Raw genomic sequence first — 55,549 nt, 5'->3', positions numbered from 1 at the left:
AAAAGCATTTGATTCCATTAAAAAGGCGACGAGTTCCTCTTTGCTCAGCAAGGAAGGCTTCTTGACCTCCCCAATGTTTTTATCGAAATACCAATCGGCAAATATATACTCCACTTCTCCGGTATGGAATAGTAATCTTCCAATGGATTGATCGCCTAATTGAAGGGTTAAATCTTCATCTGTTAATGCATTTGCCTTTTCAAAAAAACGGTCACGAACAGCATTCCACATCGGTAGAACTGTTTCATATGTCATTCAATTGCCCCCTGTCTTATTTATGACATTGCTTCTTTTGCTTTGTCGACAACAACATGCGCGAAAGTCGAGCCGTCGATTGTTACATCAAATGCTAAGCCGAAACCGACGACATAACGCCCTGCCAAAGGTGTTAATTCGAAAAGTGAAAAGTCCAATCCGCGCAATACATCCATCAAGCTTTTATTGAATGTAGTATTGAACATTTCAAAAATAGCGTCCTGGTCATCATTCCCCAGATTCCTAGATGAACATTCCCAGCGGACCCGTTCCGTTGCAAAAGGATTTTTCGTTTCAGACTCGTCAGCTAGCAACAAAACATCAATGACATCGCTCTTTTCAGTCAACTCGTAATGCTCAGCGATTTTGCTTATATAAATGTAAAGTTTATTATCTTTCTTCACAAAGGGAGCTATGCTGCTAAACGGTTTTCCTTCCTTATCGACAAAGCTTAAAACAGTAGTATTCCGGTTGTCAACAAACTCCAAATACATGCTTTTATACTTTTCCACATCAATCTTCTTGCTCATTGCAATCCCCCTAGTCACTTTACTTTTTTCAATAAATGAATACGCGGTTTTCTTTCCGTTTGCACGTACTGTATCTCGCAGTCCATACAATACACGCTTCGAATCATTTCTTGTGTCATCACTTCTTTTGGCGTGCCCTGCATTGCTTTTTCACCTGATTGCACGACGACGATCCGATCACTATATTGAGAAGCCTGGTTGAGGTCATGGAGTACCATAAGAACCGTCATATCCATTTCACTATTCAGCTCCCTGACAAGCTCTAGCACTTCATGTTGATGGGAAATATCTAAATAAGTAGTCGGCTCGTCAAGCAATAAAATTTTTGGGCTTTGAGCCAATGCCATAGCAATCCATGCCCGTTGCGATTCGCCCCCGGATAAGGATGAGACTGGGCGATCCTGATACTCTGTTAAATATGTTTTGCTAAGGGCCCAATCGATGATTTCCATATCTTCATCATTCAATTTTTCAAACCAACGTTTATGCGGAAACCTTCCATACGATACAAGATCCTTTACACTCATATCATTTGGCGCCTGATTTTTTTGGCTTAGCATGCACATTTTCTGTGCAATTTGTTTGGATTTCATCGACTTAATATTCGTTCCTTCAAGCATGACTGTTCCTTTGTAATAAGGCGTAAAACCTGAAATTGCCTTTAACAGCGTTGATTTCCCCGAGCCATTGGGACCGATGATAGACAATACCTCTCCTTTTTCTACAGAGAACGAGAAGTCTTGAATTGTCGTCTTTTGATCATACCGAACCGATATGGAGTCAACCGTAAACATTTAAAAGCCTCTCCTTCTCATTAAATATAGAAAATAAGGGCCGCCGATGACAGCCATCAAAATACCTGCCGGGATATCCATCGGGGCAAATAATGTTCGTCCGCCCGTATCTGCCACGAGTAATACGAGTGCCCCTAGCGCCATGCTCATCGGCAATAAATACTTATAGTTTGACCCCACTAAAAATCGAGCCATATGTGGCACGATCAACCCTACAAATCCGATCATGCCGATTGTTGCAACGGAAATTGCAGCTAAGAACACCGCTATCAATGACAGCAAAATCCGAATGCGGTTCACCTTTTCTCCAAGATTCGAAGCAACTTGATCGCCCATTCGAATGATATTCGCTTTTCGAATTGCAAAGATGGACGCAATCCAACCGACAATGGCATACGGTAAGATCATATATAATGAGTTATTTCCTTTTGCAGCTAAACTCCCATTCATCCATTGAACGGCAGCCGGCAGCCGGTCACTATACATAATCGATAAATAGCCCATTGCACCGCCCGCCAATGCATTTACAGCAACCCCAGACAAAATTATTGTAATTGGAGATATTCCATTTCTTTTCCATGCCAGCGAATATACAATCAATGCGGCGAGGAGTCCACCAATAAACGCTGCAATCGGAATGAAATTCGTATATTCCGGCATTGCTAGCATAATGACGAGTACAAACACAGCTGCCCCACTCGTCACGCCTGTCAATCCTGGATCTGCAAGGGGGTTTCCCATGACCGCCTGCAACAAAGCCCCTGAGATTGCTATATTTGCACCGATAATCATCGCAAGCAGCACACGCGGCATCCGAATATCAAAAATGATCGTATTGTGTACATCCTCTGATGTCGTCCCAAAAATAGTTTGCAGTATTTCAGGAATAGGAATCCTGACACTGCCTAATCCAATGGCAACAATCGCCATGACAATTGTAAGTGCAAATGTAATGATAATGATTGTCCCGCTCGTCATCTTTCTAGTCATTTCGCAAACCTCGTTTATTCAAAGAAATAACTAGCAATCTCTGTTAATGCTTTCTCCACGTTGCTTATGGACGTTACACCAAAGACGTCATAATCCAAAATGTGAATCTTGTCGTTCTGATACGCAGATAGTTTTGTCCATGTGTCATTGCTTTCCACTTCTTTTTGGAACATTTCTTCCGATGCACCATGATCACCAGACGCAAGAACAAGAATAATATCCGGATCCGCGACGACAATTTCCTCCATATTCATAGGAGAATATGTATCTGTCGCTTTTAATACTGTCGTTGCAATATTATCAGCACCTAGACGCTCTACTAAGCTTCCAAGATAAGATTTTTCGTTCATCACCATAAATGAATCCGAAGTTCCGATCATAAGCATAACTGTCGGCAGTTTTTTGCCTTCCGCCAATTTCGTCAATTCATTTTCCTTATCCAAAATCATTTGCATTTTTTCGTTCATCTTATCTGTTTTATTGAAATAAGTGCCTAATACTTTGAAGCTCCGTTTTAAATCATCAAATGAATCGGTACGTAAATAGGCTGTTGACATATTCATACCTTCAAGATTTTTTTCCAATGTGCTGCGAAGCGATTCAGCTCCAAGGATCAAATCCGGTTTTAAGTTCGTGACGACTTCAAGATCCGGCGCCATTGGCGAACCTATTTTGTCGATTGACTCAAAGTCTTGCGGGAGAGGATTCGTGGACGTTGGAACCCCTACTGGCGTTATGTCAAGAAGATGTAGCATCTCTGTTAAAGGAACCGAGGTTGTAATGATCCGTTCAGGAACTGCTTCTGAAAATTGACTAAGCGCCTCATTGAATTTTTCCTCATCAGTGCCGTCATTCTCTAACGTCAACCCCACTTCCTGCTTCTCAACCGACTCATGCGCGACTGTCTTATTCTCATTCACTTCTTTATCCGTTTCGTCTTTACTTGCATCCTCCGTTGAGTTCGAGGAACATGCTGTCAACAATGCGAGCACAGCAGCAAGTAAAAATGCATAAACCTTTTTCAAACTCTTTCCCTCTAAAGCCATCTTGTACTTTCTCCCCTATCCAATTGATAATGATTTTCAATCTCATTAAAGATGATAATGGTTCTCAATACCATTGTCAATCTGTTTTTCATCTTTTTCTGAAATCAATAACATTCCATTCAAAAAACCCTTTCCACCAAAGTAGAAAGGGTTTGGAAACAATTCCAATAGACTATGGGTTATATTAACATCCCGGCAATGGCCGCACTCATCAGATTGGCAAGTGTTCCCCCGATGATTGCCCGCATTCCCATGTCAGCAATATCTTTTCTTCTCGAAGGAGCCATTCCACCTAAACCGCCAATTAGCATGGCTAGCGCTGCAAGATTGGCAAAGCCACATAATGCGAAACTAATAATGGCAACAGTTTTAGGTGATAGATTGGCTATTTCATTTGCAAAAGAAGTATAGGCGACAAATTCGTTTAATACAAATTTTTGTCCAATAAATGAACCTGCTTGTAATGCTTCATCCCACGGAACCCCAATAAGGAAGGCGAGTGGAGATAAAAGAAAACCTAATATTTTTTCTAGAGTGAGCGATTCAAATCCGAAAACTCCACCAATCGCTCCAGTAATCAGATTTACTAAATAAATAAGGGAGATAAACGCAATCAGCATCGCACCGACACCAACCGCTATTTTCAATCCATCCATCGCGCCGCGAGATGCCGCATCGATTACGTTTCTGGATTCCGTGTCTTTCACCATTTGAACATTTTCAGTTGTGTTCAATTTTTCTGTTTGAGGAACGAGGATTTTCGCAAATAACAATCCCGCCGGAGCCCCCATGAAAGCTGCAGCCAACAAATATTCGATAGGAACACCAAGCATCGCGTACCCGCCTAAAACAGCACCCGATACACAAGCCATTCCGCCTACCATGACTGCAAACAGTTCCGATCTAGTCATTTTTTCGATATAAGGTTTTACCACTAATGGAGCCTCTGTAGGACCAAGAAAGATATTAGCTGCTGCTGACATCGATTCAGTCTCGCTTGTCTTAAGGGCTTTTGCTAAGAGTCCACCGACGATTTTCGTCAAAAACTGCATAATTCCTAGATAATAAAGGACCGATATTAAGGAAGCAAAGAAAATGATAATCGGCAACACTTGAAATGCAAAGGTGAAACCTACACCCTCTGCACCTAGTACTCCGCCAAACAAAAATTGAATTCCTTCATTTGACGAATCAATCACTTTTTGGACAATTCCTGAAATCTTTTCTAAAATCTTTCTTCCGAATTCCCATTTCAAAACGGCAAAACCAAAAATAAGCTGAATCGCTAAAGCGCCAAAAACAGTTCTCAGATTGATGGATTTACGTGCTGTCGATAGGGCCCATGCAATCACTAAAATACCGATGATGCCGCAAATTCCCCAGATGTATTGCATAGTATCTCTCCCGTCATGTTGAAGTTAAATTGATAATTCGTTTTTTACTTAGAGTTTTCTCCGCTCACAAGTCTCGCCAATTCCGTAATGTAATCGAAGAATGCATCGCGATCCACATCATAAACAACATTTACAGGTCGTCCTTCAGGCGTTTCCACTGTGCGTCCTTGGCTTGGTCCATCGGGGATGACAACACTATTGACCGTTTGCACTTTCACAAGATCTGTGTTGCCAATAAATGCAGTCGTTAACACGTCCCATAAATAGTACGTGGAATTTGTTTTAAAGTGGACGAGCGGAGGCACCATCGCATAACATTGACCGAGAAAATCAACCCCGATAAACGTACGATCCTTCGCCCAACGTTCACGAACGTCCAACGTTAGAGGTACTTGATTTGTGCTTTCAAGCGCGACTAAATCAATTTCGATGCTTGTTTCCCATACGCGTGCCGCTGCTTCCGGATCCCAAAACACGTTCCATTCCGCTGTTCCATCATGTTCAGGCTCATGAACATTTCCGTCTTCACGGAAAGTGCCGCCCATCCAAACGAGCCTTTCGATCTTCTCTTCAATATCCGGTGCCTCGTCCAATGCGCGTGCTAGGTCGGTAAGTGGACCGGTGAATAATAGAGTTGTCTTTTCTGAAGTATTTCGAATCGCATCGATCATATGAAGATGGGCCGGTTTTTCTGCTACTGGCGTAACCACTTTCCCGGATTCGTTTAAAATCGGCAGTGCGTCTACAAGAAACGCATGCATTCTCCAGTCTTTCGGAAATGGATTCTTTCCTCGTGAGTTGGATTCAGCTACGTCGAGGCTGACGCCATCTCCAAAACGATCAATGATTTTTCGGCTCGCATATACAGCCGGCTCTAAATAACAATCTGCTGGAATGACGGATACACCCGTCACTTCAACATTATCCATACGAAGCAATAAGAATAATGATACGAGATCATCGACTCCGCCATCATGGTTAAAGTAAATAGGTTTCTTTGTCATGTTACATCTTCCTTTTCTGTATAGTTGTTTGAATGGATATCGGTTAGTCTCCCGATATTAGCGAGAAGATATTCATATGCTTCTACCGGCAATTCCTTTTCTGAATGAAGTACAAAAAAACCGGATAGATTCTACCCGGTTTACCGATTCACGAAAAATAACGGAAAAGTAATATTTCCAGTCAGTTTTTCATGTAGTCCGGTAGTTTACGGTTACCAGGTAGAAACGCTCGGGCCATATTCCCAAGCATATACATTTATTATTTAAATGAAATTGTTGCACAGGTTATAAAGCTGTTTTTCACTTTACATTTATAGCATAAAAACTTTAATACAGTCAACAAAAACACGAATGTTATTTTATTTTGACAAATCATCTTTCGTGTTTACGCTTTCAAAGTAAAGAAAATTTGTTAAACCAAGTTAGCACATTACTAAATTCCGGATTATATAACATAAAAAAACCCTTTCCCGATAAACTCGAGAAAGGGCTGTACATAATCGTAATTAACGTTTTGAGAACTGAGGTGCACGACGAGCGCCTTTAAGACCGTATTTTTTACGTTCTTTCATGCGTGAGTCACGTGTAAGCAAGCCTGCAGCTTTCAATGTACCGCGGAAGTCAGGATCTACAGTCAATAGAGCGCGTGCAACGCCGTGGCGGATTGCGCCTGCTTGACCTGTGTATCCGCCGCCATGGACGTTTACATGGATATCATAGCTGCCAAGTGTTTCAGTAGCTACAAGTGGTTGTTTGATCACTTCACGAAGTGTTTCGAATGGTACGTAGTCTTCTACGTCACGGTTATTGACGACGATTTTGCCTTCGCCAGGTACGAGACGTACACGAGCTACTGAACTTTTACGACGGCCAGTGCCGATATATTGTACTTGTGCCAAAAGTGTTTCCTCCTCTTAATTATCCGCGAAGCTCGTATGCTTCTGGTTTTTGTGCCGTATGTGGATGTTCCGGTCCAGCATAGACATGAAGTTTCTTGATTGTTTGACGACCTAGAGGGCCTTTTGGAAGCATCCCTTTAATCGCAAGCTCCAACATTTTAGTTGGGTAGTTTGTACGCATTTCAAGCGCTGTACGTTGCTTGATATTACCAGTATAGCCAGAGTGGCGATAGTAGATTTTATCTTTTAATTTATTCCCAGACAATTGGATTTTCTCAGCGTTGATGATGATGACGTGATCGCCAGTGTCAACGTGTGGTGTGAACGTAGGTTTGTTTTTGCCGCGCAAAATTGCTGCAACTTCAGAAGCTAGACGACCAAGCGTCTGTCCTTCAGCGTCGACAACGAGCCATTTACGCTCTACTTCGTGACCTTTAGCCATGAATGTTGTACGCATGTATTGTTTCCTCCTAAAAATATCAATCTGTTCCGTTGTTTTCTCTATCCCTAAACACAAATAAACTTTCCGGGGCTTATTGTGGGGTTATTGAAATACCATTTATCATCTTATATTGAAAGCGACAATAAGTCAAGCGTTTTATTAGAAAACGCCTGGAAAAGTTGACTCAAGTCTAGTACGTGACATTCATCAAGTACAAACCGTGTGCCGGTGCGGTTTTTCCGGCCTTTTTGCGGTCTTTCTCCTCAAGAATTTCCTTCATGTCGCGCGGCTCGTTCCAACCGATGCCGACAGCGAAAAGCATGCCCGCAATCGTCCGGACCATATTGTACAAAAATCCATCGCCTTCAATCGTCATGATCAGCTCTTCGCCCTGTTCCACAACCATTAATTCACGGACCGTCCGCACTTTATTCGAAGTTGCAGTCTTGGATGAACAGAAACTCGTGAAATCGTGCGTGCCGACAATGTACTTGGCAGCCTCGCGCATCCTTTCGATGTCAGGACGCCACTTCCCCAGATGGACGGCATAATTACGTTCGAAAGGGCTTTGCACCTCACTCGATGACCATTTGAACATATACGTTTTCCCGGTCGCGGAATAACGCGCATGGAATTCGTCATCCACAAATTCCGTTTTGACGATTCTTACGTCCTTCGGCAATAAAACATTCAGCGCCATTTGCCAACGATCAAGCGGCAGCTTAAGAGGCGTGTCAAAGTGGATGACTTGACCCCATGCATGTACGCCTGCGTCCGTCCTGCCGCTCGCGACCGAGTAGATGGAACTGTCTTTGTGGAGCTTTACAAGCGCCTTATCGATGACAGACTGCACCGTCCGCATATTCGGCTGGGACTGGTAGCCTGCATAATCCGTGCCGTCGTAAGCGACGGTAGCCTTGACCCGTCTCATATCACCGCCCCCCTCTCAGCCAAATGAGAGCGGCGACTAAAATAATGAAAATGATGATGATCAATGTATCACGCCACTGCCAATCTAATTGACGGTACCTTGTCCTGCCCTCTCCGCCGCGGTACCCTCTCACTTCCATTGCGATGGCAAGATCCTCTGCCCGTTTGAACGCGCTGACGAAAAGAGGGACAAGTAGTGGCACGACGGCCCGGATCCTTTCTTTAATCGTTCCACTTGTCAAGTCGGATCCCCGGGCGAGCTGCGCTTTCAATATCTTATCCGTTTCATCCATCAACGTCGGTATGAAACGAAGTGAAATCGACATCATCAAAGCCAGCTCGTGAACAGGCAATTTAATTCGCTTCAATGGATTCAATAGCGTCTCCATTCCGTCCGTGATGGAAATTGGTGACGTCGTCAATGTCAATATGGTCGTCATGAGGACAAGTACGAGGAACCGGATGGAAATATAAATCCCTTGCCTGACCCCTTCTTCGTAAATCTTGATGAACTTCCAGTCGATCAGCAGTGCGCCTTCCTTCGTGAAAATGAAGTGCATGAGCAAAGTGAAAATAATGAGGAAGAGGATTGGTTTCAATCCATTGAACAAGAAATAAAGACGGATTCGTGCAATGAATATGACAAGCAATGTGAACGCCAATAGTAAAGCGTACGTCGCTGTATTATTCGCTAAAAACACTGCCACAATGAACAGGAAGACGAACAGCAGCTTCGATCTTGGATCCAGCCGATGGACGAATGAATCCCCTGGCACATAGCGGCCGAAGATCATTTTCTCTAGCATTATTGCTCACCTTCCTTCAGAGCGGCAGCAATAGCACTAGCAAGCTGCTCTTCCGTCAGTGTCAACTTCCCAAGCGGCTTGCCGAACAGCTTCTCCACATCCCGTTGAAACGCCACAGAACGCGGCAAGCCGAGTCGGAATGACTTCAGTTGCTCAGCATCCCCAAACACTTCTTCAGGCGTTCCTGACATGACAGAACGCCCTTCATGCATGACGAGAATCTGATCCGCATATCTGGCCGCATCTTCCATGCTGTGCGTGACGAGAATGGTCGTCAAGCCTTCCTCTTTATGCAATTTATTGAAAAGCTCCATAATTTCTTTCCGTCCGCGTGGATCCAGGCCTGCCGTCGGTTCATCCAATATGAGGACTGACGGTTTGAATGCAAGGACTCCCGCAATTGCGACCCTGCGCATTTGTCCTCCGGATAAATCGAACGGGGACTTCTGCGCGATATCTTCCGGCAATCCCAGCAGTCGGATCAATTCATGGGCGCGCTGTCTCGCTTCCTCTTCGGGAATCCCAAAGTTCAGAGGACCGAACATGATATCCTTTTCAACAGTCTCTTCAAAGAGCTGATGCTCGGGAAATTGGAATACGATGCCGACGTTCCTGCGGATCTGTTTCAGCTCTTTCGCCTTCGTGGCGGCAGTGATGCTGACATCCCCAATTCGCACTGCCCCTTCAGTCGGTTTCAGGAGACCGTTCAGATGAAGAAGCAATGTAGATTTGCCTGAGCCTGTATGCCCGATAATTGCTGTATACGACCCGGATCGGATTGAAGCATTCGCTTCATAAAGGGCCCGTTTTTCAAAGGGCGTGCCTTTTGCGTATGAATAGCCTACTTGCTGAAGTGTGATGTCCATAATTCATTCACCAACTCTTCTTCCGTCATATGTTCCCCTTGTATCGCGATTCCTGCCTGGCGAAGGGAGCGGGACAATCTTGCCGCAAAAGGCAAATCGAGCCCGATTGACTCCAACTCATCTCCATGTGCAAAAATCTCCTCCGGCTTGCCGGTCAACATCATTTTTCCACTATTCATCACAACAACTTTATCTGCCAACAGCACTTCTTCCAGATCATGTGTAATGGAAATCACCGTCAGCCCCGTCGTCTGCTTCAATTCATCGACAACTTGGATCACTTCATCGCGTCCTTGCGGATCAAGCATCGAAGTCGCCTCATCCAAAATAAGCAGCTTCGGGCGCATTGCGAGCGCCCCTGCAATTGCCACACGCTGTTTCTGTCCGCCGGATAGGTGATGAGGCTCATGATCCAGAAACCCTTCCATATTCACTTGGGCAAGTGATTCATGGACACGTGGGACCATTTCCTCGAAAGGAATGCCGTTGTTCTCCAAGGCGAATGCCACATCGTCCTGTACAGTCGAGCCGACGAACTGATTATCCGGATTTTGAAAGACGATTCCGATGTCCGAACGAATTTCCCATAGGTTGTCTACGTTCAGCTCCTCCAAGAAGACCTTCACCTTGCCCTCCTCTGGAAATAAAAGACCGATCATTAGCTTGGCCAATGTTGATTTACCTGACCCATTATGACCGACGATAGCAATCCATTCACCGTCATTCACGGTGAAGCTGACATCGTCAACTGCTCTACGTGTTCCACCATCTTCTGCCTCGTAAGAAAAAGACACATGATCCAACGACAAAATTTCCTTCACATCTTTCACCTCCGGGTTTTTCTGATTATGTATAAAACAACTGAATTCTTCAATTTTTTCTCCGTATAAATAAAAAAAGCGCGCACCTCATCCGAAGAAATGCGCTCCATTCTATTCTGATGCCGGGTGCTCAATCCAGATCAGCGGATGAGATGCGTAGAGCTAGACCGATCGGCTGAACCGTCAATCATAACACTCAGCTTTTAATATTGTCGTATAAATCGTTTAGATAAGAAAAGGGCGTGGCTGTGCGTATGCCAGACACACCCTTGGTTTTACAATTATTTATTACACAAGTTCAATTACTACAACAGGTGCTCCGTCTCCGCGACGAGGTCCCATTTTCATAATACGAGTGTAGCCGCCTTGGCGATCTGCGTAGCGTGGTGCCACGTTATCGAACAATTTTTGAAGTGCAAAGATTTCTTTCTCGTTGCCTTCTTCATCCGCAGTTGTAACCAACTCACGACGAATAAATTGTGCTGCTTGACGACGTGCATGCAAGTCACCGCGTTTACCAAGCGTAATCATCTTTTCAACGACTGAACGTAATTCTTTCGCACGCGCTTCTGTTGTTTGGATGCGCTCATGCACGATTAGGTCTGTCGCCAAGTCGCGAAGCATTGCTTTACGTTGTGAACTTGTACGTCCAAGTTTTCTGTAACCCATAGAAGTTTCCCTCCTTCAATCTAGTTGATTAATCTTCCGAGCGTAACCCGAGGTTCAACTCGTCCAATTTCGCCTTCACTTCTTCAAGTGATTTACGGCCAAGGTTGCGCACTTTCATCATCTCATCCTCGGACTTGTTTGCAAGTTCAAGTACAGTATTGATGCCTGCGCGTTTCAGGCAGTTGTAAGAACGTACAGATAGATCGAGCTCTTCGATAGTCATCTCAAGCACTTTCTCTTTCTGATCTTCTTCTTTTTCCACCATGATTTCAGCAGTTTGTGCTTCGTCAGTCATGCCAACGAAAATATTCAGATGCTCCGTCAGGATTTTTGCTCCGAGCGAAACAGCTTCTTTCGGACCGATGCTACCATCTGTCCAAATGTCAAACGTCAACTTATCGAAGTTTGTACTTTGACCTACACGAGTATTCTCTACTTGGAAATTGACGCGTGAAACTGGAGTGTAAATAGAGTCGATCGGAATTACACCAATCGCAAGATCCTCACGTTTGTTTTGATCGGAAGGTGCATACCCACGGCCGCGAACAGCATACATGCGCATACGCAAATGACCGTTCTTGCCTAGTGTAGCGATTTGCAGATCCGGGTTCAGCACTTCGACATCACTGTCATGAGTGATATCCGCAGCAGTGACCGTCCCTTCGCCTTTTACATCTATTTCAATCACTTTCTCATCATCTGAGTAGATTTTGAGAGCAAGTTGCTTCACATTCAAAATAATTGTTGCAACGTCTTCAACGACACCTTCAATTGTAGAGAATTCATGAAGAACTCCGTCGATCTGGATAGATGTCACGGCAGCTCCTGGCAATGAGGAAAGAAGCACGCGGCGCAAGGAATTCCCTAAAGTGTTTCCGTATCCACGCTCCAATGGTTCAATAATAAATTTACCGAACTTGGAATCTTCGCTGATCATAACTGTTTCAATCTTCGGTTTTTCAATCTCGATCATTCATTTACCCTCCTTTAAAACGTCTAGTATATAGGCCGTTCCATATTGAAATCGATTATCACAAGAAATCAAAATGCAATCACACAACTCAGTTTTACCAAAAATTGTGCTTTTCAATCAATTGGAGAACAAACCATTATACACGACGACGTTTTGGTGGGCGGCATCCGTTATGTGGAACCGGAGTTACGTCTCTGATTGCAGTTACTTCTAGACCTGCAGCTTGTAGTGAACGGATTGCAGCTTCACGTCCAGCACCCGGTCCTTTAACAGTAACCTCCAAAGACTTCAAGCCGTGCTCCATAGCAGTTTTGGCAGCAGTTTCAGCAGCCATTTGTGCAGCAAACGGAGTCGATTTACGGGAACCTCTGAATCCTAATGCACCAGCACTGGACCAAGAAAGGGCATTTCCATGACTATCAGTGATCGTTACGATTGTATTGTTGAACGTCGAACGGATATGTGCAATACCAGTTTCAATATTCTTTTTCACACGACGTTTACGAGTTTGTTGTTTACGTGCCATGTCTACGAAAAACCTCCTTTACCTATTATTTCTTCTTGTTAGCGACTGTCCGTTTAGGACCTTTACGTGTACGTGCGTTGTTTTTCGTGTTTTGTCCACGAACAGGTAATCCACGACGATGACGGATTCCACGGAAGCTTCCGATTTCCATCAAACGTTTGATGTTGAGGGAAGTTTCACGACGAAGATCCCCTTCAACTTTCAAGCTGTCGATTTGCTCACGGATTTTATCAAGCTCTGCATCAGTAAGATCACGGACGCGAGTTTCCTCAGAAACACCTGCACCAGCCAAAACTTTTTGTGCAGTAGTTTTACCAATTCCGAAAATGTATGTCAATGAAATGACTACGCGCTTATCGCGCGGTACGTCTACACCAGCAATACGTGCCATATAGATTGTGCACCTCCCTTTGTATTAGCCTTGTCTTTGTTTATGTTTTGGATTTTCACAGATTACCATTACTCGGCCGCGTCTGCGAATAACTTTACATTTTTCGCAGATCGGTTTTACAGATGGCCTTACTTTCATCTTACCCAACCTCCTTCAATATTCCGGAGTTGCAAAAGTTTTATTTAAAACGGTATGTGATACGACCGCGTGTCAAATCATAAGGTGAGAGTTCCATCGTCACTTTGTCGCCAGGCAGGATACGGATAAAGTGCATGCGGATCTTGCCTGAAACATGTGCAAGAATCGTATGACCGTTTTCCAATTCCACCTTGAACATCGCGTTCGGCAACGTTTCGACTACGGTTCCTTCAACTTCAATTACGTCGTCCTTCGCCATCAATCCTGTCTCCCTTCTATATCCAATAAAGGTCTTAACCATCGAGCGGCAACAGTCCCAAATCAATTACGCCTTGGCGTAATTGTGTCTGGATTTTGAATTGCGCTTGCGCAATTGACTCCTTTCAAAATCCATGACATCCGCCGGAGGCTTAACTTGGATCAGCGTGCATTTGGAATACCTCTGATTTAGTTATAAACCGGCATTAATCTTGACACTAAATGTAATGACTGACCTAGCTGAGTCAAGTTAAAGCTTCCTTCAACATATGTCCGGATTGCATGAGTGATGTTCGAAAGACGTCTGTCACACTTCGTTTCCCGTAAGTCAGTCCCCGACTTTTGTTGTGGAAAATCGCATCGGAAAAGACACAAACGACAGGATTGCCGTTGGTGTGTTCCATACTTGCCACATAGTTCCGGACATCCTTTACATTATACCCACCTTGGTGGGCAATTGCATTTACGACGTCCCAAAACAGTGCCGCCAATGGATTATCACCAGTTCCTATACCGGGCACCATATGCTTTTGCAGCTCGTTAATCATACGCTCTTTCCGTGCAACAGTGTGATGCTGCCCGCAATATGGCGTGCATGAATTGCGTCCGGAAAGGATCACTGGCCACTCTCTTGTAAGATAGCGTCCAGATCTTTGAAAACATCATTGATGTCTTTTTGTCCATCTATGTTTGTCAGCACGCCTTTGTCGTTATAATACGCCAATAGCGGTGCTGTTTGGTTCATATTTACTTCCAGACGGTTCGTGACAGTTTCCGGATTGTCATCCGCTCGCTGATAAAGTTCTCCGCCATCCTTATCGCATTTGCCTTCAACCTTTGGCGGGTTGAATTGCAAATGGTAGGATGTGCCGCATACTTTGCAAATTCTGCGACCGGTCAATCTTGCGATAAGTTCATCTTTTTCCACTTTGATGTTAAGAACATGCTCAATCTTCCGGCCCATATCCGATAGCAGTGCATCTAGTGCTTCTGCTTGAGGAACTGTACGCGGAAAACCATCCAGTAGGAATCCGTTATCACAATCCGATTTGCTCAGTCGTTCACGAACGATACCGATTGTCACTTCATCAGGAACAAGCGCACCTTGATCCATGAACGATTTCGCTTTGACTCCAAGTTCCGTGCCTTCCTGGATAGCAGCACGGAACATATCGCCTGTAGAAATATGAGGGATTTCGTACTTTTCGACAATTTTATCTGCTTGTGTACCTTTTCCGGCACCCGGCAGACCCATTAATACGATATTCATACGTCGTGCCCTCCATCATTATTCAAAATAGGGGTTTCCCGCCTATCTGGAATATTATTTCATGAACCCTTTGTAATGCCTTTTCACGAGTTGTGATTCAAGCTGTTTCATCGTTTCAAGTGCAACCCCGACGACGATGAGCAAGCTCGTTCCTCCAATTTGAGCAGACTGTGGAAGGTTCGCCAAATTGATGAAGAAAATCGGCATGATTGCTACGACGGCAAGGAAAATCGAACCGACGAATGTCAATCTGTACAAAGTGCTCGTTAAATAGTTTTGCGTGTTTTGCCCTGGACGAATGCCCGGGATATACGCACCTTGCTTTTTCAGGTTATCTGCCATATTTTCCGGATTCACCTGAATGAACGCGTAGAAATATGTGAAAGCGAGGATCAGTGCTACATAAATGATCATACCGACCGGTTGATTGTAGTCAAACGTTCGTGTGATGAATTTCGTTACACTATTATCGCCAAAAAATGCACTTAATTGCTGAGGTGTGATGAAAAATGCCACAGCAAAGATTACCGGGATAACCCCTGCAGCATTCAATTTCAACGGTAAATGCGTTTGTTGTCCGGCCGTAGTCTGTCCGCGGCCTGTCATACGTTTTGCGTACTGAATTGGAATTTTACGAAGTGCTTCCTGTACATAAACGACTCCGACGATGATCGCAATGATGACGATCAACAATAATGCCATCGTAGCAAGACGAATGAACAAAGCGTCTCCCGCATCTTGAATTTGTGTTGCATACAGTTGGTTCACTGCATTCGGAATAGCTGCAACGATACCCGCAAAGATGATAATGGAAATACCATTACCTACTCCTTTTGCAGTGATCTGCTCACCAAGCCAAAGCAGGAATGATGTACCGGCAGTCAAGACAATCGCAATCATCACATAAGTGGAGATTCCTTCGTCCATGATGAGCGTACCGCCAAACATTTGGTTAAAGCCGAATGACATGGCAATCGCTTGAATAAAGGCGAGGACGACTGTGAAATATCTTGTAAATTGCGCAAGCTTCCGTCTTCCGACGTCCCCTTGCTTTGCCCACTCAGTGAATTTCGGAACAACATCCATCTGCAATAATTGCACAATGATGGAAGCAGTGATGTACGGCATGATTCCCATTGCGAAAATGGAGAATTGCGCTAGTGCGCCACCGCCGAATATGTTTAGAAATCCAATGAATTGGTTATTTGATTCTTGCAAAGCTGTTGCATCAACGTTCGGGACCGGGACAAACGCCCCAAGTCTGAATACGATGAGCACTACTAGTGTGAAAATGATTTTAGACCTGATATCTCTAACGCGCATAAAGTTGGAGATTGTCTGAAACATTAAATCACCTCTGCTTGCCCGCCCGCTTTCTCGATAGCCTCTTTAGCAGAAGCTGAGAATTTATGAGCTTTGACAGTAATCTTTTTTTCAAGAGTCCCATTTCCAAGAATCTTAATTCCTGATTTTTCATTGCTCACGATTCCAGTTTCAATTAGCAATTCAGGTGTAACTTCAGTACCTTCGTCAAAACGGTTCAGTACGTCCAAGTTCACAATTGCGTATTCTTTACGATTGATGTTCGTAAAACCACGCTTCGGAAGTCGTTGGAATAGTGGAATTTGACCACCCTCGAATCCAAGGCGAACACCGCCGCCGGAACGAGCGTTTTGACCTTTATGACCTTTACCGGAAGTTTTACCTGTACCGGAACCGATTCCACGACCAATGCGTTTACGTGCTTTACGTGCGCCTTCAGCTGGCTTCATATCGTGTAATTTCATCTTATCGGCACCTCCTTATTTCGAAAATGTGCATTATTGTTCTTTAACAGTGACTAAGTGGCTAACCTTGTTGATCATGCCACGAATTGCTACGTTGTCTTGATGTTCAACTGTCTGGTTCAACTTACGCAGACCGAGAGCTTCAACTGTTTTACGTTGTGCTGGCTTCGCGCCGATTACACTTTTCGTAAGGGTGATTTCAAGTTTGTTTGCCATAGTGTTTCCCCCCTTAACCTAACAGTTCTTCTACGGATTTGCCGCGCAATTTAGCAACCTCTTCAGCGCGTTTCAAATTCTTCAACCCTTCAATTGTTGCACGTACCATGTTGATCGGTGTGCTTGATCCCAAGGATTTTGAAAGGATATCCGTGATTCCTGCAAGTTCAAGTACCGCACGGACAGGTCCTCCGGCGATTACTCCTGTACCAGGTGCTGCTGGTTTGATAAGGATTTGGCCTGCACCAAAACGTCCAATAATTTCGTGTGGAGTCGTTCCTTTAACCATAGGCACTTCGATCAAGTTCTTCTTCGCATCTTCGATTGCTTTACGGATTGCATCAGGAACCTCTTGCGCTTTCCCTGTTCCAAAACCGACGCGGCCGTTTTTATCTCCGACAACGACAAGTGCTGTAAAGCGGAAACGACGTCCACCCTTTACCACTTTCGCTACGCGGTTGATCGTTACTACGCGTTCTTCGAATTCACTTCTATTCTGATCATTACGACGCATGAAATATGTCCCTCCTTCTTAATTAAAATTCCAGTCCATTTTCGCGTGCTGCGTCTGCAAGAGCTTTCACACGGCCGTGGAATAGGTATCCGCCACGGTCGAAAACAACCGATTTGACGTCCTTTTCAACGGCTTTCTTCGCGATCATCTCGCCGACTTTAGCTGCTGCTTGGGCATCCGCTTTAGAGTCCAAATCGAACCCTTTATCCATTGTGGAAGCACTAGCAATCGTAACGCCATTCATATCGTCGATTAGTTGTGCATAGATATGTTTGTTTGAACGATAAACATTCAAGCGTGGACGCGCTGGAGTTCCGCTGATTTTCGTACGAACACGTGCGTGACGTTTTCTGCGGACAGCGTTCTTATCTTGTTTCGTGATCATCGTGGTCACTCCTTCCGAATGCCTTTACGCGGCATTATTTACCTGTTTTTCCTTCTTTACGACGAATTTGTTCGCCTTCGTACTTAATACCTTTTCCTTTGTACGGCTCAGGTGGGCGTACTTGACGAATGTTCGACGCTAAAGCACCGACGCGTTCTTTATTGATACCGCGAACGATAATTTTCGTATTCGCAGGAACTTCAACTTCGACTCCATCTTCCGGTGTGAACTCAACCGGGTGAGAGTATCCTACGTTCAATACGAGTTTCTTGCCTTGAAGCTGAGCACGATACCCAACCCCAACAAGTTCAAGTGTACGTTCAAAACCTTTAGATACACCAGTTACCATGTTATCCAAAAGGGAACGAGTTGTTCCGTGGATTGAACGGTGTTCTTTAGAGTCAGAAGGACGAGTCAAAGTGATGACATTGCCTTCTTGCTCGATTTTAATATCAGCATTAAATGTATTTGTAAGTTCGCCTTTCGGGCCTTTAACAGTAACAACGTTATCATCAGCGATAGTAACTGTCACGTTTTCAGGAACCTCGATTGGACGTTTACCAATTCGGGACATCCTATTGCACCTCCATTCAATTGTTACGGATTACCAAACGTAAGCTACGACTTCTCCGCCTACTTGTTTCGCGCGAGCTTCCTTATCAGTAAGGAGACCGTTTGACGTGGACACAAGGGCGATACCAAGGCCATTCAAAACTTTAGGAACTTCATTTGTTTTTGCATAAACACGAAGACCAGGTTTTGAGATACGTTTAAGACCAGTGATAACACGCTCGTTGTTTTGACCATATTTAAGGAAAATGCGGATAATGCCTTGTTTGCTATCTTCCACATATTCAACATCGCGGACGAAACCTTCACGTTTCAAGATTTCAGCGATTTCTCTTTTCATGTTTGAAGCAGGTACCTCAAGCTTCTCGTGACGAACCATGTTCGCGTTACGGATGCGTGTAAGCATATCTGCGATCGGATCACTCATTGTCATTCCATTAACCTCCTTCCCAAGTTAGGGGATTACCAACTAGCTTTTTTAACGCCAGGAATTTGTCCCTTATATGCGAGTTCTCGGAAACAAATACGGCAAAGTTTAAATTTACGATATACGGAGTGCGGACGACCACAGCGCTCGCAACGTGTATATTCTTGAACCTTGAACTTTGGCGTACGTTTCTGTTTAACGATCATTGATTTCTTAGCCACGTTTTCGCCTCCCTTTAGTTTACTTTTGGAACGGCATGCCGAACTGCGTTAACAACTCGCGTGCTTCTTCATCGGAGTTAGCAGTCGTAACGATGACGATATCCATTCCTCGTACTTTAGATACTTTATCGTAGTCGATTTCAGGGAAAATAAGCTGTTCTTTCACACCAAGTGTGTAGTTTCCGCGACCGTCGAATGATTTCTTCGAAACACCTCGGAAGTCACGAACACGTGGAAGTGAAACTGAGATCAGCTTGTCCAGGAATTCATACATACGTTCACCGCGTAATGTAACTTTCGCACCGATCGGCATTCCTTCACGAAGACGGAATCCGGCGATTGACTTTTTCGCTTTTGTTACAACTGGCTTTTGACCGGAAATAATAGTTAGATCTTCTACTGCCGCGTCAAGCGCTTTAGAGTTTTGAACAGCATCACCAACACCCATATTGATGACGATCTTCTCTACTTTTGGTACTTGCATTACTGAAGTATATTCAAACTTGCCCATGAGAGCAGGTGTGATTTCTTTCGAAAATTTCTCTTTTAATCGGCTCATCAGTTGGACCTCCTTTCATCCATTACTCATTTGTCCAGTGCTTCACCGGATTTTTTAGCAATACGAATCTTTTTGCCATCTTCGAATTTATAACCTACACGAGTAGGTTCACCTGTTTTAGGATCGATTGGCATGACGTTGGATACATGGATAGCTGCCTCTTGGCTGACGATTCCGCCTTGAGGATTCGCTTGGTTCGGCTTTGTATGTTTCTTTACGATATTTACGCCTTCTACAAGCACACGATCCTTTTTAGGGAAAGCAGCTAAGATGACTCCGGTCTTACCTTTGTCTTTTCCGGTGATGACCATAACTTTATCGCCTTTTTTAACGTGCATTTCATCGCACCTCCTTGATTGGCACTGTCATGTAATTAAAGAACTTCTGGAGCTAGTGAAATGATTTTCATGAAGTTGCTGTCGCGCAATTCGCGTGCAACTGGTCCGAAAATACGAGTTCCACGTGGGCTCTTGTCATCGCGGATGATAACACATGCGTTTTCGTCGAACGTAATGTAGGAGCCATCTTTACGACGTACTCCGCTTTTCGTGCGGACGATAACAGCTTTGACAACGTCGCCTTTCTTGACAACGCCACCTGGTGTTGCTTTTTTCACTGTTACAACAACGATGTCACCGATATTTGCAGTTTTACGGCCTGTTCCACCAAGAACTTTAATTGTTAGAACTTCACGTGCACCTGAGTTATCGGCAACTTTCATACGGCTTTCTTGTTGAATCATTGAGGCTACCTCCTCTCGGAATTTACTTTCCGAACGATATTAGATGATGACCGCTTTTTCGACTACTTCGATGAGGCGGAAACGCTTTGTAGCTGAAAGTGGACGTGTTTCCATAATGCGAACTACGTCGCCGATCTTCGCTTCATTCAGTTCGTCATGGGCCTTGAATTTCTTAGAATACTTTACACGTTTGCCGTATAAAGTGTGCTTTTTATGTGTCTCTACCATTACGGTAACCGTTTTATCCATTTTGTCGGATACTACACGGCCTGTATATACTTTGCGCTGGTTACGCTCAGTCATGGCTGCAACCTCCTTCATCAGTTATTTGCACTGATCTCTCTTTGACGTATTACAGTTTTCATGCGCGCAATCGATTTGCGAACTTCACGGATGCGTGCAGTGTTTTCTAATTGTCCTGTCGCTAATTGGAAGCGAAGGTTGAAAAGCTCTTCTTTCAGTGATTTCACTTTTTGCTCGATTTCTGCAGTTGTTAAGTCACGGATTTCTTTAGCTTTCATTAGATTCACCACCAATTTCTTCACGTTTTACAAACTTGCTCTTGACAGGCAGTTTGTGAGATGCGAGACGAAGTGCTTCACGGGCAACCTCTTCTGACACACCTGCGATTTCAAACATTACACGACCTGGTTTTACTACTGCTACCCAGCCTTCTACAGCACCTTTACCGGAACCCATCCGGACTTCAAGAGGCTTTTTCGTATATGGCTTGTGTGGGAAGATGTTGATCCAAACTTTACCGCCACGTTTCATGTAACGTGTCATTGCGATACGGGCAGATTCGATTTGACGGTTCGTGATCCAACCTGATTCAGTTGCTTGTAGGCCGAACTCACCAAATTGCACAGATGCTCCGCCTTTTGTAGTTCCGCGCATTTTACCACGGAATACACGACGATATTTAACGCGTTTAGGCATTAACATAATTAGTTGCCTCCTTCCTCAGAGTTCTTCTTCACTGGAAGGACTTCTCCCCGGTAAATCCATACTTTTACGCCAAGCTTACCATATGTAGTGTCAGCTTCTGCGTGTGCATAGTCAATGTCTGCACGTAATGTATGAAGAGGAACAGTACCTTCACTGTAGTGTTCCGCACGAGCGATGTCAGCACCGCCAAGACGTCCGGATACTTGAGTTTTGATTCCTTTTGCACCAGAACGAATTGTGCGTTGGATTGCTTGTTTTTGAGCACGACGGAATGATACACGGCCTTCTAATTGACGTGCGATTGATTCTGCAACCAATTTCGCGTCAAGGTCAGCACGTTTGATTTCTACGATGTTGATGTGTACACGCTTGCCAGTGATATCGTTCAACGATTTACGAAGTGCTTCGACTTCGGAACCGCCTTTACCGATCACCATGCCCGGCTTCGCAGTGTGGATTGTAATATTGACACGCTTTGCGGCACGTTCAATTTCCACTTTGGAAACTGCTGCATCGACAAGGCGTTTTTCGATGTACTCACGGATTTTCAAGTCTTCATGTAGAAGATTCGCATAGTCTTTTTCTGCATACCATTTCGAATCCCAATCACGAATGATGCCAACCCGCAAACCATTAGGATGTACTTTTTGACCCACGAATTACCCCTCCTTCTTTTCGGATACCACTACTGTAATGTGGCTAGTACGTTTATTGATCGCACTTGCACGACCTTGTGCGCGTGGACGGAAACGTTTCATTGTTGGACCTTCATCAACGAATACTTCGCTGACGATCATGTTCTCAACATCCATCTCATAGTTGTGTTCAGCGTTAGCGATTGCTGATTTCAATACTTTTTCTACAACCGGCGATGCCGCTTTCGGCGTCAGGCGTAGAATCGCGACAGCTTCACCGATTTTCTTGCCCCGGATAAGATCAACGACCAAACGGACTTTGCGAGGAGCAATACGGACTGTGCGGGCAGTAGCTTTTGCTTGTTGCATCAGATTAACCTCCTCTCAATTAACGTCTTGTTTTCTTATCGTCAGCGCCATGACCTTTGTATGTGCGCGTAGGTACGAATTCACCGAGTTTGTGACCAACCATATCTTCAGTCACATAGACAGGTACGTGCTTGCGTCCGTCATATACAGCAATCGTCAATCCGATGAAGGATGGAAAAATTGTGGAACGGCGTGACCAAGTTTTAATGACCTGTTTCTTTTGTGCATCTTTTTGAGCGTCGACCTTTTTCATCAAATGATCATCTGCAAAAGGTCCTTTTTTCAAGCTGCGGCCCATGGAAAAACCTCCTTCCGTGATGATTGGACTACGGTCCATTTACCGAACCGCAGTGTCATCACATTATTTTTTACGGCGACGAACGATAAGTTTGTCGGATTTGTTGTTTTTCTTACGAGTTTTGTAACCAAGAGCTGGTTTGCCCCAAGGTGTAACTGGGCTCGGACGGCCGATTGGAGTACGTCCTTCACCACCACCATGCGGGTGATCGTTAGGGTTCATGACAGATCCACGAACAGTTGGACGTTTGCCCATCCAGCGTGAACGACCTGCTTTACCGATATTGATCAATTCGTGTTGCTCGTTACCTACTTGACCGATTGTTGCGCGGCAAGTTGATAGGATCATACGAACTTCGCCTGATTGTAGACGGATGATTACGTATTTGCCTTCACGTCCAAGCAATTGTGCGGATGTACCAGCAGAACGCACCAATTGTCCACCTTTACCAGGTTTCAATTCGATGTTATGGATTGTAGAACCCATTGGAATGTTTTCAAGTGGAAGAGAGTTCCCTACGCGGATGTCCGCTTCAGGTCCTGACATAACAGTCATGCCCACTTCCAATCCTTTTGGTGCAAGGATGTAACGTTTCTCCCCATCAGCATAGTTGATTAGGGCGATGTTTGCAGAACGGTTTGGATCGTATTCGATCGTAGCAACGCGTCCTGGAATGCCATCTTTCCGACGTTGGAAGTCGATGACACGGTATTGGCGCTTATGGCCTCCACCTTGGTGACGAACAGTCATCCTACCTTGGTTGTTACGTCCGCCTTTACGCTTTAGTGGTTCAAGCAATGATTTTTCCGGCTTATCTGTTGTAATAGCAGAGAAGTCTGAAGAAGTCATGTTACGACGTCCGTTGGAGGTAGGTTTGTATTTCTTAATCGCCATTGGTGTTCCCTCCTTCGTTTATTTACGAGTCAATTACATTTCGAATAGTTCGATGTCTTTTGAATCAGCAGTCAAAGTTACGATCGCTTTACGGCGCTTGTTTGTGTAACCTGCATGTTTGCCCATACGCTTGAACTTACCTTTGTAGTTCTGTACGTTGACTTTTTCCACTTTCACTCCGAAGATTTCTTCGATCGCTTGCTTCACATGTGTTTTGTTAGCGCGTGTATCGATTTCGAAAGTGTACTTTTTGTATTCCATTTGTTCTGAAGAACGCTCGGTAATGACCGGACGTTTTAGGACATCACGTGCTTCCATTAACCAAGCACCTCCTCAATTTTTTGAACTGCATCTTTAGTGATGACAAGCTTGTCATGAGCGACAAGGTCAAGAACGTTGATGCCGTTTGCTGTAACAACACTGATTCCAGGGATGTTGCGAGCGGACAATGCCACCGCTTCGTCAAGATCAGCTGTTACGAACAATGCTTTTTTATCGATTGAAAGATCTGTAAGGACCTTCGTGAATTCTTTTGTTTTTGGTGCGTCGAATGTTAGAGCGTCCAATACGATGATTTCCTCATCGCGCACTTTCGTTGAAAGAGCTGAAAGGAGTGCCAAACGACGAACTTTCTTAGGAAGCTTGTAGCTGTAGCTTCTTTGAGTCGGACCGAATACGATACCGCCTCCACGCCATTGTGGTGAACGGATCGACCCTTGACGAGCACGTCCAGTTCCTTTTTGGCGCCATGGTTTACGGCCACCGCCAGCAACTTCCGCGCGAGTTTTTACTTTATGGTTACCTTGGCGCAATGATGCGCGTTGTTGAACCAATGCTTCAAATAGGACAGCTTCGTTTGGCTCGATACCGAAGATCGCTTCGTTCAATTCGATGTCGCCAACTGAAGAACCTGTCTGACTTAGTACGGATACTTTAGGCATTATTGTTTCCTCCTTCCTTTAAGAATTAGTTCCCTTTGATTGCGCTTTTCACTGTGATTAGTGATTTGCGTGCTCCAGGAACATTACCTTTAACAAGCAACAAGTTACGCTCAGCGTCAACTCGTACGATTTCAAGGTTTTGGATCGTGATAGTGTCTCCACCAGTACGTCCAGGCAATTTTTTACCTTTGAATACGCGTTGTCCGTCAACCGCACCTAGTGAACCTGGTGCACGGTGGAAACGGGAACCGTGACTCATTGGTCCGCGTGAGTATCCGTGGCGTTTGATAACACCTTGGAACCCTTTACCTTTTGATACTCCTGTAATGTCGACGATATCGCCTTCTGCGAATGTATCGACTTTGACTTCCTGACCAACTTCATACCCAGCTACGTCAAGTCCGCGGAATTCGCGAATGAAGCGCTTAGGTGCCGTTTCAGCTTTTGCAACGTGTCCCTTTTCAGGTTTGTTCGCAAGCTTTTCACGTTTGTCGTCGAATCCAAGCTGGATTGCTTCATAGCCGTCTGTTTCGTTTGTCTTCTTTTGAAGAACAACGTTTGGAGCAGCTTCAATCACAGTCACTGGAATGAGATCGCCGTTTTCAGCAAAGATTTGCGTCATGCCGACTTTTCTCCCTAAGATTCCTTTGGTCATTTGTCACACCTCCTGAATTTAATAAGTTTTATTTTTATCGATTAAAGTTTGATTTCAATGTCAACGCCAGATGGTAAATCGAGCTTCATCAATGCATCGACAGTTTGTGGTGTCGGGTTGACGATATCGATAAGACGTTTGTGCGTACGCATTTCGAACTGCTCGCGCGAATCTTTGTACTTATGTACCGCACGAAGTACTGTATAAACAGATCTTTCAGTTGGAAGTGGTATCGGACCTGATACGCTTGCACCTGAACGTTTTGCTGTTTCTACAATTTTTTCAGCTGACTGATCAAGGATTCTGTGATCATATGCTTTTAAACGGATACGAATCTTCTGTTTTGCCATTACTTTCCCTCCTTCTCGCCTATTTTCTAGACATTCTCCACGAAAATTTCCCACACACATGCCATGGCAAAGCGGCCGGGTGTGTCGGCAACCTCTCGCTTCATCGCAGTCAAAGACCAACATTCAACATTATACACAATGAAAAAGAATCCCGCAACCCTTTTGGCGAAATTCTTTTATCAGCTTTTTTATTATAATAGGATGTTGCTTATTATTCAACTATTTTGTGGGATTTTACATGAAAACTAGTGAGGTTTTTAGCGAAGCATTCCGCTATTTGGTAACCGGGCACAGCGATGGTACTACGCGTGATTAATTGAGACCTTAATGGAATAATGGAGACCTTGTTTAAAAGAATGGACCTTGAACGGGAATGAATGGATCCTAAATGATTGTTCCCATTACCGCGTCAGCAATCCATAGATCCAGCCGCATTACCACTCGCACCAAATGTCATTGACTAGCAAAATGGCTTTCCAATTAAAAAATCCCGCACGAGTGCGGGATTTAAAAGTTTATTACTTTTCGATAGTTGCTACAACGCCAGCGCCTACTGTACGTCCACCTTCACGGATTGAGAATTTAGTACCTTCTTCAATCGCGATTGGAGCGATAAGTTCAACTGTCATTTCAACGTTGTCGCCAGGCATAACCATTTCCACGCCTTCTGGAAGTTGGATGATGCCAGTTACGTCAGTTGTACGGAAGTAGAACTGTGGGCGGTAGTTAGAGAAGAATGGAGTATGACGTCCACCCTCTTCTTTTGAAAGAACATAAACTTCTGATTTGAATTTAGTGTGTGGTGTGATTGTACCTGGTTTCGCAAGTACTTGACCACGTTCGATGTCTTCACGAGCAACCCCACGAAGAAGTGCACCGATGTTGTCGCCAGCTTCTGCATAGTCAAGAAGCTTACGGAACATTTCAACACCTGTTACAGTAGTTGATTTTGGCTCGTCAGTCAAACCGATGATGTCAACAACGTCACCGACTTTAACTTGTCCACGCTCAACACGTCCTGTAGCAACTGTACCACGGCCTGTAATTGAGAATACATCCTCAACCGGCATCATGAATGGCTTGTCAGTGTCACGTGGTGGTGTTGGGATGTACTCATCAACAGCGTTCATAAGCTCGATGATTTTCTCTTCCCATTGTGCCTCACCTTCAAGTGCTTTAAGAGCAGAACCTTTGATGACAGGAATGTCGTCGCCAGGGAACTCATACTCAGAAAGAAGGTCACGGATTTCCATTTCGACTAGCTCAAGAAGCTCTTCGTCGTCAACCATGTCACATTTGTTCATGAATACAACTAGGTAAGGAACACCTACTTGACGGGAAAGAAGGATGTGCTCACGAGTTTGTGGCATTGGGCCGTCAGCTGCAGATACAACTAGGATTCCGCCGTCCATTTGAGCTGCACCAGTGATCATGTTTTTAACGTAGTCAGCGTGACCTGGGCAGTCAACGTGTGCATAGTGACGTTTGTCAGTTTCATACTCGATGTGTGAAGTATTGATCGTGATTCCACGCTCTTTTTCTTCTGGAGCGTTATCTACGTCAGCGTAAGATTTCGCTTCTCCACCCATTTGTTTCGAAAGAACTGTTGCGATTGCAGCAGTCAAAGTTGTTTTACCATGGTCAACGTGACCGATTGTACCAACGTTAGCATGCTCCTTGGAGCGATCGAATTTCTCTTTACCCATTGTGGAATTCCTCCTTAAAAATATGAATGTTTTATTTTTTATAAGCATGGATGCTGGAGAAAATACTCCCTCCAACTATCCATATCTTACAAGTAATCATTGTTGGAAACAAGGATGAATTTTAATTATTCACCTTTATTTTTCTTGATAACTTCCTCTGCAACTGATTTCGGAACGTCTTCGTAGTGATCGAATGTCATAGAGAATACTCCACGGCCTTGTGTATTCGAACGAAGTGAAGTTGCGTAACCGAACATCTCTGCAAGTGGAACCATTGCACGGACAACTTGTGCGTTACCGCGAGCGTCCATACCTTCCACGCGACCACGGCGTGATGTGATATCACCCATGATGTCGCCCATGTATTCTTCAGGGATGATTACTTCAACTTTCATCATCGGCTCAAGAAGAACTGGGTTACATTTTGCAGCGGCATTTTTAAGTGCCATGGAAGCAGCGATCTTGAACGCCATCTCGTTGGAGTCGACGTCATGGTAAGAACCATCGAATAGACGCGCTTTTACGTCGATCAACGGATAACCAGCAAGAACACCATTGTTAAGGGAGTCACGAACACCCGCTTCAACGGAAGCGATGTATTCACGAGGAACAACACCACCAACGATATTGTTAACGAATTCGAAACCTTTTCCTTCTTCGTTTGGCGAGAACTCGATCCAAACGTGTCCGTATTGACCACGACCACCGGATTGGCGGACGAACTTACCTTCAACTTCCGCTGCAGTACGGAATGTTTCACGATAAGATACTTGTGGTGCACCTACGTTTGCTTCAACCTTGAACTCGCGGCGTAGACGGTCGACGATGATATCAAGGTGAAGTTCACCCATACCAGCGATGATGACTTCGCCTGTTTCTTGGTCAGTATGCGCACGGAAAGTCGGGTCTTCCTCTTGAAGTTTCGCAAGAGCTGTACCCATCTTGTCCTGGTCGCCTTTTGTCTTCGGTTCGATTGCTACAGAGATAACCGGTTCTGGGAACTCCATGGACTCAAGGATGATTGGTGCTTTGTCGTCACAAAGCGTGTCACCTGTTCCAGTATCTTTCAAACCGACTGCTGCTGCGATTTCACCAGAATGCACTTCAGAAATCTCTTCACGGCTGTTTGCGTGCATTTGCAGGATACGTCCTACACGCTCACGCTTACCTTTTGTAGAGTTCTGTACATATGAACCTGATTGAAGGACTCCGGAATAAACACGGAAGAATGTAAGCTTACCAACATATGGGTCTGTCATAACTTTGAACGCTAGAGCAGAGAATGGCTCTTCGTCGCTGGAATGACGCTCTTCTTCTTGTTCTGTATCCGGGTTGACACCCGTCATTGCTTCGATATCAAGTGGTGATGGCAAATAGTCAACGACAGCATCGAGAACTAATTGAACACCTTTGTTTTTGAAAGCAGTACCGCAAACAACAGGGTAGAATTGTACCGCAAGTGTCGCTTTACGGATTGCAGTTTTGATTTCTTCGACTGTAAGCTCTTCGCCGCCGAGGTATTTTTCCATGAGATCTTCATCAAAGTCTACGATCGCTTCGATCAATTTCTCGCGGTACTCATCAGCTTGCTCACGATACTCTTCCGGAATGTCTTCGACAGTTGTGTCTGTTCCGAGGTCATTACCGTATAGAGTCGCTTTCATTTCAACGAGGTCGATGATGCCGCTGAAATTATCTTCAGCACCGATCGGGAGTTGGATAGGAACAGCGTTTGCTTGTAGACGATCATGAAGAGTGCCTACAGAGTAAAGGAAGTCTGCACCTGTTTTGTCCATCTTGTTAACGAAAACAAGACGAGGAACTTTGTAGTTTGTCGCTTGGCGCCAAACTGTTTCTGTTTGTGGTTCAACGCCCGATTGAGCGTCAAGAACTGTTACAGCACCATCCAATACGCGAAGTGAACGTTCAACTTCAACTGTGAAGTCTACGTGTCCTGGAGTATCGATGATGTTTACACGATGGCCTTTCCATGCAGCTGTTGTCGCAGCAGATGTGATCGTGATTCCACGCTCTTGCTCCTGCTCCATCCAGTCCATTTGGGAAGCCCCTTCGTGCGTTTCACCAATTTTATGGATCTTACCTGTGTAAAAAAGGATCCGCTCAGTTGTCGTCGTCTTACCGGCGTCGATGTGAGCCATGATACCAATGTTACGAGTATTCTCTAAGGAGAACTCTCTAGCCATTTTGTATAACTCCTTCCGTTTCGGATTAAGGTGTCAATCAATCACGCATAAGCGTGAATAAAGATAAACCGTCCGATCTTACCAGCGATAGTGAGCGAATGCTTTGTTGGCTTCAGCCATTTTATGCATTTCTTCACGACGTTTCACGGATGCACCTGTATTGTTGGACGCATCAAGGATTTCATTCGCAAGACGCTCTTCCATCGTTTTCTCGCCACGTGAGCGGGAGTAGTTAACTAGGTAACGCAATCCGAGAGTTGTACGGCGCTCTGGACGAACTTCGACCGGAACTTGGTAGTTCGCACCACCGACACGGCGAGCACGTACTTCAAGCACTGGCATAACATTGTTCAATGCTGCTTCAAATACTTCTAAAGCGTCTTTACCTGAGCGTTCTTTCACAAGTTCAAACGCACCATAGAGGATATTTTGAGATGTACCTTTTTTACCGTCTACCATCATTTTGTTGATAAGACGAGTGACTAGCTTCGAATTGTAAATCGGATCCGGTAATACGTCACGTTTTGCAACAGGACCTTTTCGAGGCATATTGTTTTCCTCCTTTCGAAATGATCATTTAGTTATTATTTCTTTTCTTTTGGTTTTTTAGCACCATATTGCGAACGGCTTTGCATACGGCCAGTAACTCCAGCAGTATCAAGCGCTCCACGTACGATGTGGTAACGAACACCCGGTAAGTCTTTTACACGTCCTCCGCGGATAAGAACAACGCTGTGCTCTTGAAGGTTGTGGCCTTCACCAGGGATATATGCGTTCACTTCCAAAGTGTTAGTTAAACGAACACGCGCATATTTACGAAGAGCCGAGTTCGGTTTCTTCGGAGTCATTGTACCCACACGAGTACAAACACCTCTTTTTTGTGGCGAGTTGACATTTGTCATCGACTTTTTGAAGCTATTATAGCTTTTTCCGAGTGCTGGTGCCTTGGAAGTGTCCGATTTCGATTTACGAGGTTTACGGACCAATTGGTTAATTGTAGGCATCGGATTTCCTCCTTTCACTGTGCTTTTTGTAAGACCACACATCCAGGTGGTTCATTTTTGGGGTAAAAACAAAGTCTTTGTGTGTTTCTTCACACAAAAACTATCATACAGTAATGGCGACGACGGACGCACCGACTTGAATGCCGCATGCCAGACCGAGTTTTTCCCTCGAATCGACATAACTTACTTGAATGCCATGCTGGGCCGCTTCCCAGATTACCGGGTCAATCAGCTTCTGTTCGGCATCTTTCGCAATGACGACTTCCTTCACCACGCCAGACTTTATCGCTTTCACTGTTTGCTTTGTACCGATGATTGTCTTCTTTGCCTGCTCGACTTTTTCATAAGACATTCACACATCCTCCAAAGTACAGACATTCAACTATCAACCTTTTGTATATTATCATCTGTAAAGAAGCATGTCAACAATTAATAAAAAATAGGGAGAGGATTTTTTCTCTCCCCATTTCAATAATCATTTATTCGACAACCGCTGCTGTCGCCTCTTCATCTTGTTCCATCTGAATTTGACGATAGCGTTGCATGCCTGTTCCAGCTGGAACGAGTTTACCGATAATGACGTTTTCCTTCAGACCGAGCAATTCATCCGTTTTTCCTTTGATCGCTGCATCTGTTAGGACACGAGTCGTTTCTTGGAAGGATGCCGCTGACAAGAAGGATTCCGTTTCAAGCGAAGCTTTCGTAATACCGAGAATTACCGGACGTGATGTAGCCGGCACTTTCCCGCTTTTCAGTACTTTTGCGTTCGCTTCGGCGAATTGGTGGATATCGAGCAACGAGCCCGGAAGTAGATCCGTGTCTCCAGCTTCGATGACACGAACTTTTCGAAGCATTTGGCGAACCATCACCTCAACGTGCTTATCTCCGATTTCAACACCTTGCATACGGTATACTTTCTGAACTTCTTTAAGAAGGTATTCTTGTACAGTCGCGACGTCTTTGACGATGATCAATTCTTTCGGATCGATGGAACCTTCAGTGATGCTATCCCCACGATCGATCGAATCGCCGACTTGCACTTTCAAGCGGGCATTATATGGAGCGAGATACTTGCGCGTCTCGACTTCCCCTTGAATTGTGATTTCCTTCTGCCCTTCCCGAATTTCGTCAATCTCAGTGACTTCACCTTTGATCTCAGAGATGACCGCTTGCCCTTTCGGGTTCCGGGATTCGAAAATCTCTTGGATACGCGGAAGACCGGACGTAATGTCATCCCCGGCAACTCCACCTGTATGGAATGTACGCATCGTAAGCTGTGTACCAGGCTCACCGATCGATTGCGCAGCGATAATACCGACCGCTTCGCCAACTTCGACCGCTTCCCCTGTTGCAAGGTTGATGCCGTAACATTTTTTACAAATACCGTGTTTTGTATTACACGTGAACGCGGAGCGGATTGTAACTGTTTCGATGCCTGCGCTGATGATTTCATTCGCAAGATCGGCAGTGACAAGACCATCTTTAGGAACAATCACTTCGCCCGTTTCCGGATGACGGATCGTTTTCTTCGTATGACGGCCTTCAATACGCTCTTCCAACGTTTCGATAATTTCTGTTCCTTCAGTAAGCGCACTGATTTGCAGACCTCTGTCCGTTCCACAATCGTCTTCACGTACGATGACATCTTGCGCAACGTCAACGAGACGTCGTGTCAAGTAACCTGAGTCGGCAGTTTTCAACGCTGTATCCGCAAGACCTTTACGGGCACCATGTGTAGAAATGAAGTACTCGAGTACTGTCAATCCTTCACGGAACGATGACTTGATTGGCAACTCGATGATCCGGCCTGCCGGGTTGGCCATCAGTCCCCTCATTCCCGCGAGCTGTGTGAAGTTGGACGCGTTACCACGGGCGCCTGAGTCACTCATCATGTAAATAGGGTTTGTATTTTCAAGGGAGTCCATCAGTTTATCCTGGATGACGTCCTTCGCATTGCTCCAGTAAGAAATGACACGGTCATAACGCTCTTCTTCCGTAATAAGACCACGGCGGAATTGTTGCGTCACTTTATCCACTTTATCTTGCGCCTCTTGCAGTATTTCATCTTTGTTCGGCAATACGACGATGTCTGAAATACCGACCGTGATGCCTGCGCGAGTTGAATATCTGAATCCAAGGTTTTTCATCCGGTCAAGCATTCTTGAAGTTTCCGTAATGTGGAACTTCTTGAAGATTTCCGCGATGATGTTTCCGAGAATCTTTTTACGGAACGGAAGGACGATCTCCGCATTCTGAATATGCTCTTTTACATTGACCGTACCATCGATGAAATATTTATCCGGCGTCTCAATCTGCAGATTGTGATTCGTCGGTTCATTGATGTATGGGAACGTTTCAGGAAGGATTTCATTGAAAATGAGCTTCCCGATTGTTGTCAATAAAAGCTTGCGGTTCTGTTCTTCTGTAAATGTTGGGTTGTTCAGAGAACCAGCTTGGATGGCGATTCTTGTATGCAAATGGACATGGCCAGTTTGATAGGCAATCAAAGCCTCGTTCATATTGCTGAAAATTGCCCCTTCACCGATCGACCCTTCCCTTTCCAACGTAAGGTAGTAGTTGCCCAAAACCATATCCTGGGATGGTGTAACTACCGGTTTTCCGTCTTTCGGGTTCAAGATGTTTTGCGCGGCAAGCATTAGCAAACGAGCTTCAGCTTGAGCTTCAGCCGAAAGCGGAACGTGAACAGCCATTTGGTCACCGTCAAAGTCAGCGTTATAAGCTGTACATACGAGTGGATGAAGCTGGATGGCACGGCCTTCCACCAACATCGGTTCGAATGCCTGGATTCCAAGTCTATGAAGAGTAGGGGCACGGTTTAGTAAGACCGGATGCTCCTTAATGACGTCTTCGAGGACATCCCAAACTTCGGAATGCAAACGTTCAATTTTACGTTTTGCACTCTTGATGTTATGAGCAAGTCCGCGTTCTACCAATTCTTTCATGACGAAAGGCTTGAATAATTCAATGGCCATCTCTTTCGGAAGTCCACATTGATACATTTTCAAGTTAGGACCGACAACGATAACCGAACGGCCTGAATAATCGACCCGTTTACCCAATAGGTTTTGACGGAAGCGACCTTGCTTCCCTTTCAACATATGGGAGAGGGATTTCAACGGACGATTCCCTGGTCCTGTAACCGGACGTCCGCGTCGTCCATTATCAACAAGCGCATCAACGGCTTCTTGCAGCATACGTTTTTCGTTCTGCACGATAATGCCAGGCGCGCCGAGGTCAAGAAGACGCTTCAACCGGTTGTTACGGTTGATAACCCTCCGGTAAAGGTCGTTCAAATCGGATGTCGCAAAACGGCCGCCGTCCAACTGTACCATCGGTCGCAATTCAGGCGGAATAACCGGTAACACTTCGAGAACCATCCATTCCGGACGGTTTCCAGAGTTACGGAAGGATTCGACGACTTCCAAGCGTCTGATCGCACGTGTACGACGCTGACCTTGTACCGTCTTCAATTCTTCCTTCAGCATTTCCGTTTCTTTATCCAAATCAATCGCCATCAAAAGCTGTTCAATTGCTTCCGCACCCATAAGCGCCTGGAATTTCGAGCCGTACTTTTCACGGTACAGTCTGAATTCCTTCTCAGAAAGCAATTGTTTCCGTTCCAGTGGTGTATCCGCTGGATCGACAACAACGTAAGAAGCGAAATAAATGATTTCTTCCAACGCACGTGGCGTCATATCAAGAATAAGACCCATTCTGCTCGGGATGCCTTTGAAATACCAAATATGTGTGACCGGTGCAGCAAGTTCGATATGCCCCATACGTTCGCGGCGCACTTTTTGCCTTGTCACTTCGACGCCGCATCGATCACAGACGACGCCCTTGTAACGGACGCGCTTATATTTTCCACAATGACATTCCCAGTCTTTTGTAGGTCCGAAGATCCGTTCACAGAACAAACCGTCTTTTTCGGGCTTTAACGTACGATAGTTGATCGTTTCGGGTTTTTTCACTTCACCGTAAGACCAAGAACGAATTTTATCCGGTGAAGCAAGGCCGATTTTCATATACTCAAAATTGTTTACATCTATCAAGGAGCCTACCTCCCTCTTATCTTATCTCCGCGATGGACTCTCATCATTATCGTTAAAAATAGAGGAGCGTTCGGAGCTCCCCTATCCAATTGTACAAATACGTTTCATTAAACCGTTTGATCTTCAGCCATGAGATTCAATGCGTCTGTCGGTTGCATATCATCGTCATCATCAAGATCGCGCATTTCGATTTCTTCAAATTCCTCTGTCAGCATCTTCACGTCCAACCCAAGGCTCTGAAGTTCTTTGATCAATACTTTGAACGATTCAGGGACACCCGGTTGAGGAACGCTTTGACCTTTGACGATCGCTTCGTATGTCTTCACACGGCCGACGACGTCATCTGACTTGACAGTGAGGATTTCTTGCAATGTATAAGCGGCACCATAAGCTTCGAGCGCCCAAACTTCCATCTCCCCGAAACGCTGTCCGCCGAATTGGGCTTTCCCTCCGAGCGGCTGTTGCGTAACGAGCGAGTACGGTCCAGTCGACCGAGCATGCAGCTTGTCGTCGACCATATGCGCAAGCTTGATCAAATACATGACACCGACGGATACGCGGCTGTCAAATGGCTCGCCTGAACGACCATCATAAAGAATCGTTTTTCCGTCACGGTTCATGCCTGCCTCTTCCATCGTCGCCCATACATCATCTTCATTCGCTCCGTCAAATACCGGCGAAGCCATATGGACGCCGAGATTCCGCGCAGCCATTCCAAGGTGCATCTCCAATACCTGTCCGATGTTCATACGGGATGGTACACCAAGCGGGTTCAACATGACGTCAATCGGTGTGCCGTCCGGAAGATATGGCATATCCGATTCAGGCAAGATGCGCGAAATGACCCCTTTGTTACCGTGGCGTCCAGCCATCTTATCCCCAACGGAGATTTTACGTTTCTGAACGATATACGCACGGACGAGCTGGTTGACACCCGGTGGCAATTCGTCCCCATCTTCACGATTGAACACTTTCACGTCAAGGACGATACCGCCTGCACCGTGAGGAACACGCAATGAAGTATCGCGCACTTCTCGCGCCTTTTCACCGAAGATGGCATGAAGGAGCCTTTCTTCAGCTGTCAGTTCTGTTACCCCTTTAGGCGTCACTTTACCGACAAGGATGTCGCCGTCTCGAACTTCTGCACCGATACGGATAATACCGCGGTCATCCAAGTTACGAAGCGCTTCTTCTCCGACATTCGGGATGTCCCTTGTAATCTCTTCAGGTCCAAGTTTCGTGTCGCGCGCTTCCGATTCATATTCTTCGATATGGATCGATGTGAAGACATCATCTTTCACAAGACGTTCGCTCATGATGATGGCATCTTCATAGTTGTAACCGTCCCAAGTCATAAATGCTGTAAGGACGTTGCGGCCTAAAGCAAGCTCTCCGCTATCCATCGACGGACCGTCTGCGAGGATATCACGCGGTTTTACACGATCCCCGACGCTGACGATCGGACGTTGATTATAGCAAGTCCCTTGGTTGGAACGGATGAAGTTCTCAAGGCGATAAATCGTCAAGTCGCCCTTCACTTCTTTGTCGTCCACCGTTTCAATACGGCGGATTCGGATTTCCTTCGCCTCGACGTGCTCGACGATTCCGTGGTATTTCGCAATTACCGCAGCTCCGGAGTCACGCGCTGATACGTGTTCCATACCTGTGCCGACAAACGGGGCTTCTGGATTCAACAAAGGCACCGCTTGACGTTGCATGTTCGCACCCATCAATGCACGGTTGGAGTCATCGTTTTCAAGGAACGGGATACAAGCAGTCGCTGCAGACACGACTTGCTTTGGAGATACATCCATATAGTCTATCTGTTCGCGCTTGAACACTGTGTTATCTCCTTGGAAACGGCCGACGACTTCTTCATTGACGTAGGAACCATCTTCATTGAGCGGCGCATTCGCCTGTGCAACGACATAGTTATCCTCGATATCCGCAGTCAAATAATCGATTTGGTGAGTGACGCGCCCAGTTTCAGGATCAACCTTCCGATAGGGAGTTTCAATGAAACCGAACTTATTCACTCTCGCAAACGTTGAAAGAGAGTTGATCAATCCGATGTTCGGACCTTCCGGTGTTTCAATCGGACACATACGTCCGTAGTGGGAGTAGTGAACGTCACGGACTTCCATGCCCGCACGTTCTCTCGTCAGTCCGCCTGGTCCTAGTGCAGATAGACGTCGTTTATGCGTCAATTCGGCAAGCGGATTCGTCTGGTCCATGAATTGGGACAACTGAGAGCTGCCGAAGAATTCCTTGATGGAAGCGATGACCGGTCTGATATTGATCAATTGCTGAGGTACGATTGATTGCGTGTCATTGATGGACATTCGTTCCTTAACAACACGTTCCATACGGGATAACCCGATCCGGAATTGGTTTTGAAGCAATTCACCTACAGAACGCAGGCGCCGGTTTCCGAGATGGTCGATATCATCCGTGTTTCCAACGCCGTGGAGCAAGTTAAAGAAATAGCTAATGGAAGCGACGATATCCGCAGGTGTCACATTTTTCACCGATTCATCGATGCTCACATTCGAAATGACATTGATCACTTGCTTCTCTTCGCTTTTTGGAGCATAGATCTTGATTGTCTGGATTGTGATGTCGTCTTCCAGAACTCCGCCAATATGCGATACTTCCTGAATGCCAACGCCTTTTTCAAGATGAGGCAACAGACGATCCAATGTCCGACGGTCTAGCAGCTGATCCTTCTCAACTAAAATTTCACCTGTTTCAGGGTCTGCCAGTGTTTCTGCAACCGTTTGATTGAACAGGCGGTTTTGCAAATGTAGCTTTTTGTTCATTTTATAACGGCCGACATTCGCCAAATCATACCTTTTCGGGTCGAAGAAGCGGGAATACAGCAGGCTTTTCGCGCTGTCCAACGTTGGTGGCTCACCGGGACGAAGACGTTCGTAGATTTCAAGCAAGGCTTTCTCCGAAGTTTCCGTGTTATCCTTTTCAAGCGTATTGCGCAAATACTCGTTATCTCCAATCAAATCAATGATTTCTTGATCCGTTGAAAATCCAAGCGCCCGAAGAAGGACGGTAATCGGCAATTTACGGGTACGGTCGATTCGGACATGGACTACATCTTTCGCGTCAGTCTCATACTCGAGCCATGCACCGCGGTTCGGAATGACAGTCGCAGCAAATCCGCGTTTTCCGTTCTTGTCCGTCTTATCGTTGAAGTAGACGCTCGGAGATCGAACGAGCTGGGATACGATAACCCGCTCCGCACCGTTGATAATGAACGTCCCGTTTTCGGTCATAAGCGGGAAGTCGCCCATGAAAACGTCCTGTTCCTTCACTTCTTCCGTTTCCTTGTTGTGCAAGCGTACTTTTACGCGCAACGGCGCTGCATACGTAACGTCACGCTCTTTTGATTCATCAACAGGGTATTTCGGTTCACCAAGTTGATAATCAATGAATTCCAACGAAAGATTACCCGTGAAATCCTGGATCGGAGAAATATCGCGGAACATTTCCCGCAAACCTTCTTCCAGGAACCACTCATAAGATGCCGTCTGGATTTCAATCAAATTCGGCAGCTCGAGAACTTCATTGATCCGCGCAAAGCTTCTGCGCTGACGGTGTTGACCATACTGAACTAAATGACCTGTCAACTCTTTCACCCCTCAAAACAATATTAGTCCTTTGCGAAATCATAAAAATAGTGTATGATATCGAAAAAACAAAAAGAAAACGAGTTCTGGCAAGAGCTCATTTTCGGTTTAACAATCTTTTATCCATTGCCAGTATGCCTTAGATTTCCAAATCTTATGCAAAAGGGCACACGACCGCATTATATTATTTATGCATTTTACAATACTAGCACAACAAAACTCTCAGGTCAAGATTTTTTTGGCTTTAAGTATAAAATATCCTTTTTTCTTTTCCACGGTTTCCACATTCCCGAAAACCTCCGTCAAATGCGCCATTGTCGAAGGAGCTCCTTGCTTCTTCTGAATGACAACCCATAGGTCTCCTCCAACTGTCAATTTCGCAAAAGCTCCATCATAGATGTTGAATACCGTCTCTTTTCCTGCCCGGATAGGCGGGTTCGTCAATATCGCAGCGAAACCTTCCGCCTCTACAGCCGACAATGCATCGCTCGGATAGACCAACACATTCTGTATGCCGTTCAGTTCGGCATTTTCTTTTGCGAGCGCCATAGCCCTTTCGTTGACATCAACCATATGGATGATCCGATCCGGAAAAGATGCGGCGATCGACAATCCGATAGGTCCGTATCCACAGCCAACATCCAGCACGTCACCTTCCACATCGGGAATAGTGAACGTTTCCGCTAATAAACGAGAACCGAAATCCACTTCTCCCTTGCTGAATACACCCGCATCCGTCTTGAAGCGCAGCCGTTTATCGCGCAATGTCGCTTGCCATTCCTTCGGATCACTTTTCACTGTTGGATTTTTTGAATAGTAATGCTCAGACATTCTGATCCTCCTTCCTCCCGAAAGGTTGCCCATTTTTTAAGATAAAAAAACGAAGAAAAGCCCGTCCCGATTGACGAGCCTTTCTTCATTATTCAAAAATTACTTAACTTCTACGCCTGCGCCAACTTCTTCAAGTTTAGCTTTCATTTCTTCAGCTTCTTCTTTAGAAACGCCTTCTTTGATTGCTTTAGGAGCGTTATCAACTACTTCTTTCGCTTCTTTCAAGCCTAGGCCAGTAAGTTCGCGAACAACTTTGATAACTTTGATTTTTTGGTCTCCTGCAGATGCAAGAACTACGTCGAATTCAGTTTGCTCAGCAGCAGCTTCACCAGCACCTGCACCGCCAACCATTGCAACTGGAGCTGCAGCAGTTACGCCGAATTCTTCTTCGATAGCTTTTACAAGGTCGTTCAATTCAAGAACTGTCATTTCTTTAATCGCGTCAAGGATTTGTTCTTTAGTCATTATGTTTTCCTCCTAAATAGGTTTTAGTTTGTCGGGAATCATCCCGCAGATTTTTGTTCAGGCCACTTGAGTAAACTTAAGCGCCTTGTTCCTCTTTTTGCTCCGCAACAGCTTTTGTTGCAAGCGCGAAGTTGCGCATTGGAGCTTGTAGAACGCTGAGTAGCATGGAAAGAAGTCCTTCGCGGGATGGAAGATCTGCCAACGCTTTAACATCTTCAACAGAAGCAACATTTCCTTCAATTACGCCTGCTTTGATTTCAAGCTTGTCGTTCTTCTTAGCGAAGTCATTAAGGATTTTAGCAGGTGCAACAACATCTTCATTTGAAAATGCGATTGCGTTTGGACCTACCAAATGCTCATTCAACCCTTCAAGTCCAGCTGCTTCAGCAGCACGGCGCGACATTGAGTTTTTGTAAACTTTGAAGTCGATGCCTGCTTCACGAAGCTGTTTACGAAGTTCCGTAACTTGGCTCACGTTTAGACCACGATAGTCAACTACGACAACGGAAGCCGCTGATTTCAATTTACCTGAGATCTCTTCAACTACCGCTTGTTTAGCTTCTAATACTTTGCTCATCTTGACACCTCCTGTAAGAATTCGGGTCATTCATACCGATATGAAAAGCCCCCACGATCTACAAAGTAGACCACGAGGGCAGAAAAGTCGTCATCTTTAACATAAATGAGCGTCTTGTCCTCGGCAGGATGATTAAGCTGTAATACGCCCCTGCTGTCTACGGTACAAATGATTTAGTTCACAACAAACGAAATCTTACTATAAGATTTCAAGCTTGTCAATGTTTTTTATTTAACAACTACAGTTGACGGATCAACTTTAACCGCAGGACCCATAGTAGTCGTGATGTTCACTGACTTCATGTAAGTTCCTTTAGCTGCAGCTGGTTTAGCTTTTTGGATTGTTTCAAAAACAGTTGTGAAGTTTTCTTCAAGCTTTTCGTTGTCGAAAGAAGCTTTTCCGATTGGCGCGTGGATGATACCCGCTTTGTCCGCACGGTATTCAACTTTACCTGCTTTGATTTCCGCAACAGCTTTCGCAACATCAAATGTTACTGTGCCTGTTTTAGGGTTTGGCATCAAGCCTTTTGGTCCCAATACCCGACCGATTTTACCAACTTCGCCCATCATGTCCGGAGTTGCAACGATAACGTCGAAATCGAACCAACCTTGTTGGATTTTAGTAATGTACTCTGCATCGCCTGCATAGTCTGCACCAGCAGCTTCCGCTTCTTTCAACTTTTCGCCTTTTGCGAAAACGAGAACGCGTTGAGTTTTACCAGTACCGTTCGGAAGCACGACTGCTCCACGGATTTGCTGGTCGTTTTTACGAGTGTCGATTCCTAGACGGAATGCGACTTCAACAGTTGCGTCAAAGTTGACTGTGCTTGTTTTCTTCGCAAGCTCAATCGCTTCTTTCAAGTCATACACTTGCGTGCGATCGACAAGCTTCGCCGCTTCAGTGAACTTTTTACCTCTTTTAGCCATTAAAATTTCCTCCTCGTTTGTGGTTTTAACGGATTGAACCTCCCACGAATAAGGGTTGCGTGTTCCAAGGAACAAGCGCAACCCCCACTACAAAGAAACGCGTTTGTTTATCGCGATCAGTCTTCGATCGTGATTCCCATACTGCGCGCAGTACCTTCAACCATTGCCATCGCCGCTTCAACCGATGCTGCGTTTAGGTCCTGCATCTTTTGTTCTGCAATTTCGCGAACTTTATCACGTTTTACAGTAGCTACCTTCTTTTTGTTTGGTTCACCTGAACCTTTTTGAAGATTAGCTGCAACTTTCAGCAATACTGCTGCTGGTGGAGTTTTTGTAATAAAAGTGAATGAACGGTCCTCAAATACAGTTATTTCAACAGGAATGATTAGGCCTGCTTGATCCGCTGTACGTGCGTTGAAATCTTTACAGAATCCCATGATGTTGACACCTGCTTGACCTAGCGCCGGTCCAACCGGTGGAGCTGGGTTAGCTTTACCTGCAGGGATTTGCAATTTCACGATTTTGGTTACTTTTTTAGCCACGAGACACACCTCCTTAAGTCCGTGATGTGGTAATTGGGTTGCCCCTCCCACTCAATATGTGCCTGCCGGTTTCACCCGGTAGAATATGGTTAATCCGTTCAGTCTGTTCAGTTTACAGTCTGACCTTTGAAATGATACCACTATTATGCTCTTCTTGCAAGTGGTAATCTCTTATAATTTTTCAACTTGTTCAAAGTCAAGTTCCATAATCGTTTCCCTGCCGAACATGTCGACGGATACGCGGACTTTCCCTTTGTCTTGGTCGATTTCTTCCACTTTTCCTTGGAAGTGTGCGAACGGTCCTTCCAGGACTTCGATTACTTCGCCCACTTCGAAGTCAGCTTCAGCTTTCCGTTCCTTCATGCCCATCTGTTTGAGGATGAAGTCTACTTCTTCTGGCAACAGCGGCGTCGGCTTTGCTCCGCCGCCAGAAGATCCGATGAATCCTGTGACGCCTGGCGTATTCCGGACGACGTACCAAGAATCATCTGTCATGATGATCTCCACGAGGACGTATCCTGGGAATGTCTTTTTCATGACTGTGCGTTTCTTGCCGTCTTTGAAGTCTGTTTCCTGCTCTTCTGGAATGACAACGCGGAATATTTTGTCTTGCATCCCCATCGTCTCGACACGTTTTTCCAGATTGGCCTTCACCTTATTTTCATAACCTGAATATGTGTGGACGACGTACCAATTTTTCTCCATTTCCATAATGACGTAGGACTGTGTGTCCGTCCCTCCTTTTTTTTCAAATATCTTGCCCGATTATAACCTGATGACCCTCTATATTTCTGTAAAATGAAAAAACCCGTTCATGTGACAAGACGGGATATTTTTCAACAAGGATTATTCACGCTGCCCTATTATAACGCAAGATACCATTCCATGACTTCTGAAATGCCTAAATCGACGAGACCGAAATAAATCGCCATGAAGACGACTGTAGCGATAACAACGATCGTATAGCGCGTCAATTCTTTTCGCTTCGGCCAACTGACCTTCCGCATTTCAGAGACGACATCTTTAAAAAAGCCGGTTACCTTACCCATTCAATCGTAGACCTCCGAATACTAAGTATATTGCTGCAACTAGATTGTTTGTTTATGTTCTGTATGTGTATTGCATTGATTGCAAAACTTCTTCACTGTGAACCGGACTGTTGTCTGCTTATTCCCCGCAGGGATGACATAGTTTCGTGACCCGCATTGATCACAGCATAAAATCAGCTTTTTAGACATTTTTTCACCTTGAATTTCAGTCGTGCAACTCTTGTCGACAGTCTAAGTATATAGTCATTGCCTTGCTAAAGAGTACCACCTAACATTCTTGATGTCAACACGATGGAAATTGGTTGGCAACCCATTCCAAACATGCTTCAGTGCACGACATCCACCTGCATGTGACGTTCAAGTTTCCGCTTAATACGTTGCAGTGCATTGTCCACGGATTTGACTTGCCGGTTCAATTCGTCCGAAATCTCTTGATAGGACTGTCCTTCCAAATAGAGTGATAGCACCTGCTTTTCAAGACCACTCAGCACTTTATTGATTTCCCCTTCCATATGGATGAAGTCTTCCTTATGGATCATCAAATCCTCTGGATCATCGAGCACAGATCCGGATAGGACATCCAGCAATGTGCGGTCGGATTCCTCATCGAATACAGGCTTGTCCAATGATACCGATGTGTTCAGCGGAATGTGCTTCTGTCTCGTCGCCGTCTTGATGGCCGTTATGATTTGCCTTGTAATGCATAGTTCCGCAAATGCCCGGAACGAAGCAAGCCGATCCGTCCTGAAATCGCGGATTGCCTTGTAAAGGCCGATCATTCCTTCCTGAATGATATCTTCCCGATCGCCGCCCATCATGAAATATGAGCGCGCTTTCATTTTTACGAAAGATTGATATTTGGTAATAAGGAAATCAAGCGCGTCCGTGCTGCCTTCATGAATACGAACTAAAAGCTCTTCATCAGATAGCCCGGTGAAATCAGATATACCCCCTTGAACGTATACATTTCCCGCCAATCACCACACCCCGATTCGTTATTGCCATTTCAATCAGTATACCGTATGGAATTTTTTTGCGTCAACCGTTCATTTCATTCCGCGACGCCATTTTTCAAATATTTCTGCCACCTCGTCGGACAGCTGGATCTTGGAAAAAGGCCGTTCCTCTTGGATTTCCTTCACTTTTTTTGTGATTGATTTATCAATTTCATTCATTTCAATTTCAAGTTCGCGGGCCGATTTCCGCAGAGCGCCTTGTGCAAAAATGACCCATTGCTCCGTCAAATCGGATGTGGCCACGTGGATTTGAACCCGGCGCCCGCTCAGCTCGGATACCATCTTTTCGATGCGTTCATCGGCAGTTTCATTTTCACGGGTGAAGACGACTTCGACTTTATGCTTCCAATCCTTTTTTTCAATCCCCCGCATCAAGTGCGCATCGAACAGGACGATGACACGCCATCCTGTATGCGCCTTGTATTCAGCCATCCGTTCGATGAGCCGGTCGCGGGCTTCGGCTAGGCTTTCCTGCTTTAGCTTCCTCAATTCCGGCCATGCTCCGATGATGTTGTATCCATCGACGAGCAATATGTCCTTTTTCATGACTCTGGCGTTAGGGGCTTGCGTTTGCGCAACACTTCATACATGAGCAAAGACGCTGCCACGGAGGCATTCAATGACGTCACATGCCCGACCATCGGCAAATGATAGAGGAAGTCACATTTCTCCTTCAGGATGCGAGACATCCCTTTACCTTCGCTCCCGATGATGATGGCAAGAGGCAGTGTGGCATCCATCGAACGATAGTCTTGTGAACCTTGCGCGTCCGTCCCGGCAATCCAGACGCCGGCCTTCTTCAACTCCTCCACTGTCTGCGAAAGATTGTTCACGCGGACGACTGGTATATGCTCGATCGCTCCTGTCGACGCTTTCGCTACGACACCCGTCAAACCAACCGAACGCCGTTTAGGAATGATGATGCCATGCACACCGGACGCGTCGGCTGTCCGTAAAATGGAACCGAGGTTATGCGGGTCTTCCAATTCATCGAGGATGAGAAAAAACGGATCCTCTCCACGATTTTTTGCGATTGCAAACAGATCGTCCAACTCCGCGTAGGAATAGGCGGCAACCGAGGCGATAATCCCCTGGTGGTTCACGTCAAGCATGCCATCCAGTTTCTGTTTCGGCACAGCTTGTACAATAATTCCAGATTGTTTTGCCAGTGATAGGATCTCTCCGATACTTTTTTTATTCAACCCTTCGGCAATCCAGATCTTATTCAGTTCCCTGCCGGAGCGGAGTGCTTCCACAACCGGGTTCTTACCGCCGATCAATTCTGATTCCTGATTTGTCATGACGCGCCCTCCTCATTCGGATTTTCAATGAACTGTATTGTCTTGCCGATGACTTCTTCTACCCGTTCATTTCTGCCGAGCAAATATAAATAGCCGAGAACCGCCTCGAATCCCGAACTATGATTATAGGTCACGACGTCGGTGTTCTTTGGGATCGATCCAGACTTCGCATTACGCCCGCGACGCAGGACAGCTTCCTCTTCTTCTGTCAGAAAGCTGTTTTCCTGCATCATCTTTACGGCTGATGCCTGTGCTTTGGCGGATACATAACGGGTTGCTTCCCTATGCAGGATGTTCGGTTTCACACGGCCTGAGCGAAGCAAATGCTCGCGGACCGCCTGCTCGTAAACCGCATCTCCCATATAAGCGAGCGCAAGTGCGTTCAGTTGCTTTACATCGATGTCACGCAGTGTATACGCGCCGCTCATCCTCTTTTCCACCTTGTGCCTTGGGCGGTATCTTCCAGAATGATCCCCTTTTCCTTCAATAGATCCCTGATTTCGTCTGCACGGCTGAAATTTCGTTCACGACGCGCAGTTAAGCGCTCCTCGATAAGCCCTTCGACTTCATCATCCAACAGCTCTTCCCCGCTGAACGGCAAGCCGAGCACTTCCATGAGACGGTCGAACGCCGTAATGAAATACTCGAGCACTGACGTTTGCGTATTCTTCTCCAATAAATAGACGTTGGCCGTTTTTACGAGCTCAAAAATGGCAGCCATCGCATTCGCTGTATTGAAATCATCGTCCATCGCATTTTCGAATTGACGGACAGCTTCATCCACCTTATGTGTCCATATGTCCTGCTGGTCACCTAAGTCGGCAGACGTGCTTATACGGTGCTTCAGGTTGTTGTACGCAGTTTGAATGCGTTCCAATCCATTCGACGCGCTTTCGACAAGCTCTTGAGAGAAGTTCACCGGATGACGGTAATGGACGGACAGCATGAAGAAGCGGAGCACTCTCGGATCGATCTGCTTACGGATATCGTGGACAAGGATGAAATTCCCGAGCGACTTCGACATCTTTTCATTATCGATATTGATATACCCGTTATGCATCCAGTATCGGGCAAACTGCTTTCCAGTCATTGCTTCGGACTGTGCGATTTCGTTCTCATGATGCGGGAACGTCAAATCTTGCCCACCCGCATGGATATCGATCGTATCGCCTAAATGCTCTCTCGCCATGACAGAGCACTCGATATGCCAACCAGGTCGGCCGGGACCCCATGGACTTTCCCACGCAATTTCGCCTTCCTTCGCCGCTTTCCATAATGCGAAATCGAGGGCATTCTCTTTTATGCCGCTTTCTTCGATGCGCGCGCCGACTTTCAGCTCATCGATCGACTGATGAGATAACTTTCCGTAACCGTCGAACTTGCGTGTCCTGTAATAGACATCGCCTTGCGCTTCATAAGCGAACCCTTTCTCCACTAACACTTCGATGAATGCGATAATGTCGTCGATATGCTCCGTCACACGCGGATGGGCGTCCGCTTTGCCGCAGCCGAGAGCCCCAACGTCCTCGAAATAGGCGTTGATGAAACGGTCGGTCAACTCTCCAACCTCTTCACCAAGCTCATTCGCCGTCTTGATGATCTTGTCATCGACGTCAGTGAAATTGGAGACGTAATTCACATCGTACCCGCGATACTCCAAATAGCGGCGTACTGTGTCAAACACGATGACCGGTCTCGCATTGCCGATATGAATGTAGTTGTATACGGTCGGTCCGCACACATACATTTTCACTTTCCCTTCTTCCAACGGGATGAAAGGCTCCTTCTTTCGTGTCAGTGTATTATAAATTTGAATACTCATCGGTTTTCCCTTCCTTCTTCTCAAGTTCTTCAATTCTTCTTTTCAGAAATGCAATTTCATCTTCCAGCCGGTTGCACGTATCCTCAACAGGATCCGGCAAGTTGCGGTGATCATGTTTATCCCTCACCCGCACGCCATTGGTCACGACGACCTTACCCGGTATGCCGACGACTGTCGAATCGGCCGGCACATCTATTAAAACGACCGATCCTGCACCGACCTTGCTATTTTCACCGATTGTAATAGAGCCGAGCACTTTCGCACCGGAGGCCACAAGTACATTATTGCCTAAAGTCGGGTGGCGTTTTCCTTTTTCTTTACCAGTTCCGCCTAACGTCACACCTTGGTACAACGTTACATCATCGCCGATTTCACAAGTCTCTCCAATGACAATCCCCATGCCGTGGTCAATGAATAGGCGCCTGCCGATCGTTGCTCCCGGATGGATCTCAATTCCTGTGAAAAAGCGGCTGATCTGTGAAACGGCCCTTGCAAGAAATAGCAAGTTTTTTTTATATAACGCATGCGCAATGCGGTGCGCCCACACTGCATGGAGGCCGGAATACGTAAGCACCACCTCGAATGTGCTGCGTGCAGCAGGATCTTGCTCAAATATGCAATGGATGTCTTCCTTCATCCTACGAAACACTGTTTTCGCCCTCCCGTTCCAATTTTTCACGAATGCAAAAAGCGCCCCTGTCCATAACTAGACAGAGACGCATTGGATGCGCGGTTCCACTCCGCTTGGAAGGAGTACGCCCCTTCCCGCTTGACGCCGATAACGCTGGCGATGCGTCCGGCCTACTTCTTCGTTCGGCACGGCGCTCAAAGGGGCATTTCCACATTGTAGAGGCACGGGTCACTTACAGCCGGTGATGACCCTCTCTGGAGAGCATGCAATGTGTACTTCTCCTTATCAAAGCTTTCGTTCTTTTATCCCGCATTAACTAGCTGTAAGACCCCACTAACGTGGGGCAACAGCCAGTAAATGCCCGATTGGTTCAACTAACAATCAGTGGGATAGACATCCACTGATTGCAGTTTCACTTTATCGAATGTACGTCAATTGTACATCGATAATACCTAAAGTCAACTCAATTATGCTTCGGCGTATTTCGACACCCGTTCAATCGCCTTTTCCTTGCCGATCAATGCGATGGAATCCGGCAATTCAGGACCGTGAGTCTGTCCGGTTGTGACAACACGGATCGGCATGAATAAATTCTTCCCTTTATGGCCCGTTTCCTTTTGCACTTCTTTGATCGCCGCTTTGATCGAAGCAGGATCAAATGATTCAAGTGCAGTCAATTGACGTTGGAAGGATGCCATCACTTCCGGAACCTGTTCGCCTGAAAGGATTTCCTTGGATTGTTCATCATATTCAATATGGTCATTGAAGAATTGGGCGGTCAATTCGACGATTTCGGCACCATAGCTCAATTGTGCTTGATAAAGAGCGATCAGATCGTGCACCCAGCCGCGTTCCGCTTCAGTCATTTCCCCGCTTACACGTCCTGCAGCTTGAAGATGCGGCAATGTCAATTCGATCACTTCGTCCAAGCTGAGCTTCTTCACGTATTGGTTATTCATCCACGTCAGCTTCGTCTTATCAAACATGGATGGTGATTTGGACAGGCGGCTTTCATCGAAGAGCTTAATCAATTCATCATGATTGAAAATCTCCTCTTCCCCGCCCGGCGACCAGCCAAGCAACGCGAAGAAGTTGAACATCGCTTCCGGTAAATAGCCGAGATCCTTGTATTGGGAAATGAATTGGATGATCGATTCATCCCGCTTCGAAAGCTTTTTACGATCTTCATTGACAATCAATGTCATATGTCCGAAACGAGGGTATGCCCAGCCGAATACGTCATATACCATCAATTGTTTTGGTGTATTTGTCAAATGCTCCTCGCCGCGGAAGACATGGGAGATTTTCATCAGATGATCATCGATGACAACCGCGAAGTTATATGTCGGGATGCCGTTCGCTTTCACGAGCACCCAGTCACCGACGTCTTTCGATTCGAATGCCACTTCCCCGCGGACAAGATCATCCACCGTATAAGTGACGTTTTCAGGTACGCGCATACGGATCGTATAAGGCATGCCCGCAGCTTCCTTTTCAGCAACTTCTTCAGCTGTCAGATGACGGCAAGTTCCTGTGTACATCGGTGCCGCGATGCCGGAAGCTTTCTGTTTTTCACGCTCCGCCTCCAACTCGTCTGTTGAGCAGAAACATTTGTAGGCATGCCCTCCGTCAAGCATGTCCTGCGCATATTTCGTATACAGGTCAAGTCGTTCCATTTGACGATAAGGACCATACTCCCCGCCGATATCGACGGATTCGTCATGATGGATTCCAAGCCATTTCAAATTATCAAGCTGGGACAATTCACCCGCCTCGATATTCCGCTCCGTGTCAGTATCCTCGATGCGGACGATGAATTTACCGCCATGATGTTTTGCGAATAGGTAGTTGAACAATGCCGTCCGGGCTCCGCCGATATGTAAATGGCCGGTCGGACTCGGCGCATAACGTACACGTACTTCTGTTGTCATTTGAGTGCATCTCCGTTCTTGATTAATTCAAGTGTCATTTTATCACTGACGCGTTTAATTTGAAAGGGCTCAATCTTTCAGAAGAAGAATAGTGGCCATCGATGCGATTCCTTCTTCTCTGCCGACGAATCCAAGTTTTTCGGTCGTCGTCGCCTTGACATTCACTTGGGATACGTCCGCCTTCAGCAATTCCGCGATGCGGGCGCGGATCGTTTCGATATGTGGCGCCATCTTCGGCCTTTGCGCCATAATCGTACAATCGACATTTCCTAAACGATAGCCTTTTGATTCTACGATCTCCCATACTTTTTGAAGAAGGACCGCGGAATCCGCATCTTTGAAAGCGTCATCCGTGTCAGGGAAATGTCTGCCGATATCTCCTTCCCCGATTGCGCCCAGCGCAGCGTCGGTCACTGTATGCAATAGAACATCCGCATCGGAATGCCCTGTCAAGCCTTTATCGTGGGGAATCGTAATGCCGCCGATAATCAATGGTCGCCCTTCCTCAAACTGATGTACATCAAACCCTTGTCCTATACGAATCATTGGAAATCCTCCTGCCGTCTCTGTTTCAAGAGGACCTCTCCAAACAGGAGATCCTCCTTCGTCGTCATTTTTACATTATCATACGTACTCTCCACTACTCTTACTACATACCCCAGCCGTTCGACGATCATTGATTCATCCGTTCCAAGGAACCCATCGGCTTCAGCTTTCATGGACGCTTCCTTCAAAAGGTCATAGCGGAATGCTTGCGGTGTCTGGATCGCCCAAAGTTTCGATCGGTCCACCGTCTCCTCGACGATGCCGCCAGGCGCATACTTCATCGTATCCTTCACTTGGACGCCCGCGATTGCGGCACCGTGCTTGTACGCAACGTCGACAAGCTCAGCGATGACACGCCGGTTGATGAAAGGCCTCGCCGCATCATGAACAAGGACAATCCCTTCCGACTGATGCGCCCTTATGCACGCCAAGACGCTTTGCTGCCGCTCTGCCCCGCCTTCGACGAGTGCAGCGACTTTCGTAATGCCGAAACGCTCCAGCATTGCTTCGATTTGACGCTTTTCCTCCTCTTTAACAGAAAGAATCATTCCCGAGCATGCAGGATCCTGTTCGAACACATCCAATGTGTGGATGAGGATCGGCTTGCCCGCCATCTCCAAAAACAGCTTGTTGAACCCAGCCCCCATCCGTCGGCCGCTTCCCGCTGCAGGGAGCATCACTGTATATGTCTTCATCATCGTTCCTCAACTTTCCACTTCAGTGCGTCTTTGCAGTTTTGCCGTTCTTCGGCTTCGCGAAGATCATCCGTCCTGCGGAAGTCTGCAAAACGCTCGTAACGACAACATCGATCGCATTGCCGATATGCATTCTGCCATCCTCGATAACAATCATCGTCCCATCATCCAAATAGGCGACTCCCTGATTATGCTCCTTGCCATCCTTGATAACGACGACATGCATCTCCTCGCCAGGGATGACGACAGGCTTCACGGCATTTGCCAGATCATTAATGTTCAATACCGCTACACCGTGCAGATCCGCCACTTTATTCAAATTGAAATCATTTGTCACAACCTGGCCATTCATGCTTTTCGCTAGACGAACAAGCTTCAGGTCAACTTCCGCAACGTCTGCGAAATCCTCGTCGGTGATCAAAATACTCGGTCCGTCATCCGTTTGTAAACGCTTGAGGACATCAAGCCCACGCCGTCCTTTTGTACGTTTCAATGAATCGGACGAATCAGCAATATGCTGCAGCTCCGTCAATACGAATTGCGGGACGACGAGAAGACCCTCGAGAAATCCCGTTGACGATATGTCCGCAATCCTTCCATCAATAATAACACTCGTATCCAAAATTTTATGGAGCTTGGTATCCGGCTGTACCGCAGCTTCCCCGCCATCTTTCTTTTTCAGATTACTGTTCCGCGCCGCAAAAACGGCGGTTGAAAATTCATCACGTTTCTTTGAACCAACCTGAAACCCAAGGTATCCAAGAAGAATAGAAAGCACCACTGGCATAATCGATGTGATGAACGGAATTTCTAGAGCACTTAATCCGAAACTGGCAAGAAAGGCAACAACTAACCCGACCATCAGACCGATCGTCCCAAACAATAAATCAAAAATCGGCGCCTTCAACAGACGGTCTTCCATCCATTTAATGAAATTCACGATCGGATCCGCAATGAAAAGACTCAACAGATATAAAAGAAGCGCACCAAGGACAGCAGCTACGTAAGGATTATCAACCATCGGCTTTGAAGTAAAGGAAGATAAAGTGAATAAATACGGTAAAAATAATACGCCGAGCGTTCCCCCGATCAGCAGCAGTCCGATTTGAACTACTCTTTTCAACATGTACAACACCTCCATTTCGTTATTGATAACTATACACGTTTTCCATATCCTTCGCCTTTCTGAGCCATCAACCTCAATGTTTTCCCAATAAGTATAGGACACAAAAAAGCTCGTGAAGTTCCTTGCATTTTAAAATCAGGAGTATGGGACTTCCTATCAAAGTCCCATCTCTTTTTACGAAAATGCAATGTTTAATGCTTCACTTATCGTTTCGACACCAACGACTTGAATCCCTTCCGGAAAATCCCATCCACCGATATTCGATGACGGGATTACAACTTTATCGAACCCGAGTTTCGCAGCCTCCGTAACTCGCTGTTCAATGCGGGAAACACGGCGCACTTCGCCCGTCAACCCCACTTCACCGATGAAGCAGTCGGTAGCCCCAGCAGCCGCATCCCGGTAACTTGAAACAATGCTGACAAGGACCGCCAAATCGATTGCTGGCTCATCAAGCTTGACGCCGCCAGCGACCTTAATGTAGGCATCCTGCGCTTGCAGCAGCATCCCCATCCGTTTTTCAAGGACGGCCATCAGCAGGGAGACGCGGTTCTGATCGATCCCGGTCGCCATCCGCTTCGGGTAATTGAAACTCGACGGTGTCACAAGCGCCTGGATTTCGACGAGGATCGGGCGGGTCCCTTCCATCGAGGCAACGACAGTCGAGCCCGCACCGCCCTGGGATCTTTCTCGCAGGAACAGCTCGGACGGGTTCAAAACTTCCTTCAAACCGGATTGCAGCATTTCAAAGATCGCGATTTCATTCGTCGAGCCAAAGCGGTTCTTCACACTGCGCAAGATCCGGTACGTATGATGACGCTCCCCTTCAAAATACAGGACAGTATCCACCATATGCTCGAGAAGGCGCGGACCTGCTATTTGTCCGTCTTTCGTCACATGGCCGACGATGAAAATGGCGATATTTTGTGTCTTCGCGATACGCATCAGCTCAGCCGTACATTCCCGCACTTGAGAAACACTGCCCGGCGCAGAAGTCACTTCGGGATGGTGAATCGTCTGGATCGAGTCGGCAATGACAAATTTCGGTTGCACCTCATTGATCGTTTCATGTATTTTCGCAAGATCCGTCTCTGCATAAATATAAAGCTCATCTGACGCAACACCTAGACGTTCGGCGCGAAGTTTCGTCTGTCTGATAGATTCCTCGCCGGATATGTAAAGGACGCGTTGCTTTTGATTCGCCAGAAGGGAAGACACTTGCAGCAGGAGCGTCGATTTACCTATACCCGGATCTCCACCGATCAACATAAGCGAACCTGGGACGATTCCCCCGCCGAGCACCCGATTCAATTCCCCGAGCTCTGTTTTGACTCGCGGCTCCTCAGTGGTTGCAATCGAGCTGATCGGCATCGCTTTCTGCTGAACAGTTTCGGTATGCTGAAAAGCACCGCGCGGACCTTTGCTTACGATTTCGACTTCCTCATCCATCGTGTTCCATTCGCCGCAGCCAGGGCATCTCCCCATCCATTTCGGCGATTCATAACCACAGTCCCTGCACATGAATTTCGTTTTCCGTTTTGCCATATATACCTCCATATATGAAAAGACAGCCCTTCCCCGTAGATAGCGAACTCTACGGGAGGGCCATCCTATTATTGATTTTCTGCCACTGGAACGCGGTCTGTCTTGACGACGAACTCGCCATCCTCTACATCGACAATGACTTTTCCGCCCGTCAGAACGGTCCCGCTCAACAACTCCTCCGATAAGCGGTCTTCCACATGCTTCTGCAAAGCCCGGCGCAACGGACGTGCACCGTAATCAGGATCATAACCTTCTTCGGAGATTTTCAATTTAGCAGCATCTGTCAACTCGAGTGTAATATCCTGCTCTGCAAGACGCTTCGTCAACTCGTTCGACATAAGGGTGACGATTTCACGTAAGTGTTCCTTCTCTAGGGAGTGGAAGACGATCATTTCATCCACACGGTTGAGGAACTCCGGACGGAACGCTTTTTTCAATGCATCCAGCATTGTCGATTTCATGCCTTCATAATCGCGTTCGCCGTCTTGCAGATTGAAACCGACATAACGGTTCTGTTTCAGTGTTTCCGCACCGACGTTCGAAGTCATGATGACGACCGTGTTGCGGAAATCGACCGTGCGTCCTTTGGAATCCGTCAATCTTCCATCCTCAAGCACTTGCAATAGAATATTGAAGACATCAGGATGCGCTTTTTCGATTTCATCCAACAGGACGACCGAATATGGTTTTCTACGGACTTTTTCAGTCAGCTGACCACCTTCGTCATAACCGACATATCCCGGAGGCGAACCGACGAGTCGTGACGTCGCATGCTTCTCCATATACTCGGACATATCAATGCGGATCATCGCATCTTCATCACCGAACATCGCCTCTGCAAGGGCTCGCGCAAGCTCAGTTTTACCGACACCCGTCGGCCCAAGGAAAATGAATGAGCCGATCGGGCGCTTCGGATCCTTCAATCCGGCGCGGGCTCTTCGAATCGCCCTTGAAATGGCTGTTACGGCTTCCTTCTGTCCGATGACACGTTCATGCAGAAGTTCTTCCATATTCAACAGCTTGGCGGTTTCCGTCTCGGCGATTTTCGCGACCGGAACTCCCGTCCACATTGCGACGACTTCCGCAATATCATTCACTGTCACTTCCGATTCCTTTTTCCCTTGCTTCTCTTTCCATTCCGTTTTCGTCTTTTCAAGCTCTTCTTTCATTTTCTGCTCTTTATCGCGGAATGAAGCTGCCTTTTCGAATTCCTGACTTTGCACCGCGGCATTCTTTTCGTGGCGGATTGCCTCGAGCTTCGCTTCAAGCTCTTTCAAATTCGGAGGTGTCGTATACGAACGGAGACGTACTTTCGATCCTGCTTCATCGATCAAGTCGATGGCTTTATCCGGCAGGAAGCGGTCCGAAATGTATCGGTCCGACATTTTCGCAGCAGCATCGATCGCTTCATCCGTAATTTTCACACGGTGATGCGCTTCATATCGATCGCGCAAGCCTTTGATGATTAAGATCGTTTCTTCTACAGTCGGTTCATCGACTTGGATCGGCTGGAAACGTCTTTCAAGCGCTGCGTCCTTTTCAATATATTTACGGTATTCATCAAGCGTCGTAGCCCCGATACATTGCAATTCACCTCGTGCTAGGGATGGCTTCAGAATATTGGATGCGTCGATCGCCCCTTCAGCTCCACCAGCACCGATCAACGTATGCAATTCATCAATGAATAGAATGATATTGCCGGCTTGACGGATTTCCTCCATCACTTTCTTCATGCGGTCCTCGAATTCGCCGCGGTATTTCGTACCCGCAACGACCGTTCCCATATCTAATGTCATGACGCGTTTATCGCGCAGTATTTCAGGAACTTCATTATTGACGATTTGAAGCGCAAGCCCTTCCGCAATTGCGGTTTTACCGACACCCGGCTCACCGATCAAAACAGGATTGTTTTTCGTGCGGCGCGCCAATACTTCGATGACACGTGTGATTTCCTTGCTGCGCCCGATGACCGGGTCAAGTGTCCCTTCACGCGCCACTTCCGTCAAATCACGGGCGAGGCTGTCGAGCGTCGGTGTGGAGGCGGATGATGATGTGCCTTGGTTGCCGACGGAGCTGTCATTGCTTCCAAGCAATTGGAGCACTTGCTGCCTAGCGCGATTCAAGCTGACTCCAGCATTATTCAATACGCGTGCAGCAACCCCTTCCCCTTCGCGGATGAGCGCCAACAGAATATGCTCCGTCCCGATATAGGAATGGCCGAGCTTTCGCGATTCATCGACGGACAGCTCGATGACCTTTTTCGCTCTCGGCGTGTAATGGACAATCGGTCCCACTTCCTTCGATCCGGAACCGACGAGGCTTTCCACTCCTTTTTCAATCGTATCGAAACTGACGTCGATCGCTTCCAATGCCTTCGCAGCGATGCCTCCGCCTTCCCGTATGAG

Annotated in this window: 70 protein-coding genes, 1 riboswitch and 2 other annotated features (2 of these 73 only partly in view); all 70 genes read right to left on the bottom strand. The window is 46.1% G+C overall.

All coding sequences use genetic code 11. The annotated features are described in order from the left end of the window. Nucleotides 1-255: the 5' portion of a DinB family protein gene (locus tag AWV70_RS01125; protein WP_060203491.1), read on the bottom strand. It extends 162 nt beyond the left edge of the window; the window shows 255 of its 417 coding nt (coding positions 1-255); it begins with the start codon at nucleotides 253-255; the stop codon falls past the left edge of the window. Between the two features lie 20 nt (nucleotides 256-275). Next, a complete protein-coding gene (locus AWV70_RS01120; RefSeq protein ID WP_060203489.1) occupies nucleotides 276-785 on the bottom strand; it encodes a pyridoxamine 5'-phosphate oxidase family protein in 510 nt (169 codons plus the stop codon). Nucleotides 786-799: 14 nt separating this feature from the next. Continuing rightward, a complete protein-coding gene (locus tag AWV70_RS01115; RefSeq protein WP_060203487.1) occupies nucleotides 800-1,579 on the bottom strand; it encodes an ABC transporter ATP-binding protein in 780 nt (259 codons plus the stop codon). Beyond that, a complete protein-coding gene (locus AWV70_RS01110; RefSeq protein ID WP_060203485.1) occupies nucleotides 1,580-2,569 on the bottom strand; it encodes a FecCD family ABC transporter permease in 990 nt (329 codons plus the stop codon). Between the two features lie 14 nt (nucleotides 2,570-2,583). Next, entirely contained in the window at nucleotides 2,584-3,594 is a 1,011-nt protein-coding gene (locus AWV70_RS01105; RefSeq protein WP_160327611.1) for an ABC transporter substrate-binding protein, read from the bottom strand. A 200-nt stretch (nucleotides 3,595-3,794) separates the two neighbouring features. Then, on the bottom strand, nucleotides 3,795-5,009 hold the full coding sequence (locus AWV70_RS01100; RefSeq protein ID WP_060203481.1) for a NupC/NupG family nucleoside CNT transporter: 1,215 nt from the start codon (nucleotides 5,007-5,009) through the stop codon (nucleotides 3,795-3,797). A 44-nt stretch (nucleotides 5,010-5,053) separates the two neighbouring features. Further along, complete coding sequence (locus AWV70_RS01095; RefSeq protein ID WP_060203478.1) at nucleotides 5,054-6,013, bottom strand: nucleoside hydrolase; 960 nt, start codon at nucleotides 6,011-6,013, stop codon at nucleotides 5,054-5,056. 174 nt (nucleotides 6,014-6,187) lie between these two features. Continuing rightward, a riboswitch (purine riboswitch) is annotated at nucleotides 6,188-6,289 on the bottom strand. A gap of 230 nt (nucleotides 6,290-6,519) precedes the next feature. Next, nucleotides 6,520-6,912, bottom strand: a complete 393-nt coding sequence (gene rpsI, locus AWV70_RS01090) for a 30S ribosomal protein S9 (protein WP_060203476.1) — start codon at nucleotides 6,910-6,912, stop codon at nucleotides 6,520-6,522. 19 nt (nucleotides 6,913-6,931) lie between these two features. Next, the gene (rplM, locus tag AWV70_RS01085; protein ID WP_060203474.1) at nucleotides 6,932-7,369 is read right to left on the bottom strand and encodes a 50S ribosomal protein L13; all 438 of its coding nucleotides are present in this window, start codon (nucleotides 7,367-7,369) and stop codon (nucleotides 6,932-6,934) included. Nucleotides 7,370-7,544: 175 nt separating this feature from the next. Beyond that, on the bottom strand, nucleotides 7,545-8,285 hold the full coding sequence (gene truA, locus AWV70_RS01080) for a tRNA pseudouridine(38-40) synthase TruA (RefSeq protein WP_060203471.1): 741 nt from the start codon (nucleotides 8,283-8,285) through the stop codon (nucleotides 7,545-7,547). A gap of 1 nt (nucleotide 8,286) precedes the next feature. Beyond that, on the bottom strand, nucleotides 8,287-9,090 hold the full coding sequence (locus tag AWV70_RS01075; RefSeq protein WP_060203469.1) for an energy-coupling factor transporter transmembrane component T family protein: 804 nt from the start codon (nucleotides 9,088-9,090) through the stop codon (nucleotides 8,287-8,289). Further along, nucleotides 9,090-9,956, bottom strand: coding sequence for an energy-coupling factor ABC transporter ATP-binding protein (locus AWV70_RS01070; RefSeq protein WP_060203467.1), 867 nt, complete (start codon nucleotides 9,954-9,956; stop codon nucleotides 9,090-9,092). The genes AWV70_RS01075 and AWV70_RS01070 overlap by 1 nt, the downstream gene beginning before the upstream one ends. Next, a complete protein-coding gene (locus AWV70_RS01065; RefSeq protein ID WP_060203466.1) occupies nucleotides 9,932-10,777 on the bottom strand; it encodes an energy-coupling factor ABC transporter ATP-binding protein in 846 nt (281 codons plus the stop codon). Before AWV70_RS01065 ends, AWV70_RS01070 begins: the two co-directional genes overlap by 25 nt. Nucleotides 10,778-11,065: 288 nt before the next feature. After that, nucleotides 11,066-11,446 (bottom strand): 50S ribosomal protein L17, encoded by a 381-nt coding sequence (rplQ, locus tag AWV70_RS01060; RefSeq protein ID WP_060203464.1) that lies wholly within the window; start codon nucleotides 11,444-11,446, stop codon nucleotides 11,066-11,068. Between the two features lie 28 nt (nucleotides 11,447-11,474). Then, nucleotides 11,475-12,419 carry a DNA-directed RNA polymerase subunit alpha gene (locus tag AWV70_RS01055; protein WP_060203461.1) on the bottom strand — a complete coding sequence of 315 codons (945 nt, stop codon included), beginning with the start codon at nucleotides 12,417-12,419 and terminating at the stop codon, nucleotides 11,475-11,477. A 136-nt stretch (nucleotides 12,420-12,555) separates the two neighbouring features. Further along, entirely contained in the window at nucleotides 12,556-12,945 is a 390-nt protein-coding gene (rpsK, locus tag AWV70_RS01050) for a 30S ribosomal protein S11 (RefSeq protein WP_009499031.1), read from the bottom strand. 25 nt (nucleotides 12,946-12,970) lie between these two features. After that, nucleotides 12,971-13,336 (bottom strand): 30S ribosomal protein S13, encoded by a 366-nt coding sequence (gene rpsM / locus AWV70_RS01045; RefSeq protein WP_060203459.1) that lies wholly within the window; start codon nucleotides 13,334-13,336, stop codon nucleotides 12,971-12,973. A gap of 24 nt (nucleotides 13,337-13,360) precedes the next feature. Then, complete coding sequence (gene rpmJ, locus AWV70_RS22745) at nucleotides 13,361-13,474, bottom strand: 50S ribosomal protein L36 (protein ID WP_076758849.1); 114 nt, start codon at nucleotides 13,472-13,474, stop codon at nucleotides 13,361-13,363. 40 nt (nucleotides 13,475-13,514) lie between these two features. Further along, nucleotides 13,515-13,733, bottom strand: a complete 219-nt coding sequence (gene infA / locus AWV70_RS01040) for a translation initiation factor IF-1 (RefSeq protein ID WP_060203457.1) — start codon at nucleotides 13,731-13,733, stop codon at nucleotides 13,515-13,517. A 244-nt stretch (nucleotides 13,734-13,977) separates the two neighbouring features. Further along, nucleotides 13,978-14,352, bottom strand: coding sequence for a hypothetical protein (locus AWV70_RS01035; RefSeq protein ID WP_060203454.1), 375 nt, complete (start codon nucleotides 14,350-14,352; stop codon nucleotides 13,978-13,980). Next, nucleotides 14,349-15,002, bottom strand: a complete 654-nt coding sequence (locus AWV70_RS01030; RefSeq protein ID WP_060203452.1) for an adenylate kinase — start codon at nucleotides 15,000-15,002, stop codon at nucleotides 14,349-14,351. The genes AWV70_RS01035 and AWV70_RS01030 overlap by 4 nt, the downstream gene beginning before the upstream one ends. Nucleotides 15,003-15,056: 54 nt before the next feature. Beyond that, a complete protein-coding gene (secY, locus tag AWV70_RS01025; protein ID WP_060203450.1) occupies nucleotides 15,057-16,349 on the bottom strand; it encodes a preprotein translocase subunit SecY in 1,293 nt (430 codons plus the stop codon). Further along, nucleotides 16,349-16,789: a 50S ribosomal protein L15 gene (gene rplO, locus AWV70_RS01020; protein ID WP_060203448.1), complete on the bottom strand. Its 441-nt coding sequence runs from the start codon at nucleotides 16,787-16,789 to the stop codon at nucleotides 16,349-16,351. Before rplO ends, secY begins: the two co-directional genes overlap by 1 nt. Before the next feature lie 33 nt (nucleotides 16,790-16,822). Continuing rightward, on the bottom strand, nucleotides 16,823-17,005 hold the full coding sequence (rpmD, locus tag AWV70_RS01015) for a 50S ribosomal protein L30 (protein ID WP_060203446.1): 183 nt from the start codon (nucleotides 17,003-17,005) through the stop codon (nucleotides 16,823-16,825). Between the two features lie 13 nt (nucleotides 17,006-17,018). Beyond that, on the bottom strand, nucleotides 17,019-17,519 hold the full coding sequence (rpsE, locus tag AWV70_RS01010) for a 30S ribosomal protein S5 (RefSeq protein WP_060203444.1): 501 nt from the start codon (nucleotides 17,517-17,519) through the stop codon (nucleotides 17,019-17,021). 22 nt (nucleotides 17,520-17,541) lie between these two features. Further along, nucleotides 17,542-17,904 carry a 50S ribosomal protein L18 gene (rplR, locus tag AWV70_RS01005; RefSeq protein WP_060203442.1) on the bottom strand — a complete coding sequence of 121 codons (363 nt, stop codon included), beginning with the start codon at nucleotides 17,902-17,904 and terminating at the stop codon, nucleotides 17,542-17,544. 34 nt (nucleotides 17,905-17,938) lie between these two features. Beyond that, nucleotides 17,939-18,478 (bottom strand): 50S ribosomal protein L6, encoded by a 540-nt coding sequence (gene rplF / locus AWV70_RS01000; RefSeq protein WP_060203439.1) that lies wholly within the window; start codon nucleotides 18,476-18,478, stop codon nucleotides 17,939-17,941. A 30-nt stretch (nucleotides 18,479-18,508) separates the two neighbouring features. Beyond that, nucleotides 18,509-18,907 carry a 30S ribosomal protein S8 gene (gene rpsH, locus AWV70_RS00995; RefSeq protein WP_060203437.1) on the bottom strand — a complete coding sequence of 133 codons (399 nt, stop codon included), beginning with the start codon at nucleotides 18,905-18,907 and terminating at the stop codon, nucleotides 18,509-18,511. A gap of 29 nt (nucleotides 18,908-18,936) precedes the next feature. Continuing rightward, nucleotides 18,937-19,122: a 30S ribosomal protein S14 gene (rpsN, locus tag AWV70_RS22740; protein ID WP_066366377.1), complete on the bottom strand. Its 186-nt coding sequence runs from the start codon at nucleotides 19,120-19,122 to the stop codon at nucleotides 18,937-18,939. 19 nt (nucleotides 19,123-19,141) lie between these two features. Then, nucleotides 19,142-19,681, bottom strand: a complete 540-nt coding sequence (gene rplE / locus AWV70_RS00990) for a 50S ribosomal protein L5 (protein WP_060203435.1) — start codon at nucleotides 19,679-19,681, stop codon at nucleotides 19,142-19,144. Between the two features lie 26 nt (nucleotides 19,682-19,707). Then, the gene (rplX, locus tag AWV70_RS00985; RefSeq protein WP_060203433.1) at nucleotides 19,708-20,019 is read right to left on the bottom strand and encodes a 50S ribosomal protein L24; all 312 of its coding nucleotides are present in this window, start codon (nucleotides 20,017-20,019) and stop codon (nucleotides 19,708-19,710) included. Nucleotides 20,020-20,054: 35 nt separating this feature from the next. Next, nucleotides 20,055-20,423 (bottom strand): 50S ribosomal protein L14, encoded by a 369-nt coding sequence (gene rplN / locus AWV70_RS00980; protein ID WP_060203431.1) that lies wholly within the window; start codon nucleotides 20,421-20,423, stop codon nucleotides 20,055-20,057. A gap of 39 nt (nucleotides 20,424-20,462) precedes the next feature. Beyond that, nucleotides 20,463-20,726, bottom strand: a complete 264-nt coding sequence (rpsQ, locus tag AWV70_RS00975; protein ID WP_060203429.1) for a 30S ribosomal protein S17 — start codon at nucleotides 20,724-20,726, stop codon at nucleotides 20,463-20,465. Between the two features lie 17 nt (nucleotides 20,727-20,743). Further along, nucleotides 20,744-20,944, bottom strand: coding sequence for a 50S ribosomal protein L29 (rpmC, locus tag AWV70_RS00970; RefSeq protein WP_009499049.1), 201 nt, complete (start codon nucleotides 20,942-20,944; stop codon nucleotides 20,744-20,746). Further along, nucleotides 20,934-21,368, bottom strand: coding sequence for a 50S ribosomal protein L16 (gene rplP / locus AWV70_RS00965; protein ID WP_060203427.1), 435 nt, complete (start codon nucleotides 21,366-21,368; stop codon nucleotides 20,934-20,936). Before rplP ends, rpmC begins: the two co-directional genes overlap by 11 nt. 2 nt (nucleotides 21,369-21,370) lie before the next feature. Next, nucleotides 21,371-22,027, bottom strand: a complete 657-nt coding sequence (gene rpsC / locus AWV70_RS00960; RefSeq protein ID WP_060203425.1) for a 30S ribosomal protein S3 — start codon at nucleotides 22,025-22,027, stop codon at nucleotides 21,371-21,373. A 3-nt stretch (nucleotides 22,028-22,030) separates the two neighbouring features. Then, nucleotides 22,031-22,375, bottom strand: coding sequence for a 50S ribosomal protein L22 (gene rplV / locus AWV70_RS00955; protein ID WP_060203423.1), 345 nt, complete (start codon nucleotides 22,373-22,375; stop codon nucleotides 22,031-22,033). Between the two features lie 19 nt (nucleotides 22,376-22,394). Continuing rightward, nucleotides 22,395-22,673: a 30S ribosomal protein S19 gene (rpsS, locus tag AWV70_RS00950; RefSeq protein ID WP_060203421.1), complete on the bottom strand. Its 279-nt coding sequence runs from the start codon at nucleotides 22,671-22,673 to the stop codon at nucleotides 22,395-22,397. Nucleotides 22,674-22,736: 63 nt separating this feature from the next. Beyond that, nucleotides 22,737-23,567, bottom strand: coding sequence for a 50S ribosomal protein L2 (rplB, locus tag AWV70_RS00945; RefSeq protein ID WP_060203419.1), 831 nt, complete (start codon nucleotides 23,565-23,567; stop codon nucleotides 22,737-22,739). A gap of 33 nt (nucleotides 23,568-23,600) precedes the next feature. Further along, nucleotides 23,601-23,885 carry a 50S ribosomal protein L23 gene (rplW, locus tag AWV70_RS00940; protein WP_060203418.1) on the bottom strand — a complete coding sequence of 95 codons (285 nt, stop codon included), beginning with the start codon at nucleotides 23,883-23,885 and terminating at the stop codon, nucleotides 23,601-23,603. Next, nucleotides 23,885-24,508: a 50S ribosomal protein L4 gene (gene rplD, locus AWV70_RS00935; RefSeq protein WP_060203416.1), complete on the bottom strand. Its 624-nt coding sequence runs from the start codon at nucleotides 24,506-24,508 to the stop codon at nucleotides 23,885-23,887. Before rplD ends, rplW begins: the two co-directional genes overlap by 1 nt. Before the next feature lie 25 nt (nucleotides 24,509-24,533). Continuing rightward, entirely contained in the window at nucleotides 24,534-25,163 is a 630-nt protein-coding gene (rplC, locus tag AWV70_RS00930; protein WP_060203414.1) for a 50S ribosomal protein L3, read from the bottom strand. 41 nt (nucleotides 25,164-25,204) lie between these two features. Then, a complete protein-coding gene (gene rpsJ / locus AWV70_RS00925; RefSeq protein WP_060203412.1) occupies nucleotides 25,205-25,513 on the bottom strand; it encodes a 30S ribosomal protein S10 in 309 nt (102 codons plus the stop codon). Nucleotides 25,514-26,031: 518 nt separating this feature from the next. After that, nucleotides 26,032-27,219, bottom strand: a complete 1,188-nt coding sequence (gene tuf / locus AWV70_RS00920; protein WP_060203410.1) for an elongation factor Tu — start codon at nucleotides 27,217-27,219, stop codon at nucleotides 26,032-26,034. Nucleotides 27,220-27,344: 125 nt separating this feature from the next. Then, nucleotides 27,345-29,423, bottom strand: coding sequence for an elongation factor G (gene fusA / locus AWV70_RS00915; protein WP_060203408.1), 2,079 nt, complete (start codon nucleotides 29,421-29,423; stop codon nucleotides 27,345-27,347). 78 nt (nucleotides 29,424-29,501) lie between these two features. Next, a complete protein-coding gene (rpsG, locus tag AWV70_RS00910; RefSeq protein ID WP_060203405.1) occupies nucleotides 29,502-29,972 on the bottom strand; it encodes a 30S ribosomal protein S7 in 471 nt (156 codons plus the stop codon). Nucleotides 29,973-30,007: 35 nt separating this feature from the next. Then, nucleotides 30,008-30,427 (bottom strand): 30S ribosomal protein S12, encoded by a 420-nt coding sequence (gene rpsL, locus AWV70_RS00905; protein ID WP_060203403.1) that lies wholly within the window; start codon nucleotides 30,425-30,427, stop codon nucleotides 30,008-30,010. Nucleotides 30,428-30,530: 103 nt separating this feature from the next. After that, nucleotides 30,531-30,779, bottom strand: a complete 249-nt coding sequence (locus tag AWV70_RS00900) for a 50S ribosomal protein L7ae-like protein (RefSeq protein ID WP_060203401.1) — start codon at nucleotides 30,777-30,779, stop codon at nucleotides 30,531-30,533. Nucleotides 30,780-30,906: 127 nt separating this feature from the next. Then, complete coding sequence (gene rpoC / locus AWV70_RS00895) at nucleotides 30,907-34,500, bottom strand: DNA-directed RNA polymerase subunit beta' (protein WP_060203398.1); 3,594 nt, start codon at nucleotides 34,498-34,500, stop codon at nucleotides 30,907-30,909. Between the two features lie 107 nt (nucleotides 34,501-34,607). Next, nucleotides 34,608-38,150 carry a DNA-directed RNA polymerase subunit beta gene (rpoB, locus tag AWV70_RS00890; RefSeq protein ID WP_201024293.1) on the bottom strand — a complete coding sequence of 1,181 codons (3,543 nt, stop codon included), beginning with the start codon at nucleotides 38,148-38,150 and terminating at the stop codon, nucleotides 34,608-34,610. 213 nt (nucleotides 38,151-38,363) lie between these two features. Beyond that, on the bottom strand, nucleotides 38,364-38,972 hold the full coding sequence (locus tag AWV70_RS00885; RefSeq protein WP_060203394.1) for a class I SAM-dependent methyltransferase: 609 nt from the start codon (nucleotides 38,970-38,972) through the stop codon (nucleotides 38,364-38,366). 99 nt (nucleotides 38,973-39,071) lie between these two features. After that, on the bottom strand, nucleotides 39,072-39,437 hold the full coding sequence (rplL, locus tag AWV70_RS00880) for a 50S ribosomal protein L7/L12 (RefSeq protein ID WP_060203392.1): 366 nt from the start codon (nucleotides 39,435-39,437) through the stop codon (nucleotides 39,072-39,074). A 76-nt stretch (nucleotides 39,438-39,513) separates the two neighbouring features. Then, nucleotides 39,514-40,014: a 50S ribosomal protein L10 gene (rplJ, locus tag AWV70_RS00875; protein ID WP_060203390.1), complete on the bottom strand. Its 501-nt coding sequence runs from the start codon at nucleotides 40,012-40,014 to the stop codon at nucleotides 39,514-39,516. 32 nt (nucleotides 40,015-40,046) lie between these two features. Continuing rightward, nucleotides 40,047-40,195 (bottom strand) — a sequence feature (ribosomal protein L10 leader region). A gap of 46 nt (nucleotides 40,196-40,241) precedes the next feature. Continuing rightward, nucleotides 40,242-40,940: a 50S ribosomal protein L1 gene (gene rplA / locus AWV70_RS00870; RefSeq protein ID WP_060203388.1), complete on the bottom strand. Its 699-nt coding sequence runs from the start codon at nucleotides 40,938-40,940 to the stop codon at nucleotides 40,242-40,244. 116 nt (nucleotides 40,941-41,056) lie between these two features. Next, complete coding sequence (rplK, locus tag AWV70_RS00865; RefSeq protein WP_060203386.1) at nucleotides 41,057-41,482, bottom strand: 50S ribosomal protein L11; 426 nt, start codon at nucleotides 41,480-41,482, stop codon at nucleotides 41,057-41,059. Nucleotides 41,483-41,653: 171 nt separating this feature from the next. Then, the gene (gene nusG, locus AWV70_RS00860) at nucleotides 41,654-42,187 is read right to left on the bottom strand and encodes a transcription termination/antitermination protein NusG (protein WP_060203515.1); all 534 of its coding nucleotides are present in this window, start codon (nucleotides 42,185-42,187) and stop codon (nucleotides 41,654-41,656) included. Between the two features lie 158 nt (nucleotides 42,188-42,345). Then, nucleotides 42,346-42,531, bottom strand: coding sequence for a preprotein translocase subunit SecE (gene secE / locus AWV70_RS00855; protein WP_060203384.1), 186 nt, complete (start codon nucleotides 42,529-42,531; stop codon nucleotides 42,346-42,348). 39 nt (nucleotides 42,532-42,570) lie between these two features. Beyond that, the gene (gene rpmG, locus AWV70_RS22735; RefSeq protein ID WP_082713403.1) at nucleotides 42,571-42,720 is read right to left on the bottom strand and encodes a 50S ribosomal protein L33; all 150 of its coding nucleotides are present in this window, start codon (nucleotides 42,718-42,720) and stop codon (nucleotides 42,571-42,573) included. Between the two features lie 137 nt (nucleotides 42,721-42,857). Next, nucleotides 42,858-43,508 (bottom strand): RNA polymerase sporulation sigma factor SigH, encoded by a 651-nt coding sequence (gene sigH, locus AWV70_RS00850; protein WP_060203382.1) that lies wholly within the window; start codon nucleotides 43,506-43,508, stop codon nucleotides 42,858-42,860. 69 nt (nucleotides 43,509-43,577) lie between these two features. Further along, the gene (locus AWV70_RS00845) at nucleotides 43,578-44,093 is read right to left on the bottom strand and encodes an NYN domain-containing protein (RefSeq protein WP_060203380.1); all 516 of its coding nucleotides are present in this window, start codon (nucleotides 44,091-44,093) and stop codon (nucleotides 43,578-43,580) included. Then, nucleotides 44,090-44,848 carry a 23S rRNA (guanosine(2251)-2'-O)-methyltransferase RlmB gene (gene rlmB / locus AWV70_RS00840; protein WP_060203378.1) on the bottom strand — a complete coding sequence of 253 codons (759 nt, stop codon included), beginning with the start codon at nucleotides 44,846-44,848 and terminating at the stop codon, nucleotides 44,090-44,092. Before rlmB ends, AWV70_RS00845 begins: the two co-directional genes overlap by 4 nt. Beyond that, the gene (locus AWV70_RS00835) at nucleotides 44,845-45,276 is read right to left on the bottom strand and encodes a Mini-ribonuclease 3 (RefSeq protein WP_060203376.1); all 432 of its coding nucleotides are present in this window, start codon (nucleotides 45,274-45,276) and stop codon (nucleotides 44,845-44,847) included. Before AWV70_RS00835 ends, rlmB begins: the two co-directional genes overlap by 4 nt. Further along, a complete protein-coding gene (gene cysS / locus AWV70_RS00830) occupies nucleotides 45,273-46,670 on the bottom strand; it encodes a cysteine--tRNA ligase (protein WP_060203374.1) in 1,398 nt (465 codons plus the stop codon). The genes AWV70_RS00835 and cysS overlap by 4 nt, the downstream gene beginning before the upstream one ends. Continuing rightward, nucleotides 46,651-47,319 carry a serine O-acetyltransferase gene (cysE, locus tag AWV70_RS00825; protein ID WP_060203372.1) on the bottom strand — a complete coding sequence of 223 codons (669 nt, stop codon included), beginning with the start codon at nucleotides 47,317-47,319 and terminating at the stop codon, nucleotides 46,651-46,653. The genes cysS and cysE overlap by 20 nt, the downstream gene beginning before the upstream one ends. 60 nt (nucleotides 47,320-47,379) lie before the next feature. Further along, nucleotides 47,380-47,599: a binding site (T-box leader), on the bottom strand. A gap of 169 nt (nucleotides 47,600-47,768) precedes the next feature. Next, nucleotides 47,769-49,232: a glutamate--tRNA ligase gene (gene gltX / locus AWV70_RS00820; RefSeq protein WP_060203370.1), complete on the bottom strand. Its 1,464-nt coding sequence runs from the start codon at nucleotides 49,230-49,232 to the stop codon at nucleotides 47,769-47,771. A gap of 69 nt (nucleotides 49,233-49,301) precedes the next feature. Beyond that, entirely contained in the window at nucleotides 49,302-49,778 is a 477-nt protein-coding gene (gene ispF, locus AWV70_RS00815; RefSeq protein ID WP_060203368.1) for a 2-C-methyl-D-erythritol 2,4-cyclodiphosphate synthase, read from the bottom strand. Continuing rightward, nucleotides 49,775-50,473: a 2-C-methyl-D-erythritol 4-phosphate cytidylyltransferase gene (gene ispD / locus AWV70_RS00810; RefSeq protein ID WP_060203513.1), complete on the bottom strand. Its 699-nt coding sequence runs from the start codon at nucleotides 50,471-50,473 to the stop codon at nucleotides 49,775-49,777. Before ispD ends, ispF begins: the two co-directional genes overlap by 4 nt. A 22-nt stretch (nucleotides 50,474-50,495) precedes the next feature. Next, the gene (locus tag AWV70_RS00805) at nucleotides 50,496-51,599 is read right to left on the bottom strand and encodes a PIN/TRAM domain-containing protein (protein ID WP_060203367.1); all 1,104 of its coding nucleotides are present in this window, start codon (nucleotides 51,597-51,599) and stop codon (nucleotides 50,496-50,498) included. Between the two features lie 174 nt (nucleotides 51,600-51,773). Continuing rightward, entirely contained in the window at nucleotides 51,774-53,144 is a 1,371-nt protein-coding gene (gene radA, locus AWV70_RS00800) for a DNA repair protein RadA (RefSeq protein ID WP_060203366.1), read from the bottom strand. 68 nt (nucleotides 53,145-53,212) lie between these two features. Continuing rightward, on the bottom strand, nucleotides 53,213-55,549 hold the 3' portion of the coding sequence (gene clpC / locus AWV70_RS00795; protein ID WP_060203365.1) for an ATP-dependent protease ATP-binding subunit ClpC. It continues 111 nt past the right edge of the window; 2,337 of the gene's 2,448 nt are visible here — the last part of the coding sequence; its start codon lies off the right edge, out of view — the gene reads right to left on this strand; the stop codon is at nucleotides 53,213-53,215.

Source organism: Sporosarcina koreensis (assembly GCF_001531445.1).
In the GTDB taxonomy this organism is placed as follows: Bacteria; Bacillota; Bacilli; order Bacillales_A; family Planococcaceae; genus Sporosarcina; species Sporosarcina koreensis_C.
Note: the sequence above shows the minus strand (reverse complement) of the source record. Positions and strands in the feature narration are given on the sequence as shown.

What these genes read in the sequence shown, in the direction of transcription:
- AWV70_RS01120 (WP_060203489.1), bottom strand. Translation starts at nt 785, where the DNA reads ATGAGCAAGAAGATTGATGTGGAAAAGTATAAAAGCATGTATTTGGAG.
- AWV70_RS01115 (WP_060203487.1), bottom strand. Translation starts at nt 1,579, where the DNA reads ATGTTTACGGTTGACTCCATATCGGTTCGGTATGATCAAAAGACGACA.
- AWV70_RS01110 (WP_060203485.1), bottom strand. Translation starts at nt 2,569, where the DNA reads ATGACTAGAAAGATGACGAGCGGGACAATCATTATCATTACATTTGCA.
- AWV70_RS01100 (WP_060203481.1), bottom strand. Translation starts at nt 5,009, where the DNA reads ATGCAATACATCTGGGGAATTTGCGGCATCATCGGTATTTTAGTGATT.
- AWV70_RS01095 (WP_060203478.1), bottom strand. Translation starts at nt 6,013, where the DNA reads ATGACAAAGAAACCTATTTACTTTAACCATGATGGCGGAGTCGATGAT.
- rplM (WP_060203474.1), bottom strand. Translation starts at nt 7,369, where the DNA reads ATGCGTACAACATTCATGGCTAAAGGTCACGAAGTAGAGCGTAAATGG.
- truA (WP_060203471.1), bottom strand. Translation starts at nt 8,285, where the DNA reads ATGAGACGGGTCAAGGCTACCGTCGCTTACGACGGCACGGATTATGCA.
- AWV70_RS01075 (WP_060203469.1), bottom strand. Translation starts at nt 9,090, where the DNA reads ATGCTAGAGAAAATGATCTTCGGCCGCTATGTGCCAGGGGATTCATTC.
- AWV70_RS01070 (WP_060203467.1), bottom strand. Translation starts at nt 9,956, where the DNA reads ATGGACATCACACTTCAGCAAGTAGGCTATTCATACGCAAAAGGCACG.
- rplQ (WP_060203464.1), bottom strand. Translation starts at nt 11,446, where the DNA reads ATGGGTTACAGAAAACTTGGACGTACAAGTTCACAACGTAAAGCAATG.
- AWV70_RS01055 (WP_060203461.1), bottom strand. Translation starts at nt 12,419, where the DNA reads ATGATCGAGATTGAAAAACCGAAGATTGAAACAGTTATGATCAGCGAA.
- rpsK (WP_009499031.1), bottom strand. Translation starts at nt 12,945, where the DNA reads ATGGCACGTAAACAACAAACTCGTAAACGTCGTGTGAAAAAGAATATT.
- rpsM (WP_060203459.1), bottom strand. Translation starts at nt 13,336, where the DNA reads ATGGCACGTATTGCTGGTGTAGACGTACCGCGCGATAAGCGCGTAGTC.
- rpmJ (WP_076758849.1), bottom strand. Translation starts at nt 13,474, where the DNA reads ATGAAAGTAAGGCCATCTGTAAAACCGATCTGCGAAAAATGTAAAGTT.
- infA (WP_060203457.1), bottom strand. Translation starts at nt 13,733, where the DNA reads ATGGCGAAGGACGACGTAATTGAAGTTGAAGGAACCGTAGTCGAAACG.
- AWV70_RS01030 (WP_060203452.1), bottom strand. Translation starts at nt 15,002, where the DNA reads ATGAATATCGTATTAATGGGTCTGCCGGGTGCCGGAAAAGGTACACAA.
- secY (WP_060203450.1), bottom strand. Translation starts at nt 16,349, where the DNA reads ATGTTTCAGACAATCTCCAACTTTATGCGCGTTAGAGATATCAGGTCT.
- rplO (WP_060203448.1), bottom strand. Translation starts at nt 16,789, where the DNA reads ATGAAATTACACGATATGAAGCCAGCTGAAGGCGCACGTAAAGCACGT.
- rpmD (WP_060203446.1), bottom strand. Translation starts at nt 17,005, where the DNA reads ATGGCAAACAAACTTGAAATCACCCTTACGAAAAGTGTAATCGGCGCG.
- rpsE (WP_060203444.1), bottom strand. Translation starts at nt 17,519, where the DNA reads ATGCGTCGTAATGATCAGAATAGAAGTGAATTCGAAGAACGCGTAGTA.
- rplR (WP_060203442.1), bottom strand. Translation starts at nt 17,904, where the DNA reads ATGATCACGAAACAAGATAAGAACGCTGTCCGCAGAAAACGTCACGCA.
- rplF (WP_060203439.1), bottom strand. Translation starts at nt 18,478, where the DNA reads ATGTCCCGAATTGGTAAACGTCCAATCGAGGTTCCTGAAAACGTGACA.
- rpsH (WP_060203437.1), bottom strand. Translation starts at nt 18,907, where the DNA reads ATGACAATGAGTGATCCGATCGCAGATATGCTTACACGCATCCGTAAC.
- rplE (WP_060203435.1), bottom strand. Translation starts at nt 19,681, where the DNA reads ATGAGCCGATTAAAAGAGAAATTTTCGAAAGAAATCACACCTGCTCTC.
- rplX (WP_060203433.1), bottom strand. Translation starts at nt 20,019, where the DNA reads ATGCACGTTAAAAAAGGCGATAAAGTTATGGTCATCACCGGAAAAGAC.
- rplN (WP_060203431.1), bottom strand. Translation starts at nt 20,423, where the DNA reads ATGATTCAACAAGAAAGCCGTATGAAAGTTGCCGATAACTCAGGTGCA.
- rpsQ (WP_060203429.1), bottom strand. Translation starts at nt 20,726, where the DNA reads ATGACTGAGCGTAACCAGCGCAAAGTATATACAGGCCGTGTAGTATCC.
- rpmC (WP_009499049.1), bottom strand. Translation starts at nt 20,944, where the DNA reads ATGAAAGCTAAAGAAATCCGTGACTTAACAACTGCAGAAATCGAGCAA.
- rplP (WP_060203427.1), bottom strand. Translation starts at nt 21,368, where the DNA reads ATGTTAATGCCTAAACGCGTTAAATATCGTCGTGTATTCCGTGGTAAA.
- rplV (WP_060203423.1), bottom strand. Translation starts at nt 22,375, where the DNA reads ATGCAACAAGCAAAAGCTACTGCCCGCACAGTCCGTATTGCTCCTCGC.
- rpsS (WP_060203421.1), bottom strand. Translation starts at nt 22,673, where the DNA reads ATGGGCCGCAGCTTGAAAAAAGGACCTTTTGCAGATGATCATTTGATG.
- rplB (WP_060203419.1), bottom strand. Translation starts at nt 23,567, where the DNA reads ATGGCGATTAAGAAATACAAACCTACCTCCAACGGACGTCGTAACATG.
- rplW (WP_060203418.1), bottom strand. Translation starts at nt 23,885, where the DNA reads ATGGAAGCACGTGATGTCCTAAAACGTCCGGTCATTACCGAGCGTTCT.
- rplD (WP_060203416.1), bottom strand. Translation starts at nt 24,508, where the DNA reads ATGCCTAAAGTATCCGTACTAAGTCAGACAGGTTCTTCAGTTGGCGAC.
- rplC (WP_060203414.1), bottom strand. Translation starts at nt 25,163, where the DNA reads ATGACCAAAGGAATCTTAGGGAGAAAAGTCGGCATGACGCAAATCTTT.
- rpsJ (WP_060203412.1), bottom strand. Translation starts at nt 25,513, where the DNA reads ATGGCAAAACAGAAGATTCGTATCCGTTTAAAAGCATATGATCACAGA.
- tuf (WP_060203410.1), bottom strand. Translation starts at nt 27,219, where the DNA reads ATGGGTAAAGAGAAATTCGATCGCTCCAAGGAGCATGCTAACGTTGGT.
- fusA (WP_060203408.1), bottom strand. Translation starts at nt 29,423, where the DNA reads ATGGCTAGAGAGTTCTCCTTAGAGAATACTCGTAACATTGGTATCATG.
- rpsG (WP_060203405.1), bottom strand. Translation starts at nt 29,972, where the DNA reads ATGCCTCGAAAAGGTCCTGTTGCAAAACGTGACGTATTACCGGATCCG.
- rpsL (WP_060203403.1), bottom strand. Translation starts at nt 30,427, where the DNA reads ATGCCTACAATTAACCAATTGGTCCGTAAACCTCGTAAATCGAAATCG.
- AWV70_RS00900 (WP_060203401.1), bottom strand. Translation starts at nt 30,779, where the DNA reads ATGTCTTATGAAAAAGTCGAGCAGGCAAAGAAGACAATCATCGGTACA.
- AWV70_RS00885 (WP_060203394.1), bottom strand. Translation starts at nt 38,972, where the DNA reads ATGTCTGAGCATTACTATTCAAAAAATCCAACAGTGAAAAGTGATCCG.
- rplL (WP_060203392.1), bottom strand. Translation starts at nt 39,437, where the DNA reads ATGACTAAAGAACAAATCCTTGACGCGATTAAAGAAATGACAGTTCTT.
- rplJ (WP_060203390.1), bottom strand. Translation starts at nt 40,014, where the DNA reads ATGAGCAAAGTATTAGAAGCTAAACAAGCGGTAGTTGAAGAGATCTCA.
- rplA (WP_060203388.1), bottom strand. Translation starts at nt 40,940, where the DNA reads ATGGCTAAAAGAGGTAAAAAGTTCACTGAAGCGGCGAAGCTTGTCGAT.
- nusG (WP_060203515.1), bottom strand. Translation starts at nt 42,187, where the DNA reads ATGGAGAAAAATTGGTACGTCGTCCACACATATTCAGGTTATGAAAAT.
- secE (WP_060203384.1), bottom strand. Translation starts at nt 42,531, where the DNA reads ATGGGTAAGGTAACCGGCTTTTTTAAAGATGTCGTCTCTGAAATGCGG.
- rpmG (WP_082713403.1), bottom strand. Translation starts at nt 42,720, where the DNA reads ATGTCTAAAAAGCTGATTTTATGCTGTGATCAATGCGGGTCACGAAAC.
- AWV70_RS00845 (WP_060203380.1), bottom strand. Translation starts at nt 44,093, where the DNA reads ATGAAAAAGGACATATTGCTCGTCGATGGATACAACATCATCGGAGCA.
- rlmB (WP_060203378.1), bottom strand. Translation starts at nt 44,848, where the DNA reads ATGACAAATCAGGAATCAGAATTGATCGGCGGTAAGAACCCGGTTGTG.
- AWV70_RS00835 (WP_060203376.1), bottom strand. Translation starts at nt 45,276, where the DNA reads ATGAGCGGCGCGTATACACTGCGTGACATCGATGTAAAGCAACTGAAC.
- cysS (WP_060203374.1), bottom strand. Translation starts at nt 46,670, where the DNA reads ATGAGTATTCAAATTTATAATACACTGACACGAAAGAAGGAGCCTTTC.
- gltX (WP_060203370.1), bottom strand. Translation starts at nt 49,232, where the DNA reads ATGACAACAGAAGTACGTGTACGTTATGCGCCGAGTCCGACCGGCCAT.
- ispF (WP_060203368.1), bottom strand. Translation starts at nt 49,778, where the DNA reads ATGATTCGTATAGGACAAGGGTTTGATGTACATCAGTTTGAGGAAGGG.
- ispD (WP_060203513.1), bottom strand. Translation starts at nt 50,473, where the DNA reads ATGAAGACATATACAGTGATGCTCCCTGCAGCGGGAAGCGGCCGACGG.
- AWV70_RS00805 (WP_060203367.1), bottom strand. Translation starts at nt 51,599, where the DNA reads ATGTTGAAAAGAGTAGTTCAAATCGGACTGCTGCTGATCGGGGGAACG.
- radA (WP_060203366.1), bottom strand. Translation starts at nt 53,144, where the DNA reads ATGGCAAAACGGAAAACGAAATTCATGTGCAGGGACTGTGGTTATGAA.